This is a genomic window from Mesorhizobium sp. LMG 17147, assembly GCF_024297145.1.
Lineage (GTDB): Bacteria > Pseudomonadota > Alphaproteobacteria > Rhizobiales > Rhizobiaceae > Mesorhizobium.
The window spans coordinates 1-54,880 of sequence record NZ_JANCTC010000024.1; the positions used below are offsets into that span (position 1 = coordinate 1).

General features: G+C 62.6%; 57 protein-coding genes, 2 tRNA genes and 3 pseudogenes (1 of these 62 cut by a window edge). 26 read left to right on the forward strand and 36 right to left on the reverse strand.

What is annotated here, in order from left to right; all coding sequences use genetic code 11:
• Positions 1-133: pseudogene (locus NMG46_RS26265) on the forward strand (IS630 family transposase); the annotation flags it as partial.
• A gap of 330 nt (positions 134-463) precedes the next feature.
• Here NMG46_RS26265 and NMG46_RS26270 read toward each other — a convergent pair.
• The 3 genes from NMG46_RS26270 to NMG46_RS26280 all read right to left on the reverse strand — a co-directional run bounded on the left by NMG46_RS26270 (position 464) and on the right by NMG46_RS26280 (position 2,759).
• Entirely contained in the window at positions 464-1,474 is a 1,011-nt protein-coding gene (locus NMG46_RS26270; RefSeq protein ID WP_254820261.1) for a TIR domain-containing protein, read from the reverse strand.
• 852 nt (positions 1,475-2,326) lie between these two features.
• Positions 2,327-2,403: transfer RNA gene (locus tag NMG46_RS26275), tRNA-Arg, on the reverse strand.
• Between the two features lie 50 nt (positions 2,404-2,453).
• Entirely contained in the window at positions 2,454-2,759 is a 306-nt protein-coding gene (locus tag NMG46_RS26280) for an ETC complex I subunit (protein WP_023677641.1), read from the reverse strand.
• Between the two features lie 160 nt (positions 2,760-2,919).
• Between NMG46_RS26280 and NMG46_RS26285 the strand changes: the two genes are divergently transcribed.
• A tRNA-Pro gene (locus NMG46_RS26285) sits at positions 2,920-2,996 on the forward strand.
• Positions 2,997-3,088: 92 nt separating this feature from the next.
• Here the strand turns inward: NMG46_RS26285 and NMG46_RS26290 are convergent.
• Positions 3,089-3,916 (reverse strand): alpha/beta fold hydrolase, encoded by an 828-nt coding sequence (locus tag NMG46_RS26290; protein WP_254820262.1) that lies wholly within the window; start codon positions 3,914-3,916, stop codon positions 3,089-3,091.
• 129 nt (positions 3,917-4,045) lie between these two features.
• Between NMG46_RS26290 and NMG46_RS26295 the strand changes: the two are divergent.
• Positions 4,046-5,049, forward strand: a pseudogene (locus NMG46_RS26295) (GlxA family transcriptional regulator).
• 198 nt (positions 5,050-5,247) lie between these two features.
• On the opposite strand, the gene hdaA reads toward NMG46_RS26295, so the two are convergent.
• From hdaA to NMG46_RS26310, 3 genes are read right to left on the reverse strand one after another with little or no spacing between them, the layout of a single operon-like run.
• On the reverse strand, positions 5,248-5,949 hold the full coding sequence (gene hdaA, locus NMG46_RS26300) for a DnaA regulatory inactivator HdaA (protein ID WP_254820322.1): 702 nt from the start codon (positions 5,947-5,949) through the stop codon (positions 5,248-5,250).
• A 5-nt stretch (positions 5,950-5,954) separates the two neighbouring features.
• On the reverse strand, positions 5,955-7,166 hold the full coding sequence (locus NMG46_RS26305; protein ID WP_254820263.1) for an AI-2E family transporter: 1,212 nt from the start codon (positions 7,164-7,166) through the stop codon (positions 5,955-5,957).
• Positions 7,138-7,695 (reverse strand): CDP-alcohol phosphatidyltransferase family protein, encoded by a 558-nt coding sequence (locus NMG46_RS26310; RefSeq protein ID WP_023677645.1) that lies wholly within the window; start codon positions 7,693-7,695, stop codon positions 7,138-7,140. Before NMG46_RS26310 ends, NMG46_RS26305 begins: the two co-directional genes overlap by 29 nt.
• A 217-nt stretch (positions 7,696-7,912) precedes the next feature.
• Between NMG46_RS26310 and NMG46_RS26315 the strand changes: the two genes are divergently transcribed.
• The 5 genes from NMG46_RS26315 (at position 7,913) to NMG46_RS26335 (ending at position 11,466) form a co-directional block, all read left to right on the forward strand.
• Entirely contained in the window at positions 7,913-8,569 is a 657-nt protein-coding gene (locus NMG46_RS26315) for a glutathione S-transferase family protein (protein WP_254820264.1), read from the forward strand.
• A 221-nt stretch (positions 8,570-8,790) separates the two neighbouring features.
• Positions 8,791-9,855 carry a phosphoribosylformylglycinamidine cyclo-ligase gene (gene purM, locus NMG46_RS26320; protein ID WP_254820265.1) on the forward strand — a complete coding sequence of 355 codons (1,065 nt, stop codon included), beginning with the start codon at positions 8,791-8,793 and terminating at the stop codon, positions 9,853-9,855.
• Entirely contained in the window at positions 9,852-10,559 is a 708-nt protein-coding gene (purN, locus tag NMG46_RS26325) for a phosphoribosylglycinamide formyltransferase (RefSeq protein WP_254820266.1), read from the forward strand. Before purM ends, purN begins: the two co-directional genes overlap by 4 nt.
• Positions 10,560-10,608: 49 nt before the next feature.
• On the forward strand, positions 10,609-10,941 hold the full coding sequence (locus tag NMG46_RS26330; RefSeq protein ID WP_254820267.1) for a hypothetical protein: 333 nt from the start codon (positions 10,609-10,611) through the stop codon (positions 10,939-10,941).
• A gap of 9 nt (positions 10,942-10,950) precedes the next feature.
• Positions 10,951-11,466 (forward strand): histidine phosphatase family protein, encoded by a 516-nt coding sequence (locus NMG46_RS26335; protein ID WP_254820268.1) that lies wholly within the window; start codon positions 10,951-10,953, stop codon positions 11,464-11,466.
• 108 nt (positions 11,467-11,574) lie between these two features.
• On the opposite strand, the gene NMG46_RS26340 is transcribed toward NMG46_RS26335, so the two are convergent.
• The 7 genes from NMG46_RS26340 to NMG46_RS26370 all read right to left on the reverse strand — a co-directional run bounded on the left by NMG46_RS26340 (position 11,575) and on the right by NMG46_RS26370 (position 20,101).
• Complete coding sequence (locus NMG46_RS26340) at positions 11,575-11,808, reverse strand: DUF680 domain-containing protein (protein ID WP_254820269.1); 234 nt, start codon at positions 11,806-11,808, stop codon at positions 11,575-11,577.
• Positions 11,809-12,087: 279 nt separating this feature from the next.
• The gene (locus NMG46_RS26345) at positions 12,088-14,424 is read right to left on the reverse strand and encodes a cation:proton antiporter (RefSeq protein WP_254820270.1); all 2,337 of its coding nucleotides are present in this window, start codon (positions 14,422-14,424) and stop codon (positions 12,088-12,090) included.
• Positions 14,425-14,481: 57 nt separating this feature from the next.
• On the reverse strand, positions 14,482-15,180 hold the full coding sequence (locus tag NMG46_RS26350) for a DUF2270 domain-containing protein (protein ID WP_254820271.1): 699 nt from the start codon (positions 15,178-15,180) through the stop codon (positions 14,482-14,484).
• A 56-nt stretch (positions 15,181-15,236) separates the two neighbouring features.
• A complete protein-coding gene (locus tag NMG46_RS26355) occupies positions 15,237-17,345 on the reverse strand; it encodes a molybdopterin-dependent oxidoreductase (RefSeq protein WP_254820272.1) in 2,109 nt (702 codons plus the stop codon).
• A 42-nt stretch (positions 17,346-17,387) separates the two neighbouring features.
• A complete protein-coding gene (locus NMG46_RS26360) occupies positions 17,388-17,585 on the reverse strand; it encodes a hypothetical protein (RefSeq protein ID WP_254820273.1) in 198 nt (65 codons plus the stop codon).
• 4 nt (positions 17,586-17,589) lie between these two features.
• Entirely contained in the window at positions 17,590-19,467 is a 1,878-nt protein-coding gene (locus tag NMG46_RS26365; protein WP_254820274.1) for an ABC-F family ATP-binding cassette domain-containing protein, read from the reverse strand.
• A 454-nt stretch (positions 19,468-19,921) separates the two neighbouring features.
• Positions 19,922-20,101 carry a hypothetical protein gene (locus NMG46_RS26370; protein WP_254820275.1) on the reverse strand — a complete coding sequence of 60 codons (180 nt, stop codon included), beginning with the start codon at positions 20,099-20,101 and terminating at the stop codon, positions 19,922-19,924.
• A 132-nt stretch (positions 20,102-20,233) separates the two neighbouring features.
• Between NMG46_RS26370 and NMG46_RS26375 the strand changes: the two genes are divergently transcribed.
• From NMG46_RS26375 to NMG46_RS26385, 3 genes are all read left to right on the forward strand, one after another.
• Positions 20,234-20,407, forward strand: a complete 174-nt coding sequence (locus NMG46_RS26375) for a hypothetical protein (RefSeq protein WP_254820276.1) — start codon at positions 20,234-20,236, stop codon at positions 20,405-20,407.
• Between the two features lie 94 nt (positions 20,408-20,501).
• A complete protein-coding gene (locus NMG46_RS26380; RefSeq protein WP_254820277.1) occupies positions 20,502-22,580 on the forward strand; it encodes an ATP-dependent helicase in 2,079 nt (692 codons plus the stop codon).
• A gap of 164 nt (positions 22,581-22,744) precedes the next feature.
• Positions 22,745-23,047 (forward strand): DUF982 domain-containing protein, encoded by a 303-nt coding sequence (locus NMG46_RS26385; RefSeq protein ID WP_023677662.1) that lies wholly within the window; start codon positions 22,745-22,747, stop codon positions 23,045-23,047.
• Positions 23,048-23,059: 12 nt separating this feature from the next.
• Here the strand turns inward: NMG46_RS26385 and NMG46_RS26390 are convergent, their stop codons facing one another.
• The 3 genes from NMG46_RS26390 to NMG46_RS26400 all read right to left on the reverse strand — a co-directional run bounded on the left by NMG46_RS26390 (position 23,060) and on the right by NMG46_RS26400 (position 24,784).
• Entirely contained in the window at positions 23,060-23,848 is a 789-nt protein-coding gene (locus NMG46_RS26390) for a GGDEF domain-containing protein (protein ID WP_254820278.1), read from the reverse strand.
• A gap of 126 nt (positions 23,849-23,974) precedes the next feature.
• Positions 23,975-24,145: a hypothetical protein gene (locus NMG46_RS26395; RefSeq protein WP_023677663.1), complete on the reverse strand. Its 171-nt coding sequence runs from the start codon at positions 24,143-24,145 to the stop codon at positions 23,975-23,977.
• Positions 24,146-24,271: 126 nt separating this feature from the next.
• Positions 24,272-24,784 carry a DinB family protein gene (locus NMG46_RS26400; protein WP_254820279.1) on the reverse strand — a complete coding sequence of 171 codons (513 nt, stop codon included), beginning with the start codon at positions 24,782-24,784 and terminating at the stop codon, positions 24,272-24,274.
• Positions 24,785-24,861: 77 nt separating this feature from the next.
• On the opposite strand from NMG46_RS26400, the gene NMG46_RS26405 reads away from it, so the two are divergent.
• From NMG46_RS26405 to NMG46_RS26425, 5 genes are all read left to right on the forward strand, one after another.
• A complete protein-coding gene (locus tag NMG46_RS26405) occupies positions 24,862-25,572 on the forward strand; it encodes a glutathione S-transferase family protein (protein WP_254820280.1) in 711 nt (236 codons plus the stop codon).
• A 464-nt stretch (positions 25,573-26,036) separates the two neighbouring features.
• A complete protein-coding gene (gene bluB / locus NMG46_RS26410; protein WP_254820281.1) occupies positions 26,037-26,672 on the forward strand; it encodes a 5,6-dimethylbenzimidazole synthase in 636 nt (211 codons plus the stop codon).
• 154 nt (positions 26,673-26,826) lie between these two features.
• Positions 26,827-27,123, forward strand: coding sequence for a DUF1905 domain-containing protein (locus NMG46_RS26415; RefSeq protein ID WP_254820282.1), 297 nt, complete (start codon positions 26,827-26,829; stop codon positions 27,121-27,123).
• A 242-nt stretch (positions 27,124-27,365) separates the two neighbouring features.
• Complete coding sequence (gene ndk / locus NMG46_RS26420; RefSeq protein WP_254820283.1) at positions 27,366-27,788, forward strand: nucleoside-diphosphate kinase; 423 nt, start codon at positions 27,366-27,368, stop codon at positions 27,786-27,788.
• Between the two features lie 266 nt (positions 27,789-28,054).
• Positions 28,055-28,663, forward strand: a complete 609-nt coding sequence (locus NMG46_RS26425) for a class I SAM-dependent methyltransferase (protein WP_254820284.1) — start codon at positions 28,055-28,057, stop codon at positions 28,661-28,663.
• A gap of 74 nt (positions 28,664-28,737) precedes the next feature.
• Here NMG46_RS26425 and NMG46_RS26430 read toward each other — a convergent pair whose 3' ends face one another.
• Together NMG46_RS26430 and NMG46_RS26435 are read right to left on the reverse strand one after the other, a co-directional pair.
• Positions 28,738-29,007, reverse strand: a complete 270-nt coding sequence (locus NMG46_RS26430; protein WP_254820285.1) for a hypothetical protein — start codon at positions 29,005-29,007, stop codon at positions 28,738-28,740.
• A gap of 194 nt (positions 29,008-29,201) precedes the next feature.
• A complete protein-coding gene (locus NMG46_RS26435; RefSeq protein ID WP_254820286.1) occupies positions 29,202-29,969 on the reverse strand; it encodes a YbaY family lipoprotein in 768 nt (255 codons plus the stop codon).
• 267 nt (positions 29,970-30,236) lie between these two features.
• Here NMG46_RS26435 and NMG46_RS26440 point away from each other — a divergent pair.
• Positions 30,237-30,964, forward strand: a pseudogene (locus NMG46_RS26440) (putative DNA-binding domain-containing protein).
• 5 nt (positions 30,965-30,969) lie between these two features.
• Positions 30,970-31,464: a DoxX family protein gene (locus tag NMG46_RS26445; RefSeq protein ID WP_254820287.1), complete on the forward strand. Its 495-nt coding sequence runs from the start codon at positions 30,970-30,972 to the stop codon at positions 31,462-31,464.
• Positions 31,465-31,482: 18 nt separating this feature from the next.
• Here NMG46_RS26445 and NMG46_RS26450 read toward each other — a convergent pair whose 3' ends face one another.
• From NMG46_RS26450 to NMG46_RS26470, 5 genes are all read right to left on the reverse strand, one after another.
• Entirely contained in the window at positions 31,483-31,953 is a 471-nt protein-coding gene (locus tag NMG46_RS26450; protein WP_254820288.1) for a molybdenum cofactor biosynthesis protein MoaE, read from the reverse strand.
• Positions 31,954-31,956: 3 nt separating this feature from the next.
• A complete protein-coding gene (gene moaD, locus NMG46_RS26455) occupies positions 31,957-32,214 on the reverse strand; it encodes a molybdopterin converting factor subunit 1 (protein WP_254820289.1) in 258 nt (85 codons plus the stop codon).
• Position 32,215: 1 nt separating this feature from the next.
• A complete protein-coding gene (pgsA, locus tag NMG46_RS26460) occupies positions 32,216-32,812 on the reverse strand; it encodes a CDP-diacylglycerol--glycerol-3-phosphate 3-phosphatidyltransferase (protein ID WP_254820290.1) in 597 nt (198 codons plus the stop codon).
• A 100-nt stretch (positions 32,813-32,912) separates the two neighbouring features.
• Entirely contained in the window at positions 32,913-34,991 is a 2,079-nt protein-coding gene (uvrC, locus tag NMG46_RS26465; RefSeq protein ID WP_254820291.1) for an excinuclease ABC subunit UvrC, read from the reverse strand.
• The gene (locus NMG46_RS26470; RefSeq protein ID WP_254820292.1) at positions 34,988-35,764 is read right to left on the reverse strand and encodes an SDR family oxidoreductase; all 777 of its coding nucleotides are present in this window, start codon (positions 35,762-35,764) and stop codon (positions 34,988-34,990) included. The genes uvrC and NMG46_RS26470 overlap by 4 nt, the downstream gene beginning before the upstream one ends.
• Before the next feature lie 419 nt (positions 35,765-36,183).
• Between NMG46_RS26470 and NMG46_RS26475 the strand changes: the two genes are divergently transcribed.
• Positions 36,184-36,834, forward strand: a complete 651-nt coding sequence (locus tag NMG46_RS26475; protein WP_254820293.1) for an outer membrane protein — start codon at positions 36,184-36,186, stop codon at positions 36,832-36,834.
• Positions 36,835-36,911: 77 nt separating this feature from the next.
• On the opposite strand, the gene NMG46_RS26480 is transcribed toward NMG46_RS26475, so the two are convergent.
• On the reverse strand, positions 36,912-37,508 hold the full coding sequence (locus NMG46_RS26480; RefSeq protein ID WP_254820294.1) for a glutathione S-transferase family protein: 597 nt from the start codon (positions 37,506-37,508) through the stop codon (positions 36,912-36,914).
• Between the two features lie 585 nt (positions 37,509-38,093).
• Here NMG46_RS26480 and NMG46_RS26485 point away from each other — a divergent pair.
• Positions 38,094-38,453, forward strand: coding sequence for a hypothetical protein (locus NMG46_RS26485; RefSeq protein WP_254820295.1), 360 nt, complete (start codon positions 38,094-38,096; stop codon positions 38,451-38,453).
• Positions 38,454-38,910: 457 nt separating this feature from the next.
• On the opposite strand, the gene NMG46_RS26490 is transcribed toward NMG46_RS26485, so the two are convergent.
• Positions 38,911-39,441 carry a DinB family protein gene (locus tag NMG46_RS26490; protein ID WP_254820296.1) on the reverse strand — a complete coding sequence of 177 codons (531 nt, stop codon included), beginning with the start codon at positions 39,439-39,441 and terminating at the stop codon, positions 38,911-38,913.
• Positions 39,442-39,503: 62 nt separating this feature from the next.
• Here NMG46_RS26490 and NMG46_RS26495 point away from each other — a divergent pair, with 62 nt between their 5' ends.
• On the forward strand, positions 39,504-40,139 hold the full coding sequence (locus tag NMG46_RS26495; RefSeq protein WP_368389322.1) for a TetR/AcrR family transcriptional regulator: 636 nt from the start codon (positions 39,504-39,506) through the stop codon (positions 40,137-40,139).
• Positions 40,140-40,314: 175 nt separating this feature from the next.
• Here NMG46_RS26495 and NMG46_RS26500 read toward each other — a convergent pair whose 3' ends face one another.
• The 5 genes from NMG46_RS26500 to NMG46_RS26520 all read right to left on the reverse strand — a co-directional run bounded on the left by NMG46_RS26500 (position 40,315) and on the right by NMG46_RS26520 (position 43,761).
• Positions 40,315-40,929, reverse strand: coding sequence for a sulfite exporter TauE/SafE family protein (locus NMG46_RS26500; RefSeq protein WP_254820297.1), 615 nt, complete (start codon positions 40,927-40,929; stop codon positions 40,315-40,317).
• A 125-nt stretch (positions 40,930-41,054) separates the two neighbouring features.
• Positions 41,055-41,507, reverse strand: coding sequence for a hypothetical protein (locus tag NMG46_RS26505; RefSeq protein ID WP_254820298.1), 453 nt, complete (start codon positions 41,505-41,507; stop codon positions 41,055-41,057).
• A 124-nt stretch (positions 41,508-41,631) separates the two neighbouring features.
• Positions 41,632-42,480: a 23S rRNA (adenine(2030)-N(6))-methyltransferase RlmJ gene (locus NMG46_RS26510; RefSeq protein ID WP_254820299.1), complete on the reverse strand. Its 849-nt coding sequence runs from the start codon at positions 42,478-42,480 to the stop codon at positions 41,632-41,634.
• Entirely contained in the window at positions 42,477-43,085 is a 609-nt protein-coding gene (locus tag NMG46_RS26515; RefSeq protein ID WP_254820300.1) for a hypothetical protein, read from the reverse strand. The genes NMG46_RS26510 and NMG46_RS26515 overlap by 4 nt, the downstream gene beginning before the upstream one ends.
• A gap of 4 nt (positions 43,086-43,089) precedes the next feature.
• Positions 43,090-43,761, reverse strand: a complete 672-nt coding sequence (locus NMG46_RS26520; RefSeq protein ID WP_254820301.1) for a TetR/AcrR family transcriptional regulator — start codon at positions 43,759-43,761, stop codon at positions 43,090-43,092.
• Between the two features lie 85 nt (positions 43,762-43,846).
• Here NMG46_RS26520 and NMG46_RS26525 point away from each other — a divergent pair, with 85 nt between their 5' ends.
• Entirely contained in the window at positions 43,847-44,314 is a 468-nt protein-coding gene (locus NMG46_RS26525) for a carboxymuconolactone decarboxylase family protein (RefSeq protein ID WP_254820302.1), read from the forward strand.
• 28 nt (positions 44,315-44,342) lie between these two features.
• On the opposite strand, the gene NMG46_RS26530 is transcribed toward NMG46_RS26525, so the two are convergent.
• From NMG46_RS26530 to NMG46_RS26550, 5 genes are all read right to left on the reverse strand, one after another.
• A complete protein-coding gene (locus NMG46_RS26530; protein WP_254820303.1) occupies positions 44,343-45,242 on the reverse strand; it encodes an aminoglycoside phosphotransferase family protein in 900 nt (299 codons plus the stop codon).
• 119 nt (positions 45,243-45,361) lie between these two features.
• Positions 45,362-45,811, reverse strand: coding sequence for a DNA polymerase III subunit chi (locus tag NMG46_RS26535; RefSeq protein ID WP_023719810.1), 450 nt, complete (start codon positions 45,809-45,811; stop codon positions 45,362-45,364).
• Positions 45,812-45,849: 38 nt separating this feature from the next.
• Positions 45,850-47,346: a leucyl aminopeptidase gene (locus tag NMG46_RS26540; RefSeq protein WP_254820304.1), complete on the reverse strand. Its 1,497-nt coding sequence runs from the start codon at positions 47,344-47,346 to the stop codon at positions 45,850-45,852.
• 81 nt (positions 47,347-47,427) lie between these two features.
• Positions 47,428-47,811 (reverse strand): VOC family protein, encoded by a 384-nt coding sequence (locus NMG46_RS26545; RefSeq protein ID WP_254820305.1) that lies wholly within the window; start codon positions 47,809-47,811, stop codon positions 47,428-47,430.
• A 73-nt stretch (positions 47,812-47,884) separates the two neighbouring features.
• Positions 47,885-49,051 (reverse strand): NAD(P)/FAD-dependent oxidoreductase, encoded by a 1,167-nt coding sequence (locus tag NMG46_RS26550; protein ID WP_254820324.1) that lies wholly within the window; start codon positions 49,049-49,051, stop codon positions 47,885-47,887.
• 354 nt (positions 49,052-49,405) lie between these two features.
• On the opposite strand from NMG46_RS26550, the gene lptF reads away from it, so the two are divergent.
• From lptF to NMG46_RS26570, 4 genes are all read left to right on the forward strand, one after another.
• Positions 49,406-50,608, forward strand: a complete 1,203-nt coding sequence (gene lptF, locus NMG46_RS26555) for an LPS export ABC transporter permease LptF (RefSeq protein ID WP_254820306.1) — start codon at positions 49,406-49,408, stop codon at positions 50,606-50,608.
• Complete coding sequence (gene lptG / locus NMG46_RS26560) at positions 50,605-51,690, forward strand: LPS export ABC transporter permease LptG (protein WP_254820325.1); 1,086 nt, start codon at positions 50,605-50,607, stop codon at positions 51,688-51,690. The genes lptF and lptG overlap by 4 nt, the downstream gene beginning before the upstream one ends.
• Positions 51,690-54,107 (forward strand): LPS-assembly protein LptD, encoded by a 2,418-nt coding sequence (locus NMG46_RS26565; RefSeq protein WP_254820307.1) that lies wholly within the window; start codon positions 51,690-51,692, stop codon positions 54,105-54,107. Before lptG ends, NMG46_RS26565 begins: the two co-directional genes overlap by 1 nt.
• A gap of 113 nt (positions 54,108-54,220) precedes the next feature.
• A protein-coding gene (locus tag NMG46_RS26570) for a peptidylprolyl isomerase (protein ID WP_254820308.1) crosses the window boundary here: on the forward strand, positions 54,221-54,880 show its 5' portion. It continues 267 nt past the right edge of the window; only the first 660 of its 927 coding nucleotides appear in the window; its start codon is at positions 54,221-54,223; its stop codon lies off the right edge, out of view.

Sequence of the window (54,880 nt, forward strand, 5' to 3'; positions counted from 1 at the left end):
GTTGTTGCAGCGCCATCGGGCGACTGGCTCGGTTGCGCCTGGCAAGATGGGCGGACATCGCAAGAGGGTGCTGGAGCCGCACCGTGCCTTCATCGAGGCGCGTCTGCGTGAGACACCGCATCTGACGTTGCACGGTCCTCGTCGCATTCGCGGCGGGCTTTTGCGTTTTTAGGACGGAACGAAGCTACTCTCACACGATACCAAGGCCGTCCTCCGCTTGCTTGTGCAGGCTGGGCGGCTTGGGGCCGATTACGAATTGGCCCAGCGCGTTGGTTGGGAACGGGCGCGTGCCAGCGACCTATGCACGATTGCAGACACCGGACCCGTTGTGCATGTGGGCTACGTCAAGAACCCCAATTTGAGGGAACGTCTCCCGAAGACCGTTCTGCTGTTACCTTACTGCGCGAATGACTGATAACACTCAACAGATCCACGCCAATCCGCGCCAAGTGCGTAGGGCGCGCTAGAGAACGTCGCCCGGGTCGAACGGTACACCAGCCTCTCGAAGCTCCTTTGCGAACTCTCGCTCCCAATTCTTGCCATCACCGAACTGGACGTAACCGATACCGTCAAAGTCAGAGGGCTTTTCAACCCCCTCGGCCATCAGCGCACAGACATTCTTTGCGCCTAACTTTCCGATGAAAAATCCCAGCTCGAACACGACGTTCTGTCGAGCCCGCTTTCCTAGAGTTGCACCAACAAGACCTCCGACATCTTCCGGCATCATGACCACGACGGCGAACGAAGCGCCGTCGGACACCTCTTGGAATTTCGTTAGGATCGATCTGCCTGCATTGGCATTCTTGTGCAGGATGATCGGTTCAAGTTTCAATCGTCGTAGGAACAGCTCAACTTCGTTGAGTGCACCTTTGTCGCGTCCATGAACAACGAACACCTTCCGCGATTTTTGTGGCACCTTGTGTAGCTCCCCAGAGGGCATCACTGAAATTGGACTAACCGTGGCCGAGAGGGCGCGCTCTTGGTTACTTGTCATGTCCCGGCCGAAATCTCGCGCGTAGGCTACACCTTCGTCTTCGGCGGCCTTTGGGGGCGAGTTGACGAACACTTGCCGAAGTCTGCTAATGGCATTCTTTCGGACAAGCTTGCCGCTGAGCATCTTGAAACCGTCGGCTTCTAGGGCGATCCAGAAATCCATCCGCTTTTGAGCGCTAACGTCGCTCATTTCCCCGAGGGGATACTCCCGGTCCAGGTTCCCAGCACTCTGAATAAGGAAGCGGTCCAGCCGGTCTCCCTCTGGGGTCAATTCGGATGGATGATCAACTGCATACGTGGCCAGCGCCATTGCACGACTGTGGCGGCCTCCCTTATCCCGTCCGGCATCTATGCCATCGATCCCGATCTCCAAAAGAAGTTGATCGAAATCGGAATGGCCGAGCGAAGCCAAGATATTGCAGGCGCCGAGCACCAGCTTTCGCGATGCTTTGTATCCTGGCTCATTCATCACGCTCGCCATATTTCAATGCTCCACCCCTAGCGTCACCGTGGCGACAATATACGAGACGGCGAGCATTGCGTAGGCGAATTGGAGAAGGGTCATTTCGCTCATCCTCTGAGTTGTCGAATGACCTCTCATGTATCCCATGAAGGGGATTCAGGTCCGACCCGATGCGGGTCGAAACCGACCTGAAACGGTTCGAATCTGTACTGCGCTTCGATGCCCTCCCATGCCGAAGAACGCGATGAGGTAGCCGACAAAGGCAATGAACGCGCCAACGGCGAGGCAGAGGTAGGCGATCTGTAGGATGGTCATGGGTGCGAATCCTTTCGCGGATTTCAGATGACCGACTCACTTATGCCTTTTCGACTGCGAGTGACGCACAAACAGCCCGGTTTCCCGCTGTTCACAACAAAAATATTTCGGTGGAGAACTTCCCGGGGTTAAGAAAAAAGCCCCGGCTGATCAGGCCGAGGCTTTACTGGTTAGAGTTGATTTATTTCACAAATGCCAACCGGCAATGTTCAGTCTCTACGTCAATGTATGAAATGGCTAAAATGGTGCCACGCCAGTATCATGTATCCCACGCCTATTGCGACGTGAACTAGGGCCTCAGTCAAGTCATATGTGCCTCCCTTCTTTTGCTCAGGATGGAGTGCCAGCAAAAGGCACCCTTCAAGCGCGCGAGACGGTATATAGGTTTGGAAAGCGTCTTAATCAAGGGAACGCCAAAATAACGGCAATCCATACCATTTCAAAGGAGGGGCTACCGTGGGTGAAGGGCAACAGCGCACGTCACGTCCGTTTGGTGAGCCTAGAGCAAGCCTTGAAGAAAAAGCCAGCGTCAATCTACTGATCCATTGAAAATATTGGCGATCCCGACAGGATTCGAACCTGTGACCATCGGCTTAGAAGGCCGGTGCTCTATCCAGCTGAGCTACGGGACCGCTGGCCGGCCGCATGACCGACGGATTGTGCCGGCAGGGCCGGTATGGGATCAATGCGTCCAGGGCGTCCTGCGGTCATAGCGGAAATTCTCCGCATAGGAAATCTGGCGGCGCTTGATTTCCTTCGGCTCCTCGACGCGGAAAGCCAGGCCTTCCTTCTCGGCATAGGCGACCGCCTCTTCTCTTGTGTCGAAGGTCAGCCTGATCTGGCTTCGCATGTCGCCGGACGTGGTGTAGCCCATCAGCGGATCGATCTTCTTGCGCTGCTCCGGATCGAATTCCAGCACCCAATAGCCGGTCTTGGCCTTGCCGGACTGCATCGCGGTTTTGGCTGGGCTGAAAATGCGGGCTGACATGACCACCTCATTGCTGGTTGCAAGCGCACGACCGCGACCCCAGATTACTGTTCTCTGGCCATGCACTAGCCCGTCATTACTGCGCAATGCCGCCGGCAGCAAGGCCGATGGCTTTTTACGCTTGCTTTGGTGGGCTGAAATCACTAGGCAACGGACCGTTCGGAGTGTAGCGCAGCCTGGTAGCGCATCTGGTTTGGGACCAGAGGGTCGGGAGTTCGAATCTCTCCACTCCGACCATTCATCAAGCAAATCTCGTCGGCAGCGCAAGCGGATCGCGCTCGAGCGGACGGACAGCACGAGCCTGCGCTGCCCGTCCGATACCCAAGCCGTCAGCCTTGGATGAAGGCCAGCAGATCCGGATTGATGATCTCCGGATGGGTGGTGCACATGCCGTGCGGCAGCCCCTTGTAGACCTTGAGCGTGCCATGCTTCACCAGCTTGGCCGCAAGCAGCGCGGAATCGGCTATCGGCACGATCTGGTCGTCGTCGCCATGCATGATCAGGACGGGCACGTCGAGCTTCCTTAGATCGTCGGTGAAGTCGGTCTCGGAAAAGGCCTTGATGCAGTCGTAATGGGCCTTGGCTCCGCCCATCATGCCCTGGCGCCACCAATTGTCGACGGCACCTTGCGAGACCTTGGCGCCCTCGCGGTTGAAGCCATAAAACGGGCCGGCCGGCACATCCCTGTAGAACTGGGCGCGGTTAGCGGCCAGGGCGGCGCGAAAGCCGTCGAAGACTTCGATCGGCAAGCCGCCGGGGTTGCTGTCGGTCTTGACCATAATCGGCGGCACGGCGCCGATCAGCACCGCCTTGGCAACACGGCCGCCGCCGCCATAAAGCGCGACGTAACGCGCCACCTCGCCGCCACCGGTCGAGTGGCCGATGTGGATCGCATCCCTGAGATCGAGATGCGCCGCCAGCGCCGCAACATCGGCGGCGTAGGTGTCCATCTCATTGCCGGTCGCGGTCTGCGACGAGCGGCCGTGGCCGCGGCGGTCATGTGCGATGACGCGGTAGCCCTTTTCGAGGAAGAACAGCATCTGGTTGTCCCAGTCGTCTGAGCTCAGCGGCCAGCCGTGATGGAACACGATCGGCTGGCCCTTGCCCCAATCCTTGTAGAAAATCTCGGTGCCGTCATGGGTTGTGAATGTGCTCATCGTCCTACTCCTTGATGGAAAAGTTGGGGGTAACAGGGAAGCTTTTAGCCCCCTCAGCTGGAAAAATTATAACAGTGCGGTCAGGGTGAGCATTGGCAAAACGGACATTCAACGTGGCAAAACTGACAAATGACGGCTGCGCGTGATCTGATCGAAATCGGCCTCGTCTTGTATCCCGGCGTGCAGGAAGCAGCCGTGCTCGGCCTGACCGATCTTTTCATGCTGGCAAACCGGCTGGCTGTCGAGCGGTCGCCGGACGCGGCGAGGCTTCGCGTCAGTCATTGGCAATTGGAGGACGCGGGCCACACCGTAGTCCGCAGCTTCGACAGCGAGCCCGGCGCCGACAATGAACCAGCCATGGTTATCCTCCCGCCGACGTTGGGGGATCCGATCGCTCGGGAAGCAGCCGCGCCCTATGCCGGCTGGCTCAGGGATCGCCACACGGCAGGCGCGACGCTCGGTTCGGTCTGCGCCGGCGCCTTCGTGCTTGCCGAGACCGGCCTGTTGTCCGGTCGCGCCGCGACGACGCACTGGGCTTATCGCGACGCGCTGGCGCTACGCTTCCCAGACATCCTGCTCGACGCCGACAGGCTGGTCATCGACGATGGCGATATCATTACCGCCGGCGGCTACATGGCCTGGACCGATCTCGGCCTGAAGCTGGTGGACAGAGTGCTCGGGTCAGCCGTAATGATGGACACGGCGCGTTTCATGCTGGTCGATCCACCGGGCCGCGAGCAACGTTTTTACAGCCCGTTTGCGCCGCGATTGACCCATGACGACGAAGCGATCCTCAAGGTGCAGCATTGGCTGCAGGCGAACGGCGCGCGCGACGTGACGCTCAGCGTCATGGCCGAGCATGCGGGGCTGGAGGAGCGGACCTTTCTGCGACGCTTCCGCAACGCCACTGGCCTCAGGCCGACCGAATATTGTCAGCACCTGCGGGTCGGCAAGGCGCGCGAGATGCTGGAAACCACGATGCCGATCGATCGACCAGATCGCCTGGGAGGTCGGCTATGACGATCCCGGCTCCTTCCGCAAGGGTATTCGCCAGGATAACCGGCCTGGTGCCCGGCGATTATCGCCGGCGCTTTGGCGTGGAACGAGCCGCGATTGCCGGAGGTGAAAGTTGAGACCTGGCCGCCGCAATGGCGCTACTAGATGCATCTGACGGCAAGCTCGCCGGGCGAGAACCCCAACCACTCCATCCCGGCGAGGCTACTACCTGATTTGATACGCAATCAGGACCGGGATTAGCCGGCAAGCTCTTTGTTGCAAGACAGATGCCAGCCTTTTTTCCCAAAATGGGACGGCGGCTGAACTGGAATCCTCTAAATCTCGAACTCGCCCTGCCCTTCATCCATGGCGCTGACGGTCTCGGCTGCTAGCGCGCGGGTGATCGGCGTCTTGCGCTCGAGCGCGGTGCGGTCGAGCCGTTCGACCACCCGCATTGCGGTGGCCAGCGAGCGTTCGATGCGGCGCACAAGATATTGCACGACATGCGGCTCGACCTCGACCTGTCGATCGGCGAACAGCTTTGTGATGACGCCGGCCAGCAAGAGGTCGTCGGGCTCGTGGATCTCGACGGTAGCCGCCGCCTTCAGCCGCGATGCCAGGTCGGGCAGCCGGACGCCCCAGGCAGAGGGAAAGCGGCGCGCCGTCAACAGTAAGGTCGAGCCGGCGCCGCGCACCGCATTGATCAGGTGGAACAGACCGTGCTCGTCGACCGGGCCGGCATCGACATCGTCGATCAGGGCCGGATGCGCGCCGAGATTTTCGATGCAGTCGCCGATGCGGCCGGCCTCCACTTTCACCGCGTCGGCGCGGGTCCGCCAGATCGAGGCCAGATGGGTTTTTCCGGAGCCGGCCGGCCCGGCCAGCACGACAACCGGCGACGGCCAGTCCGGCCAGCGGTCGACAAGCGCCGCCGCCTGGCTGTTGGTGCTGGAAACGACGAGCTCGTCGCGCGAATAGCCGGTGCCGTGGCCTAGATCGAGCGGCAATTGGCGCGGCGGATCGATCTTGTCCGGCATCTGGCTCAACCGCGCGCGCCCCCGCGGCGGCGCACCTGCAGCGGCGGCACCGGCTCGTCGGCATGGCCCTTGTAGAGCGGCGATTCGAGATAGCGCGCGATGGCGAAGCGCACCAGAACGGCAACGGCGGCGGAAGCCGGAACGGCGATCAGCAGGCCGACGAAGCCGAACAGCGCGCCGAAGGCAAACAGCGCGAACATAAGCCACACCGGATGCAGGCCGACGCTTTTGCCGACCAGCCGCGGCTGCAGGATATTGCCCTCGATGAACTGGCCGACGAAGAACACCCCGGCCACCGCCGCGATCATGGTCCAGTCCGGCCAGAACTGGACGAAGGCGACGCCGACGGCCAGCACCAGGCCGGTCAGCGAGCCGACATAGGGGATGAACGAGATCAGCCCGGCAAACAGGCCGATGAGGATGCCGAAATTCAGGCCCGTCAACGTCAGGCCGGTGGCATACATGGCGCCCAGCACCAGGCACAGCGTGCCCTGTCCGCGCACGAAGCCGGCGGTTGCCGTGTTGATATCCCTGGCGATCGCCCTGACGGTCTTGACATAGTCGCGTGGCACCCAGCTGTCGACGATTGCCACCATGCGGTCCCAGTCGAGCAGCATGTAGAAGGCGACGACCGGCGTCACCACGAACAGGCTGACCACCGAGACCAGCGCCACGCCGGAGCTCCAGATCGAGGTGAAGACGGTGGTCAGGAGGCCGAAGCCGGAGGTCAGCAGCGAGTTCAAGCCTTCACGCAGGCCATTGGCGTCGACGCCGAATTTCTCTTCCAGCCATTTCGGGTCGAAGCTGGTGATCAGGCTCTGCAGCCGGGTCAGATAGTCCGGCAGCTTGCTGGCGAAATCAGCCATCTGCGAGGCGAGCACCGGAACCAGGATGACGACGGCCAGCACCAGGACGACGATAAAGGCGACGAGGATAACCACTGTTGCCATCAGCCTGGACAGGCCGAGACGCTCCAGCCGGTCGGCGACAGGGTCGAGGAAATAGGCGAGCACCATCCCGGCAACGAAGGGCAGAAGGATGCCGCTGAAGACGTAAAGGAAGACGGCGAGGATGATGGCGCTGACCAGCCAGAAGCGGATCTGCCGGCGAAACGACGCCGATGCCGCAGCCTCCGCCGCCGCGGCTTCGGCCTCGGCGTCGATGGACCGTTCGTCAGGTGCCCGATGTTCAGGTGCCGGGTGTGGAGCCTTCGCCATAGCCGCTCATATGCCTCAGCCAAGCCACGAGATAGGCCGCGGCCGAAGCCACGGTCAAGACCCCGGACAGCAATATGAGGGCCGGCCTCAGCGGATCGAGACGGATGTCGAAGGCCAGTTCGCCCAGCACCACTGCCGCCAGTACGATCTGAATCGCGGTGTTGGCCTTCGACACCAGGAGCGGCTTCATCTCAACCGGATGCGCCATGACGGTGGATAAAAGCACGGCGCAGACGATCAGTGCGTCGCGCGATACCATGGTGACGACCAGCCACAGCGGCAGTTCGCCACTGAAGCCCAGGACCACGAAAACCGAGACCAGCAGCAGCTTGTCGGCCATCGGATCGAGATAGGCGCCGAGCCTGGAAAACTGATTGAAGTGGCGGGCGATGAAGCCGTCGACGCCGTCGGAAATGCCGGCAATGAGGAAGCCGGCAAACGCCCAGTCCCAGCGTTCCTGCAGCATGGCCAGCACCACGGCCGGCACCAGCACGAAGCGCATGATCGTGATCATGTTGGGGATGGTCAAACGCATATCCCGTCGCTCTTGTTTGTCGATACATGATGGAGAAGGAGGGTTACGGCAAGTGAGAAGCGACACAGAAGCTGCCAATCACCCCTCGAGGGCGCCAGCAATGAAATAGGTCAAGACCGATGTCGATTTCGGGGAGGCTCATTCGTCTCACGATGGGAAGCCGAAGAATTCGCCCAGACCTTCCTGGACCGCGAGCAAGGAAACGGACGCGATGACAATCACTATCACAGCTTTTGAACGATCGCCCGATGGCGGCAAGGGACTGGCGCGCGATACGCGCGTTCGCTGGGCGCTCGAAGAAGTGGGGCAGCCGTATGAGGTTCGTCTTGTTTCCTTTGCAGAAATGAAGGCGCCTGGCCATCTGGCCATCCATCCCTTCGGCCAGATCCCCACCTATGAGGAAGGTTCTCTCTCGCTGTTCGAAACCGGCTCGATCGTCTTTCACCTTGCTGAGCAGCATACGGGATTACTGCCGAAGGATCGCAATGCCCGCGCGCGTGCGATCACGTGGATGTTTGCCGCACTTAACACCGTCGAGCCGCCGATCCTCGAATTAACGACGGCAAGAATATTCGAACGTGACAAGCCTTGGAGCGAGGAGCGCTTGCCGTTGGTAAAGGACCGTGTTCGGGCTCGGCTGGATAAACTCTCGGCCCACTTAGGCGTCGCCGACTGGCTCGATGATACGTTCAGCGCGGGCGATTTATTGATGGTGTCAGTGCTGCTGCGACTAAGAATGTCCGGCATTTTGGACGAATATCAAAACTTGGCTGCCTATGTAGCGCGCGGGGAAGCACGGCCGGCTTATATCCGGGCTTTCACCGCGCAATTTGCGATCAACGCCCCATCAACCAGCATTACCTCATAAAGCTGAGCCGACAGCAGGGCTTTCTCAAGCTCATTGATCTGGAACCAGGTTGGGGTTTGACCTGGATGCGTAATGGTGCCGATCGGCAGGTCGGCGGGCCAGCGCCCCCTCTGGCCTGTTGGCCATCTCCCCCTCAAGTGGGGAGATCGGCAGTTTCAGCGCCGTTATCCTTGCGGACCGAAACCGTTCATGCGAAGAGCCCGAGAAAGCAGGGAAAGAGTATGAGCAAGCGCAAGAACGGGCTCACCTATGCCGAAGCGGGCGTCGACATCGACGCCGGCAATCTCATGGTCGAGAAGATCAAGCCGCTGGTGCGCGCCACCCGCCGGCCGGGCGCCGATGGCGAGATCGGTGGCTTCGGCGGCCTGTTCGATCTCAAGGCAGCCGGCTTTACCGATCCGGTGCTGGTCGCCGCCAATGACGGCGTCGGCACCAAGCTGAAGATTGCCATCGATGCCGGCAAGCATGACACGATCGGTATCGACCTCGTCGCCATGTGCGTCAACGACATCGTCGTGCAGGGCGCCGAACCGCTGTTCTTCCTCGACTATCTTGCCACCGGCAAGCTCGATCCCGACCAGGGCGCTTCGATCGTCGGCGGCATTGCCGCCGGCTGCCGGCAGGCCGGTTGCGCGCTGATCGGTGGCGAGACGGCGGAAATGCCCGGCATGTATCACGACAAGGACTACGACCTTGCCGGCTTTGCCGTCGGTGCCGCCGAACGCGGCCAGCTGCTGCCGACCGACGACATCGTCGAGGGGGACGTGCTGCTCGGCCTTGCCTCGTCGGGCCTGCATTCGAACGGCTTTTCGCTGGTCCGCCGTATCGTCGCGGTAAGCGGCCTTGGCTGGGGCGATCCGGCGCCGTTCAATGACGAGGCGACGCTGGCCGAGGCGCTGCTCGAGCCGACGCGCATCTACGTCAAGTCGATCCTCAAGGCGATCCGCAACACGCATGGCATCAAGGCGCTGGCCCATATCACCGGCGGCGGCTTTCCCGAAAACATCCCGCGCGTTCTGCCCAAGGATTTTTCGGCCGAGCTCGATCTCGGCGCCATCGAGGTGCCGCCGGTGTTTTCGTGGCTGGCCAAGACTGGTGGCGTCGCGCCGGAAGAGATGATGCGCACCTTCAATTGCGGCATCGGCATGATCCTGGTCGTGGCCTCGGGCCAGGCGGCGCAGGTCGCCGCCGTTCTGCAGGAGGCTGGCGAGACGGTGACGCCGATCGGCCAGATCGTGCCGCGCCGCGATGCCGGCGTCATCTATCGGGGCTCGATCGGCCTATGACCAGAAAACGCACCGTAGTGCTTATTTCGGGGCGCGGCTCCAACATGACGGCGCTGATCGCGGCGGCGAGCAACCCGGCCTATCCGGCCGAAATCGTCGGCGTCATCTCCGATCGCGCCAATGCCGCCGGCCTCGGCATCGCCGCGGCGCGCGGAATCGCCACCAGGGTGATTTCGCGCTCGGACCATGCCAGCAAGGAAGCGCATGACGGGGCGATCGACGCGGCCCTTGTCTCTTTTGGCGCCGAGATCGTCGCGCTGGCCGGCTATATGCGCATTCTCGGCGCGCGTTTCGTCGAGAAGTGGCAGGGCCGCATGGTCAACATCCACCCTGCCCTGCTGCCTGCCTTCAAGGGGCTGGATACGCATGCGCGGGCGCTCCGCGCAGGCATGCGCATCCATGGCTGCACAGTGCATTTCGTCACGCTCGACATGGATGATGGGCCGATCATCGCCCAGGCCGCGGTGCCGGTGATGGTCGGCGACAATGAGGATACGCTGGCCGCGCGCGTGCTCAAGGCTGAGCACCAACTCTATCCGCTGGCGCTGGGGCTGGTCGCCGAAGGCAAGGCGCGGATGGAAGGCGGCCGCACGGTGTTTTCGCGCTTCGCCGACGATGCCGACAACGCCACGTCGGTGGTGATCGCGCCCGACCCGCTGCGCGAAGAGACCGATCTCGAGCACCTGGCGCGGATCACCCCGTAAGAGTCCGTCGAAAAAGCCAATAAATCGTCGGGTCGGCAGAAATAGACCAATGGACGTTTTCGACAGCGCGATCCGGACAAAGCGTGATCTGGCCGGCGTCTTCGAGTACGACGAGGCGGACCATCCGAAAAGTGCCACGGCATATTTTTATCTCTGTCGGATCGAGGACGGGCGAGTAGGTCCTGTCGTCGGTGCAATTCACGTTCGATCGGGTGATTGGGCCATTACTGAAGCAGACATTTCGGTCAGATGGGATAAAGATGAACGGTGCGTAGGCCTGTTTATCCTTGGTGCGCTTTGGGCGAGTTTTGATACCGTCACGGGTGCAAGACATGGCGGCGGATATGGGAAAGACGGTCAGCCGGACATCCCTTGGACTTGAATTGAATCCATGAAGCAACTGCTGCTGCTGCGTCACGCCAAGTCGAGTTGGGACGATCCCGACCTCATCGACTTCGACCGGCCGCTGTCCGCGCGCGGGCTGAAGGCAGCGCCGCTGGTCGGACGCGAACTGGCCCGGCGCGGCTGGCTGCCGGAGCTGGCGCTGGTATCGCCGGCGCTGCGCACCCGCGACACGTGGCGGCTGCTCTCGGGGGAATTGCCGGCGAAGGTGCAGGCCAAATTTGCCCAGGCGCTCTACGAGGCAGCAGCGGCGGACATCCTCGCCAAGGTGCGACAAGTAAAGGCGGGAACCGGAACGCTGCTGGTGCTTGGCCACAATCCCGGGTTGGAGGAGTTCGCGCGCGGTCTTGCCGGGGCTGGATCGGATGAAGCGGCGCTGAAAAAACTGGCGGATAAATTCCCGACCGCGGCCCTGGCTCGGTTTGACGTCGATGGCGATTGGGCCGGTCTCACCTTCGGCGGCGCCCGGCTGACGCACTGCATCTGGCCGAAGGATCTTCGCTAGGGATTGCCTGGCAGGCCGGGGATCGCCGACCTTCGGCCAAACCCGCTTCGCACCAAACAAGAGCGGCGGGCCAAGCCCGCCGCTCCTTGTGCTCCGGGGCCGTGATAATCAGCGGCCCCAGATGCCTTGGCCGGATTCAGGCGCCACCGACTCGGAAGTCGTCTTGGCACCGGTATGCTCGGAAGTAACCGGCTTGCGGATCGAGCCGGTAAACGTGTTGTCGACGTTGGCAGCAGGAGCGGCCGGCTGGTTGACGTTGTCCGAGCCATAGTGGTCGCTGCCGGCAAAAGCAGTGCCGGTGGCAACAAGGATGGCGGCGGCGGTAAGAGCGATCTTGGTCATTTCGGGTACTCCGGTAGTCTTTGTTCTGTCCGTCAAGTGGAGGAATTCGCGTCGCTCGGACCACCCCGAGATGGGTCGGCAAGTCTGTCGTTTCCAATCACGAAAATTTTGTACGGGTGCGCCAAATTGGCCGCTTGAAATTCGACATGCGGCTCCTTCCGCCACACTGTTCTTCTTTATTTTCAAGTGGTTACGGTTCGAGTTCTTCTACGTTTGACTGATCAGCGCTTCAGAGCCTCAGTCGACATGTCTGCCGACGGTCAGTGCGCGCCATGAAATTCACGCTGCCAGCTCAGTGCCAGCGGCGTCATGCTTGGGCCGCGCGCTGGCCAAAAGCACGACGGGGCAATTGCAGGCGGCCAAAACAGCGCCGGCGGTTTCGCCGAAAAACAGGTCCCCACCCGGGCGTTGGGTGACGCCCATCACGACGATCGCCGCGCCTTTGGCCGCCTCCCGGGTGATCGCCTTGTCGGGTGTGACGCGGGTATGGAACGCTGTGTCGATATGCAGGCCGTAGCGGCCCGCCAAATCGGCGATGTCTTTCAGCACGGCCTCTTCGCGGCTATGCGACACCGATGTCGACGTGCGGCCCTTGGCCGCCTTTTGCGAAACATAGAGAACCTTGATCCGTGCCCGGTTTGGACGGGCCAGCGCCAACGCCAAGTCGGCGGCGCGACGCGCCACCTGGGTACCGTTGACGGGGACGAGAATGCTGGTTCCGGCCTTCAGCGTCGGCATCTTTTCGCCAGCATTGCCGCCGTTCAGGACCAGGCAAAGCGGGCCGTCAAATCCTGCGGCAATGTCGTTGAGGGCCGGCGCGAAGGCGCCATCGGCGGTCAGCACATTGTCAAGGCCGACCAGCAACAGGCCGTATCCCTTGCGGGCCTCTTCGGCGATCGTCTCACCCGTGGCCTCCAATTCGGTGCGGGCCGTCAGGTGGACTTTGTCGACAAGCGTATCTTCGATCCGTTTCACCGCCTGAGCGCTTTTTTTTGCGCCCTTCTTGATTTCCTGCAGGGCGCGCTCCTGTCCCTTGCTGTCGGTCGGCCTGTAAACGCGGCCGTCTTTCGGCTGAAGCAAGGTGGTGGGCAGGCGAAGCAAGGTGGTGGGCATGCCGCTGCCTCCACCGACCAGTCCGGCGAGATAGGCAGTGAACTTGCCGATCCTGCTGTCATCGACCAACACCAGCAGCCGCTCCAGCCTGGAAATGAAGCCGTATTCGTCCAACGCCTCGCGCTCGACACGCTGCTGCTCGTCATGCCCAACCGGCAGCCGGCCGAGCGCCCAGCGCAGCATCGGCGGCATGGCCAAGGTGGTGATCACGGCCATGGTGACGATCATGGTGAAGAGATTGTGCGACAGGATGTTCATCGACAGGCCGATGCTGGCGACGATCACCTCGGTCGAGCCGCGCGCGTTCATTGCACTGCCGACGGCGATTGCTTCCTTGAACGACATGGCGGCGAGCTTGGCGCCGATGAATGCGCCGCCGAACTTGCCGATGCTGGCGATGACCACAAGTGCGCCCGTCAGCATGGCAAGCGTCGGATCGGCGAGCACTGTGAGATCGGCGGAAAGCCCCGCCATGCCGAAGAAGATCGGCATGAACAGCGCGGTGATGACGCCGCGCAGCTGGCCTTCGATATGGCTGGAGAGGATAGGCGATTCCCCGACAAGGATGCCGGCGACGAACGCCCCCAGCACCGTATGGACGCCTATCATGTTGGTGATCAGCGCCATGACGCCCATGATGATAAGGATCATGGTGATCACCGCAAACTCGCTGCGGAATTGATCGTTGGTCCAGCGGATCAAGGTGAAGACAAGACGGCGGCCAATGGTGAAGGAGAACACCATGAACAGTGCGACGGCGGCGATGGTGGTCACCAGCGGTACGAGCTGCACCCTGCCATTGGTGGCGATGCCGAAGGTTACTGCGATGACCAGCCAGCCGATCGTGTCCTCGATGATCGCCGAGGAGATAATCACCTGTCCGAGATTGCGCCGCATGAAGTTCATCTCGCGCACCACCATGGCGACGATCTTGACTGACGAGATCGACAGCGCGGTGCCCAGGAACAGCCCGGCAACGGTGCGTTGCGTCGGGTTGGGCAGCAATGCGTCCGGCAGGAACTGCGCCAGCGCGAAACCGCAGATGAAGGGCACCACGACGCCGGTAGCCGAAATGGAAAAACAGGCCGCGCCAACCCGGCGTACCAGCCGCAGGTCCGTCTCCATGCCGGTCAGCAAAAGCAGCATCAGGATGCCGAGCTGCGAGACGGCGTCGATCATGCCCTTTTGCGCGGGATCGGTGGGAAAGATCAGGTGCTGGGCCGACGGCCATAGCCAACCGAACAGCGAAGGACCGAGCAGGATGCCGCCGATGAGTTGGCCCATGATTGCCGGCTGGCCATAGCGCTGCAACACTTCGCCCAGGCCGCGCCCGACAAGCAGCAGAAGCACGATCTCGGCGACGAAAGCGCCTTCGCCCGAACCACCCATGCCGGAGGCCTTGGTCCCGGCAACAAGCGTCTCCGCTGCCCCGGCCGCGCCTGCGGGGACGAAAGCGCAAACCAACAGCGCCAGGCTGGAACGTGTCGGAGCCTGCCAAGCCATGAAACCCCCATCGCCCAAGTGCACGTGCCCAACAACGCGCGACAGGGCGTTGCGTTGCTAGACGTGAACGTCACCGAAGGAGAGTTCGCCGTCGTCGCTCTCTGTCAGAAAGGCTGTCACCAGCAGGCCCGCATAGAGGACGGCGACCAGCACGACGATGGCGCCACCAGGAACTGGACCCAGCGCAGCACTGGCGACGGCCTCACGCATCGACCCGACGAAGCCGATGCGGACGCCTTCGGTCAGAAGACTGGGGGTCGACAGTTTGAGGATCCAGGCCAGCAGCAGAATCAGCAGCATGTAGATGTAATTGCGACGCAGGCGGCGCGCCAAAGCCACGCGTTGCGAAATCAGGAATTTCGGCGCGCGCAGGCTCTCGCCCACGATCAACAGCCAATCGGACGCGAAGTCCGGCTGCGGCGAGAATATCTGCGCGAAATAGTGCCGTTCGAACTGGCGCACGCGAGCCCGATAGAAGTCGAAAAAGCGATATCGGCGGGCCTCTATCCACAGCAGCAGCAGGACAAGCAGCATGGCAAACAGCAGCACGCCATGGTGAGCGCTGGCTGTCGAAAGCGAAACGGAGAGCATCGCCGCGACAACGGTTATCGCCCAGTTGCTCGTCCGGTCCAGGCGGTCGCGCCACCCAGCCATGCGCGCAATCTCGGCGCGATGAAAGTGGGACATCGTGGTTACGAGTTCGCCGGACGACAGTGTCCTTCCGATGGGATCCGGCGCCGGCAACACTTCTGCCATGACAATGCCTCCACCCGCCACGCGAAAACGGCCGGGTGGAGATATCGTTCCGACGCTCAATCCGCGGGGCGCAGCCAGACCTTGTTGTCGTGGAAGGCGGCGCCGCCATAGGGCGCCGGCGCATCGGCGCCGGTCAGCACGTTGATGCCCTCGCCGCGCTCATGGGCGCTGTTCGGCCAGATGCCTTCGGCGACGACCACGCCACGCTTGATCCCGTCGAACAGTTTTGCGTGCAGCACCACTTCGCCACGCTGGTTGCCGACCTCGACACGGCCGCCGTCGGCGACACCAAGTGCCGCCGCATCATCGGGATGCAGGAGCAGCTCCGGCCGGCGCTCTTTTGCCTGCGATACCGGCGTTTCGGCAAAGGTCGAATTGAGGAAATTGCGCGCCGGCGAGGTCGTCAGCCGGAACGGATGCGCCGCGTCGGCGACCTCGATCAGGTCGACATGATCGGGAAATTCCGGCAACTGCTCCACAGGCCCGAACAGGCCCATGCTTTTCGGCGGCCGGTTGGGCGCCGCCTGCCCCGTCCAGTTGGCGCGAAAATGGAATTTCTTGTCGGCATGGCCGAAGCCGTCCAGGAAATGCGCGGCCGCGAAATCCGGCTGCAGGTCGAGCCATTTCTGCTCTTTCAGGCTCGAAAAGCTGCCCAGCTCGCGCTTGCCCAGAATGATATCGATATGCTGTTGCTCGGTCATGCCGAAGCCCGGACGATCGGCGACACCGAGCCTTTTGCCGAGCTCCTCGATGACGAAATGGTTGGTGCGCGGGCCTTCCGGCGGGTCGATCAGCTTCGGCCCGAGCGTGATGTGCTGGTTGCCGCCACCCTTGTAGACGTCGTCATGCTCGAGAAACATCGTCGCCGGCAGCACCACATCGGCGAGCTTTGCCGTGTCGGTCATGAACTGCTCGTGCACGCAGGAAAACAGATCGTCGCGCAAAAAACCCTGCTTCACCAGCCGCTGCTCGGGCGCGACATTCACCGGATTGGTGTTCTGGATCAGCAGCGCCGTCACCGGCGGACCGCCATAGAGCGCATCCCTGGCGCCGGTCAGCACCGGGCCGATGCGCGAATGGTCGAGATGGCGGATCGAGGGATCGCGCATCTTGGTGCCTTCCAGCAGCTCCTGGTTGAGCTTGAAGATACCGGAATTGGAATGGAAGGCGCCGCCGCCCTCATACTGCCAGCAGCCGGTGACCGCCGCGATCGAGGCCGCGGCATGCATGTTGACCGAACCGTTGCGCTGCCGCGAAAAGCCGTAGCCGAGGCGGAAATAGGTCTTCTTCGTCGTGCCGACGAGACGGGCGAAGGCTTCGATCTCGGCGACCGAAAGCCCGGTGATGTCAGCGGCCCATTGCGGCGTCCTTGTCTGAAGATGCGCTTCCAGACCGTGCGGATCGTCGGTGTATTTTTCCAGATAGGCGCGGTCGGCCATGCCGTCACGAAACAGCACGTGCATCACCGCGCAGGCCAGCGCGCCGTCGGTGCCGGGCTTCAGCACCAGGCCGAGATCGGCCTGTTTCATCGTCGCGTTTTCGTAGACGTCGATGACGACGATCTTGGCGCCGCGTTCCTTGCGCGCCTTGATGGCGTGGGTCATGACGTTGACCTGCGTGACCACGGCGTTGGTGCCCCAGATCACCACGCAGTCGGATTTGCCCATCTCGCGCGGGTCGGGACCGCGCAGCGCGCCGGCGCCCATCATCCAGCCGGTCCAGGCCAGATTGGTGCAGATCGAACCGAAGAAGCCGGAATATTTTTTCGCATGGCGCAGCCGTTCGATGCCGTCGCGCTGCACCAGCCCCATCGTGCCGGCATAGTAGTACGGCCAGACCGTCTCCGAGCCGTACTTCGCCTCGGCGGCAATGAACTTCTCGGCGACAAGGTCGAGCGCTGCCTCCCAGCTCGCGCCCTTCCAGGCGCCGTCGCCCTTGGCGCCGGCCCGCACCAGCGGCTTCAGCAAGCGGTCGGGATGATGGACGCGATCGGCGTAACGGGCGACCTTGGCGCAGATGACGCCGGCCGTATAGCTGTTGGCCTTGGCGCCATGGACGCGGCCGATGCGCCTGGCGTCGAGCAGCTCGACCTCGAGCGCGCAGGTCGACGGGCAATCATGCGGACAGGCCGAGTGGCCGATTTTGAGCTTGGCGTGCTGATTCATGGGCGCAAACTAGCCGGTTGTGATAGTGGCGTGTAGGGCCAGTTACACGCCATCAATGCGCTTGAGCAAGGCGTTGTAGGCGCCGCATTTCGGACAATGTATGTGGCGCTCGACATGCGATGATCCGGCTCCGGCGTCGATGACCAGCAGATTGCCGTCTCCACACTCAGGGCATTTTACGACAGCTTCGGAATTGACGGCCAAAACCTTGGCAGCTTCGATCCATAGTTTTGCCGACATTCTCCTACTCCGCAGTGCCTTCCTCGTACTCCGCCGACATCGACAGCCATTTTTCCTCATGGCCGGCCAGCTGTTGCGCGAGTTGTGAGCGCTCCTTGGCCAGCCTTGTCGCGGTCGAGGGATCCTTTTCGTAGACGGCCGGGTTGGCGAGTTCATCCTCGATCAGGTCGATGCGCTTGCGGAGGCGGTCCATCAGCGCTTCGGTGGCGCGGATTTCCTTGGCCAGCGGCTCGAAGGCGGCGCGGCGCGCGGCTGCATCGCGGCGGCGGTCGGCCTTCGACGCTTTGTCCGCCTCGCGCTTGCCGCGGCGGTCGCCGGAGACGCCGGTGACCAGCGTCTTGTAATCCTCGAGATCGCCGTCATATGGATTGACCGCGCCGTCCTTGACCAGCCACAGCCGGTCGGCGGTCGCTTCGAGCAGATGGCGGTCATGCGAGATCAGTATGACGGCGCCGGGAAAATCGTTCAGCGCATGGATCAGTGATTCACGGCTGTCGATGTCGAGATGGTTGGTGGGCTCGTCGAGGATGAAAAGGTTCGGCCCCTCGAAGGCCGACAGGCCCATCAGGAGCCGCGCCTTTTCGCCGCCGGACAGATCCTTGGCGGCGGTGTTCATCTTTTCGGTGGTCAGGCCGAACTGGGCGACACGGCCGCGCACCGTGGATTCCGGCGCATCCGGCATCAACCGGCGGACATGCTCATAGGCGTTTTCGTCGGGCCTGAGATCGTCGAGCTGGTGCTGGGCGAAGATTGCCACCTTAAGCCCGGGCGCCACCGTCATGCTGCCGGTCTCCGGCTTCAGCCGGCCGGCCAAAAGCTTGGCGAATGTCGACTTGCCGTTGCCGTTCGCGCCGAGCAGCGCGATGCGATCGTCGGCATCGATGCGCAGCGTCATCTTCTTCAGGATCGGCTCGCCCTCGGTGTAACCGACGTTGACGTTGTGGAGCGCAATGATCGGCGAAGCCACCGTCTTCACCGGCTCCGGAAAGGAGAACGGCCGCACCGTGTCGTTCACGATCGCGGCGATTGGCTTCATCTTCTCCAGCGCCTTGATGCGCGACTGCGCCTGCCTCGCCTTCGACGCCTTGGCGCGGAAGCGCTCGACGAAGGATTCCATGTGCTTGCGCGCGGCTTCCTGCTTGACGCGGCCCTTCTCCTGCAATTCGCGCTGCTCGGTGTATTGGCGCTCGAACTGGTCGTAGCCGCCGCGCCAGAAGGTCAGCTTCTTCTGGTCGAGATGGACGATCGAATTGACGGCGCGGTTGAGCAGGTCGCGATCGTGCGAAATCAGCAGCACAGTATGCGGGTATTTCGACACATAGTTTTCCAGCCAGAGCGTGCCTTCGAGGTCGAGATAATTGGTCGGCTCGTCGAGCAGCAGCAGATCGGGCTCGGCAAACAGCACCGCGGCCAGCGCGACGCGCATGCGCCAGCCGCCGGAGAAGGACGAGGCCGGGCGCCGCTGCGCGGCATCGTCGAAGCCGAGGCCGGCGAGAATGGTGGCCGCGCGTGACTCGGCCGAGTGCGCATCGATATCGGCCAGCCGCATGTGGATGTCGGCGATGCGGTGCGGGTCGGTCGCCGTCTTTTCCTCTTCGAGCAGGGCACTCCGTTCGAGGTCGGCCTTGAGCACGATCTCGATCAGCGGCTCCTCGGTGCCCGGCGCTTCCTGCGCGACCTGGCCGATGCGCGTGTTTTTGGGCAGGCTGACCGAGCCGGTCTCGGAGGCGACGTCGCCGGTGATCGCCTTGAACAGGGTCGTCTTGCCGGTGCCGTTGCGGCCGACAAGGCCAGCCTTGCTGCCGGCCGGCAAGGTCAGTGAGGCATGGTCGAGAAGCAGGCGTCCGGCCATGCGGAGCGAAAGGTCGTTGATGATCAGCATGGCCGGGCTTTTGCACGGGACAACCATGCTTCGCAAGGCCTTGAGCCCCGGTTCGCCGCATAAGGCGCGAAAACCGGCAAGCAGGTGACGTCGACCCCGCGCGCCGCAACGTCCCGCAAAACGCAAAAAAGAACCCGCTATCCTGAGGGGGGACAAGGAGAGCGGGCCCTTTCGTGAACGGCGGCCTTGGGAGCGTCCGATCGGCACCCAAACACGCAGCAGCCCGCTTTGTTCCATGGGAAGAACGAACTATGTGATGAACAAACGCTGCTGTGGCCGGCAGGTTTGTCCACAGGGGCGTGCCGTCTGTACGCTATCGCCCATGACGCTGCGGAAAGACTCAGCTATCCTTGGATGTGCGGCGGGCCTGATCTCCGCCTGGCCGGCGCCATCAGCTTCCTCCCAAGCGGCGCCGGCCACCTTCCTTGACCGGAGCCGACTCCATTTGAGGCGGTCACTGTTTCGGCGGCGTGCCGGGCTGATCGCCGCCGGTCGTCGATTTCGGCACCGGATTCTTGTCGACCTGCGGGTTCTGCTCGACCGTATCGCCAGGGGCCTTGGTCGGCTGGATGTTGTTGTCGCAACCCGCAACAGTCAGAGCTGCCATAAGCAGCAGGATTGAGCGCTTTTTCATCGCAGTCTCCTCTCGCCCGACAACGAGGCGTCAGCGATTTGGTTGCGCGGCCGGTGTCGTTCCCGCATTCGCCGAGGAGCCGGGGAACAAAATGCCGCGTCTCCGGTTGCTGCACAATCAATGGAGGAAGGCATGATCCGTCTGCTCATCGCCGGGGCAATCGTCTATGTTGCCTATCGCGTCGCCAGGAAAGTGATCGACGAGGTGCCCGACGATTTCGATCCGCTGCTGTTGCCGCCGCCACAGGACGATCGCGAGGCGCTGCGGCGGCAATCGGCAAGCATGGGCGTCGAGCCTGAGCGTTAGTCGACAGGCCTGTCCGCAAGGCTTCTTCGTTCACGGGCCCTATTCCGGCTCCGCAAACCGTTGCGAACAAAGCAGAAACGATGCTTGATGGGCGATGAACCTTGCCGCCCGTGATTCGTCCTTCCAGCCGGCCTATCTGGCGAAGCTCAACGCCGAGCAGCGGCTTGCCGTCGAACATGGCGACGGCAAGATCGCCGGGCCGTTGCTGGTGATTGCCGGCGCCGGCTCCGGCAAGACCAACACGCTGGCGCGGGTCGCGCATCTGATCGTCAGGGGTGCTGACCCGCGGCGGATCCTTTTGATGACATTTTCGCGCCGTGCCGCAGCGGAAATGGCCAAGCGGGTCGAGCGCATTGCCGGCGAGGTGCTGGGGCGCGATGCCTCGGTGATCACCGATGCGCTGAGCTGGGCCGGCACGTTCCACGGCATCGGCGCCAGGCTGCTGCGCGATTATGCGCTGGAGATCGGTCTCGATCCGGCCTTCACCATCCACGACCGCGAGGATTCCGCCGACCTGATGAACCTCGCCCGCCACGAGTTGGGTTTTTCGAAGACCGAAGCCCGCTTCCCGACCAAGGGCACCTGCCTTGCGATCTATTCGCGCGCCGTCAACGCACAGGCGCCGCTTGGTGAGGTGTTGGGTTCGGTGTTCCCGTGGTGCGCCGGTTGGGCCGAACAGCTGAAGCAATTATTCGCCAGATATGTCGAGGCCAAGCAAGCGCAGAATGTGCTCGATTACGACGACCTGCTGCTCTACTGGGCGCAGATGGCCGGCGAGCCGGAAATCGCCGCGCATCTGGGTGCGCGTTTCGATCATGTGCTGGTCGATGAATACCAGGACACCAACCGGCTGCAGGCATCGATCCTGACGGCGCTCAAGCCCGACGGATCGGGGCTGACGGTGGTCGGCGACGACGCGCAGTCGATCTATTCGTTCCGCGCCGCGGAAGTGCGCAATATCCTGGATTTTCCCAATCAGTTCGCGCAGCCGGCGGAAGTCGTCATGCTGGAGCGCAACTACCGCTCGACCGAGACGATCCTGGCGGCCGCCAATGCGGTAATCGGCGAAGCGTCGGAACGTTTCACCAAAAATCTCTGGACCGAGCGCAAATCGGCGGAAAAGCCGAAGCTGGTGAGCGTGCGCGACGAGACCGAGCAGGCGAGCTATGTCTGTCAGGCGATACTCACCGAGCGCGAGGCCGGCACCGTTCTCAAAGCCCAGGCGGTGCTGTTTCGAGCCTCGCACCATAGCGGCCCGCTGGAGATCGAGCTGACGCGCCGCAACATCCCCTTCGTCAAGTTCGGCGGGCTGAAATTTCTCGATGCAGCTCACGTCAAGGACTTGCTGGCCGTACTGCGCTTTGCCGAAAACCCGCGCGACCGCGTCGCCGGCTTTCGCGTGCTGCAACTTCTGCCGGGCATCGGCCCTTCGGCCGCCAATGCGATCGTCGAGACCATGGCGACGTCGCTCGACGAGACTATGGGGCTTGCCCGCTATCGGCCGCCGCAGCGTGCCGCCGACGACTGGCCGGGCTTTGTCGCGCTCTATTGCGGCCTGCGCGCCGGCGCGCAAAAATGGCCGGCCGACCTCGAGCAGGTCAGGCTCTGGTACGAGCCGCATCTGGAACGCATCCACGAGGATGCAACGACGCGCCGGGCCGATCTCCTGCAGCTCGAGCAGATCGCTTCCGGCTATGCGTCGCGCGAGCGCTTCCTCACCGAGCTGACACTCGATCCGCCTGACGCGACCAGCGACGAGGCTGGCCCGCCGCACCGCGACGAGGATTATCTGATCCTGTCGACGATCCATTCGGCCAAGGGCCAGGAGTGGAAGAACGTCTTCGTGCTCAACACCGTCGACGGCTGCATCCCGATCGATCTCGGCGTCGGCAGCAAGGAGGACGTCGACGAGGAGCGGCGGCTGCTCTACGTGGCGATGACGCGGGCCAAGGACAGCCTGCACCTGGTCATGCCGCATCGCTTTTTCGTCCACGGCCAGGCGGCGCGCGGCGACCGCCATGTCTATGCCTCGCGCACGCGCTTCATCCCGCGCTCGATCCTCGGCGCCTTCGAACAGGTGGCTTGGGCCAGCGTCCGGGCCCCGGACGATCCGCGCCGCCAGCCGCAGGTGCGCGTCGACCTCGGCGCCCGCATGCGTGGCATGTGGAAATAGGCATCCGCCTCACCGCTGGCGCTGCTCTCCCGGCGACCGCTCCCGGAGCCAGCGAAAAAACAATCGCGGCAACATGGAACCTCGCGCCGTGACCCGCGTTTCTGCCCGACCCCCAGACCGGAGAACGGCGTCCGCCGTGACCTCCGCCCATTCGAGAGGCCAGAATGCACGACAGGACGTTTTCCACTCCGGTTGCCCTAACCGTTGGCGCCGGCTACAAGCGTACGATCGCTTCGTTCTCCGAGATGCACGAATTCCTGACCGAGTTCCCACCTTCGCGCCGGCGGCTGAGCTATGGCGCCGCGGTAAAGGCCTGCGAGGCGGCACGTGCCGGCGATATCTCGGCCGAAGCGGCACGCGACGCCCTGATCACCTTCGCCGTGACGGCAGGCATCCTCTGGCCGGCCGCCCAGCCGGCGGTCTCGGTCAAGCCGGTCGCCCGGGGCCTCGGCGGCTACGCCGCCTGACCGAAACGACCATCAATGGACCGTCATGGGGCCGCCGCCCGGCGGGTCGCCTGCTGCCGCTGGTTCGAAACTGACCTGATCGCGGCCGTTCGATTTGGCCTTGTAAAGGTGCTTGTCCGCCACCACGAACATCTCGGCGTAAGTGGTCGGCCCGCTGAAGGCGACGCCGCCGATGCTGACCGAGAGAGGACAGGGCCGGCCGCCAGGCGAGAACTCCGCCTCACGGACGCGTCGGCGAATTGTCTCCGCCACCAGCCAGGACTGCGAAGGATCTGCGCCGGGAAGGAAAACCGCAAATTCCTCGCCGCCGATCCGGCCGACGATATCGGCGCCGCGTAGCTGGCCCTGGATTGTCTTGGCGATCAGCTTGAGCGCCTGGTCTCCGCAGTCGTGGCCGAGGCGGTCGTTGACGGATTTGAAATGGTCGGCATCGACGATCAGCAAGGCGCCGGCATTAACGACAGAATGGCTGCGGGCCTGTTCGAGATAGGCCTCGACGAGCATGGAAAACGCACCCCGGTTGAACACCGCCGTCAGGCTGTCGGTCGCCGCGACGACGGCCAGTGCCTTCTGCGCGATCGCCAGTTGGCGCATTTTCCACATCAGGAAAAAGAAGAACGAGCTGGCCAGGATAAGCGGCAGCAGCAGGTCGGTCAGCTGCGCCCGCCACAGCGCTTCCGGCGACAAATATGGGAAATTGAAGGAATCGACGAGGAATGCGGCTGCAATGCAGACCGCCGTACCCGCGACGGTAACCGCCACGACCCTGCCCCAGCTCGTCGGGGACAAATCGATCTGCATGCTTTTGCTCCTGCTTCAGCCGGCTACCTTGAAGCAACAGCACAAACGAAGTCCTAAGACTTTGCTTTCAATTCGATCGCAGTGGCGAACCAGCCGTCGAGATGGCGGCCAGATAGAAGATCGGTCCTAAATCAGCTGCCTTCTGATGCTCATCCGCGTCACCGCGGTCACAAGAATGGCGCCGATCATGAAATAGATGGTCGCGACGATGTCGCCCTGGTGGAAATAATAACCGGAGTTGAGAAGCGCCAAGACCACGGCGAAGAACGCCACAAGGCGCAAGGGTTCATTGGGCATGCGTGCCAGTTCTCGCTGTTGCTGCTGAATGCTGCTGGAGCGGCCGCCCTCACGACCGTCCGCTCCATAAAATGTTTTGGCGCGTTTTGCAATCTCGGCGGATCGTCCTCTACCAGCCGCCCAGGTTCAGGCAAAAGCCCTGCCCTCCTCGCTGCGCTGGAACATCGTCAGGTCCAGTCCGAGGCTTGGCTTGCCCAGAATGGTCAGGATCGCATGCGCCTGGCCGCGGTGGTGGGTCTGGTGGTTGAAGAAGTGGTCGAGCGCCGGCGCCAGCCGCTGCGAGACGGTGCGCATATCCGAGACGGTCATGTAGGAGAAGCGGCCCGACAGCGCCTTGTCGCTCAGGCCGTCGACCCAGTCGATGATCCGTTTGTCCTCGGCCTCGCGCGCCAGCCGCAAGCCTGGCAAAGCGCGGTGCAAGATCGTGTCGAGCCTTGCCGGCGCGTCGCCCTCGCCGGTGAAGCGTTTCATCCATATACGGTCGGCTGCCAGGAGGTGGTTGAGCGTTCCCATCATCGAACCGAAGAAGACGCCGACATTGCGGTCGAACTCTTCCTCGTCGAGATCGGCGGCGGCATCGTAGATGCGGCCGTTGGCCCATTGATTGTAGGCCGCAAACATCCTGAAATGCTGTTTCATTCTTCTCTCGACCTGCGGGACCCTGTTTCGCGCGGGTCTGTTTCGGCCATAGTTAGACTGCAAGGACGCTGCCGCCAATGACCATTCTGCTCTACGACCTTGTTGGACGCGACGCCGCTCGCCCATTCAGCCCACATTGCTGGAAGGCGGCGATGGCGCTGGCCCACAAGCGACTCGACATCGCCAGCGTGCCGACCCGTTTCCTCGAAGTGCCGAAGGTGGAAGGCGGCGTCTCGAAGCTCGTTCCGGTGATCCGCGACGGCGAGACGGTGGTCGCCGATTCCTTCGCCATCGCACTCTATCTCGAGGAGACCTATCCCGAGCGGCCGACATTGTTTTCCGGCGACGGCGGTAAGGCGACGGCGCGCTTCATCGAACGCTGGTCGCAGCTGACCATCCATCCCTACGTCACCACCGCGGCGCTACTGGACCTGCATGCCATGCAGGACGAAGCGAACGCCGCCTATTTCCGGCAGAACCGCGAGCAGCGCTTCGGCAGGTGCCTGGAGGCGGTTTACGCCACCCGCGACGCCGGGCTCGCCGGCTTCCGCGCCTCGCTGGAGCCACTCCGCTCGATGCTCGGCTATCAGCCCTTCATTGGCGGCCCGTCGCCGCTATTTGCCGATTACATCGTTTTCGGCGCGCTGCAATGGGCGCGCATCGCCACGCCCTACCGGCTGCTCGACGACAGCGATGTCGTGGCTCAATGGTTCGAACGATGCCTCGATCTGCATGGCGGCCTCGGCCGCACGGTCGCGCCGGCAGCGATCGCCCCGCTCGCAAGTTGAGCTCGGCAGCTTCATCGGCAACGCCACATTCTGTTCTTGCTTTGTGCCGGCAGCTATGCTACTAATTTCGGTATGGTGCTGATTCGTACCGACGACCCGCCCGGCTTGCCGAGGCGGGTTTCGTTTGCCGATCAAGGTTCAACGGCGTAGATGACGGCAACGTCGCCCGGCCTCGGCTAAAGCGCGTCGCGTTCGACCGGCCTCATGTGACGCGCTTTAGGTTCTTGTTTTGATGCATGTCGTTACCGCAAAACCGCTGCACACCTTTGCGCGGCATGCACTTGTTTGTCGTTGCCGCAAAACCGCTGCACACTTTTGCGCGACATGCATTAGAATTCCCGCCCGGCGAAATGCGACAACGCGGGTAGACGAAGTGTCGCTTGAGGCGCCGCATCACTGCCCGGATCGAAGCAAACAAGACGAAAAACCGGCGAACCGGGCAACCACAACAGAGGCAGCGCGCCATGACCGCAAACCCAGAGTTCCCGGCCGATTTTCGCGCCGGGCTTGCCAAGCTCTTCCTGTGGCGGCGCGACGTCAGGCGGTTCAAGCCGACGCCGCTCCCGGAAGGGGCGCTGGAGCGGCTGCTCGAGCTTGCCAGCGCCGCGCCGTCCGTCGGGCTGAGCCAACCTTGGCGCTTCGTCATCGTCGAGAGCGAAACATGCCGCGCCGCCGTCAGGGCATGCTTCGAGCGCTGCAACGCGGAGGCACTCGCAAATTTTTGCGGTGAACGCGCCTCGCTGTATGGGCGCCTGAAACTTGCCGGCCTGAACGAGGCGCCCTGCCAGCTTGCGGTTTTCGCCGACCGCGCAACCAAGCAAGGGCATGGGCTTGGCCGCCAGACCATGCCAGCCACCATAGACTATTCCGCTGTCATGGCGGTCCACACGATGTGGCTGGCGGCGCGCGCCGAGGGAATAGGCATGGGCTGGGTCTCGATCCTCGACCCGGCCGAGATGGCGACGATCCTGGACGTGCCGCCGGAGTGGACACTGATCGGTTACTTCTGCATCGGCTACCCCAGCGAGAACCACAGCGTGCCGGAACTGGAACGGGAAGGCTGGGAAACGCGGCGGCGGTCTATCGTGACAAGGCGGTAGTGGAATGGCAGCGCTGCCATCCTCCTTGCGGGGAAGAATGACTCCTCCCCAGCAGGGCTGTGGATATCATGGATGGTTCGCCGATCGTCAGCATGCCAGCAAGACACCATGGCAAAGCCGGTCGTGAAGGCCTTGACCTGAGGAAGTGCATAGAATGTTTCGCTACGACATGCAGGCCGAGATCTGGGTCTATCCGGGCAAGGGCGGCTGGCATTTCGTGACCCTGCCGCCGGAGCTTGGAGCCCGGATCAAGGCGGCGATGGTTGGGATGGCAAGGCCCTGGGGCTCGCTTGGCGTGGAGGCCGTCATCGGCCAGACCAGATGGCGGACATCGCTGTTTCCCGACAAGAAATCCGGCAGCCTGCTCTTGCCGATCAAGACCGCGGTGCGGGTCCGCGAAGGCCTCGGGGCTGGCGACACGGCCAACCTGACGATCGAGATGCAGTTATGACGACGTCGGGTCAGGCTGACGACGACGCGCTATAGGGCGGCCAGTCGATCGGACCCAAGTGGGTACCGGTTGTCGGAAGATCCGATCTCAACAAAAAGATGAGCGGCGGCATGGTTCGACTTGAAAGTCCGCCGCCCCAGCGCAGAAATGCGCGCTGCGCCGGCCTCCCCTTGGCAAGGCGGCGGGCGGCTTGTATAGAGCCCGCCACCCTCAATTCCACTCTCCATCACAAGGACGACCCCATGGCGCTCGAACGCACCTTTTCCATGATCAAGCCGGACGCGACCCGTCGCAATCTCACCGGCGCTATCACCAAGATACTGGAAGATGCCGGCCTGCGCGTCGTGGCTTCGCGCCGGGTGTGGATGAGCCGCCGCGAGGCGGAAGGTTTCTATGCCGTGCACAAGGAACGTCCGTTCTTCGGCGAGCTGGTCAAATCCATGTCGTCGGGCCCGACAGTCGTGCAGGTACTGGAAGGCGAGAACGCCATTGCCAAGAACCGCGAAGTGATGGGCGCCACCAATCCGGCAAACGCCGCCGAAGGCACCATCCGCAAGCTGCACGCACTGTCGATCGGCGAGAACTCCGTGCACGGTTCCGATGCGCCGGAAACCGCCGCGCAAGAGATCAAATACTGGTTCTCGGATACCGAGATCGTCGGCTAAGCCGGCATCCGAACCCCATCAAAAAGGCCGGCGCAACGCCGGCCTTTTTCGCGAAAGCCCGTCGCGTTCGACCGGTCTCATGCGATGCGCTTCAGGTTCTTGTTTTGATGCATGCCGGTATCGCAAAACCGCTGCACGCTGCTGCGCAATATGCAGTAGCGGACATTTTCAGCTTCAGGCTCCTCGACGGGTCACCGGTGCGTTAAGCTCGGAGGGCGGATCAAACGCCGTCCCGACAATGAGGATTTTGGGGAGCCGACAAGGCCATGACCAGCGCCATTCCCGGCTTCTTCCAGGGCACCGAAATGCCAACCAGCGGCTGGTGGGAAGCGCTGTGGCCCGAGCCTGCCAGCGTCCTGGCGGCAGTAGGCATGAAGCCCGGCACGGACGTGGTCGATCTCTGCTGCGGCGACGGCTGGTTCACGCTGCCAATCGCCAGGGTCGCCCGTCATGTGATCGCCATCGACATCGATGCCGATCTGCTCGAAGTCGCAAGGCGGCGGTTGGCCGAAGGCGGCGCGGGCAATTGCGAGTTTGTGGCGGGCGACGCCTATGAGCTTGCCGGGCTGGTGCCTCAAACCGTCGACTTCGTTTTCATGGCCAACGCTTTCCATGGCGTTCCGGACCGGCCGCGCCTTGCCCGCGCCGTGCGCGCGACGCTTGGCGCTGCCGGTCGTTTTGCCATCGTCAACTGGCACCAGTATCCGCGCGAGCAAACCACGGTCTTGGGCGAGCCGCGCGGGCCAAAGACCGAGCTGAGGTTGTCACCCGAACAGACCACCGCGGCGGTGGAAGCGAGCGGGTTCAAGCTTGCCGAATTGGTTGATGTGCCGCCCTATCACTATGGCGCGGTATTCAAACAAGCGACAAATTGAGAATGCCGGGCGTATGCGGCTTTGTCGCTAGGATGCGTGTCGCCCGCCGCCTCCTAGCGGCGGGTTCTGCCAGTCTATTTCGCCTGGCGTTCCTTCACGTTCGCATGTTCATTCGCCGCCTCCGTGTCGGTGGACGGGGTCTTGGTCTCTTCACCTGAAAACGGGCTGCCCTGCCCCGGTGCGAGATCGCCGCTATGGCCGGCCTTGTTGGTCTGGAACGGTTGGCTGTCCGCTTTGAGACCGTGGTCAAGAGCATTGACAAGATGGTCGTCCGCCTTGGCAAGGCCGGTAAAGGCAAGGAGCGATGCACCGGTGGCGGCAAGGATAAGCGTGTGCGTTTTCATGTCTGGACTCCTTTGAGTTAAGGCCAGAACGAGCCGCAGCCATTCTGGCGGCCTCAACGAAGGGACAAACGTCCCTTTTGCCTTACCCGCCATTTTATGTGGAACTAACGCGCCCTCTGCCCGGCCTATTCCCGCTGAAACACATCGTGATCGACATGCGGCTGCCGCGCGGGCCAATCGGCGCGGACTAAGCGCTAGCTCGCGGCATTGAAGCGCAGGATGTCGCGGCCGTTTCTGTCGGCGATGACAAGCTTACCGGCGTCGACGTGGTAGGATGCTGCTTTGGCCAGCGCCTCGAACAGCGCCTTTTCCTCGGCCATGACCTGAGGCGCGCAGGCCTTAAAGGTCGAGCCGATGTCGCTGATAGCGATCGTCGAGCCGTTTATCCTGGCGGTGGCGAAATAGACGTTGCAAGGGCCGCTGCCGCCGGCCTTGCCGGCTTCGCTGATGCGGAATGTCGCCCGCGGCTCGGCAATCACGCCGATGCCGTCGATATATTCGACCAGCCAGCTTTGGCCGAACACGGAAGGTGCCGCCGGCTCGTCGCCCGGCGCCGCCATTTTCAGCATGATGGTCTGTGGCGCGTCGCTGAGCGGGTCGACCTGATGGCGCGTATCGGCGACGAATAGCAGCCGGTCATCGACAGTGATGAGCGCCTGCAGCGCGTAGGTCATATCAGGCCGGATCACCCGCGGGTCGAAGCTGATCTCGAACTTGATCGGCACCTGGCCGGCCGGCACCACCTTGCGCTCGCCGATGATTGCGGCCGGCGCGTCGGCCAGCGACACGTCGGCAAGCTGCACGGAAAGCACGGCATTGGGCGGCAGCGCGATGCGCTCGCGATACATCACCTCGCCCTTGAGGGTCTTTTCGGCAGCCACGGAACGATCCGGAACGGCAAGTATGCCAACGGCCAGCGGCACCAGTCCGAAGATGAAGAACTCGGCGATCCTGTCCAGCATGATCCTGCTCCCCTTCCGGCAAAGGGTTTCGCAGGATTGCGGTCAATGAATGGCCGGCGGCGTATTGGCATGGCTGCCCCAGGAATTTATTTGGACGGCGGGCGCTTTCAGCGGCCCGCCGCCTTGTCGTCGGCCTTCTTGGCCGCTCCGCAAGCTCTGTTCAGTCCACGCTCGGCGACTATTTCGGAAAAGCCCATGCCGCAGGATGAGCTCCAGTCGGGCGATCTCGGCCGCCGGTTTGACTAGGCCGCGGCATTCACCGCCGGTTTGCTCGATCCTGACCGTGCCCCGCCTGACTCGGTCTCGGGGCCGAACGGGAACGCTGCGATCAAGCGATATGCCGTCTACCGCAACAACGTCACGGTCAGCCTGATCGATGCGCTGGCCGCCAGCTTTCCAGCGCCGCTGCGCATCACCGGCCCGGATTTCTTTCGCGCGATGGCGCGCTTTCACATCCGCGAAACGCCACCCACCTCGCCGCTTCTATTCGAATATGGCCGCGACTTTCCCGATTTCATCGAGCCTACGAACACGCGCAGTCGATGCCGTGGCTGGCCGACGTGGCGCGCATCGAGCGGGCCTGGCTCGATGCCTATCATGCCGCCGACGCGAAGGCGCTGTCGGCTGAGGCACTGGCGTCGATCCCTCGCGAGAGGCTTGCCGACACCGTGCTGCGGCCGCATCCGGCGACGCGGATCGCGCGCTCCCGGTTCCCGGCAGTCACAGTCTTCGCGGCAAACCGGAACGACGGTCCTGTTGGGCCGATCCGGGCAACGGGCGCTGAAGATGCGCTGGTCACGCGGCCCGGCCTAGAGGTCTTCGTCCGCCACCTACCACCCGGCGGCGCAATATTTATCTCGCATCTGGTCGCGGGCGAGTCGCTCGGCGCCGCGGCCGCGGCGGCGTTTGCGGAGAGTGCCGAATTCGAGCTTTCCGCCAACATTGCCGGCGTGCTGGAAGCGGGAGCCTTCACGACTGCACATCAGGAAAGGTGACCACGATGAGCGATAGGCAGAACGCGAGCACCGAACCGCGAGGGTTCGCCGCTCTCGTCGAAAGGCTAAATGCCGCCCTGCGCACGATCGCGACGCCATCGCTGACGCAGCTTGTCCTGCGCTGCGCCCTCGCTGTCCCGTTCTGGCGGTCCGGCGTCAACAAATGGGACGGTTTTCTACAGTTGAACGATGTCGCAGTGCTGCTTTTCAGCTCGGAACTCAAATTGCATCTGCCGGGCGGTCCTTATGATTTTCCGGCACCCGCGCTGGTGGCGTTCGCTTCAGGGTCAGCGGAGATCGTGTTGCCAGTTTTCCTTGTTATCGGCCTGGCGACGCGACTGGCGGCATTCGGGTTGCTGCTGATGACGCTGGTCATCGAGTTCACCGTGCCGGACGGCTGGCCGCTGCACATTACCTGGGCGGCGATGGCGCTTGGCATCATGGCCTGGGGACCCGGCCGGATTTCGCTCGATCATCTGATCGGCACTGACAAAGGTTGAGGGCTCGCGGAAGCCTGGTCAGTCTCGCTTCCAGCGGCTCGCCGCCTTGTCGTCGGCCTCCTTTGCGTCGACCCACCCGCCTTCGGAACCGTCGCTATGGTGTTCCTTTTTCCAGAACGGCGCCCGTGATTTCAAATAATCCATCAGGAAATTCGCGGCGTCGAACGCCGCCTGCCGGTGGGCCGAAGCGGACACCACCAGCACGATGTTTTCGCCCGGCGCGATCTTGCCGTGGCGATGGATGACGGTGAGCCCCTGCAGCGGCCAGCGCTCGATTGCCTCGCCGGCGATGCGGGATATCTCGGCTTCGGCCATGCCGGGATAATGTTCGAGCTCGAGCGCGGAGAGCCTGCCTTGCTCGTCGCGGCAGAGGCCGGAGAAGGTCACCACAGCGCCGATGTCGTTGCGACCCCTGGTCAGCCTGGCGATCTCGGCGGCGACGTCGAAATCCTCCGCCTGGATGCGCACGACAGGCACCACCGCGGACATGGTTCAGCCACCGGTCATCGGCGGGAACAGCGCGATCTCGCGCGCGCCGGCGATCTTTTCGCGGTGCTCGACATGTTCCTGGTTGATGGCGACGCGGATCACGTCAGGATATTGCAGCGCGTGCTCGTATTCCTCGCCGCGCGATTTCAGCCAGCGCAACAGGTCGGCGACCGTTTCGATGGCGGCCGGCAACTCGACGTCTTCTTCCGGTCTGCCGATCCGCTCGCGCACCCAGGCGAAATAAATGAGCTTCGTCGACATGCTACTCGTCCATGATGTGCTTGAGGCCGGCGCGGAAATAGTCGTAGCCAGTGTAGAGCGTCACCAGGGCGGCGATCCACAGCAGCACCAGCCCGGTCTGGGTGGTCAGCGGAAAGAGCTTGTCGCCGGCCGGGCCCGCAAGCAGGAAGGCGATGGCGATCATCTGGATGGTGGTCTTCCATTTGGCGAGCTGCGTTACCGGCACCGAGACCTTCAAAGCCGCCAGATATTCGCGCAGGCCCGAGACCAGGATCTCGCGGCACAGGATGATGATCGCCGCCCACAGCGACCAGCCGGCGATGCCGGCATGGCGGTCGGTGTCGGCGGCAAGCAGCAGCAGGCAAGTGGCGACCAGCAGCTTGTCGGCGATCGGGTCGAGCATCTTGCCGATGTTGGAGGTCTGCTGCCAGGCGCGCGCCAGATAGCCGTCGAAGTAATCGGTGATCGAGGCGAGCAGGAAAATGATGAGCGCCGACCAGCGCGCGAAGTCGCTCGATTTCAGATGCCCCTCCAGGAAGAAGCACAGCACCACCAGCGGCACCGCCAGGATGCGGGCGTAAGTGAGCATGTTGGGCAGGTTGAACGCGCGCTGGGACATGTTTTGGGAACTCTTTCTGCCTGCTTAGTCAAATCAGAAGCGAATGTGGGGGGTCAACAGGCCAGAATCGATTAGCCAGCCGAAATATCGGCAATAAGTCTTAGCTCTCGTGAAAATGATTGTAGACCAATTTCGCCACCTGTTCGGAAATGCCATCGACCTTGACCAAGTCCTCGACGGCGGCACGGCTGACCGCCTTGGCCGTACCGAAATGCATCAGCAGCGCGCGCTTGCGGCCCGGGCCAATGCCGCTGATCTCGTCGAGCGGGCTCTTGACCATCTCCTTCTTGCGGCGGGCGCGGTGCGAACCGATGGCGAACCGATGGACCTCGTCGCGCAGTCGCTGGACGAAATAGAGCACCGGATCGCGAACGGGCAGCGAGAATGGGGCCCTGCCCTTGACGAAGAAGCGTTCGCGGCCGGCATCGCGGTCCTGACCCTTGGCGATACCGATGGCGACAACGCGATCCTCGATGCCGAGATCGGCCAGGATCTTGCGCACCGCCGTCATCTGGCCCTGGCCGCCGTCGATGAGGATGACGTCGGGCCAGGCGGGGAAGCCGCCCGCGTCCTCGATATCGTCGCCCGGTTCGGTAGGGCTTGCCTCGCCCGCGCCCTCGGTTTGCGGGGCATCGCCATGTTCCTTCAACAGCCGCGAGAAGCGCCGCTGCATCACCTCGCGCATCATGCCGAAATCGTCGCCCGGCGTGATCTCGGTCGAGCGGATGTTAAACTTTCGATACTGGTTCTTCACAAAACCTTCCGGCCCGGCGACGACCATGGCGCCGACGGCGTTGGTTCCCATGATGTGCGAGTTGTCATAGACCTCGATGCGCACCGGCGGCTTTTCCAGGCCGAAGGTCTCGGCAAAGCCAGTGAGCAGCCGCGCCTGAGTTGAGGTTTCGGCCAGCCGCCGGCCGAGCGCTTCGCGCGAATTCTGCAGCGCATTGTCGGTCAGGTCCTTTTTCTCGCCGCGCTGGGGCACCGAGATCGACACCTTGCGGCCGGCGCGGGTGGAGAGCGCCTCCGCCAGCAATTCCTGGTCCTCGACGCCATGCGACAACAGGATGGTGCGCGGCGTCGGCTTGTCGTCGTAGAACTGCGCCAGGAACGATCCCAGCACCTCGCCGGCTTCGAGCGCCGGATCGGCCTTGGGAAAATAGGCGCGGTTGCCCCAGTTCTGGCCGGTGCGGAAGAAGAACACCTGGATGCAGACCTGGCCGCCCTCCTGATGGATGGCGAAGACATCGGCCTCGTCGACGGTCTGCGGATTGATGCCTTGATGGCTCTGCACATGCGACAGCGCCGCCAGCCGGTCGCGATAGATGGCGGCGCGTTCGAAATCGAGGTTCTCCGAAGCCTGCTGCATGGCGGCGGAGATCTCCGTCTTCACCTTCTGGCTGCGGCCGGAAAGGAAATCCTTCGCCTCGGCGACAAGCCTTGCATAATCGCCATGCGAGATTTCGCCGGTGCATGGGCCGGCGCAGCGCTTGATCTGGAACAAAAGGCAAGGCCGGGTGCGGTTCTCATAGAAGGAGTCGGTGCAGCTCCTGAGCAGGAAGGCGCGCTGCAGCGAGTTGATGGTACGGCCGACGGCGCCGGCCGAGGCGAAGGGGCCGAAATAGTCTCCCTTGCGTGAGCGCGCGCCGCGATGCTTGTAGATACCGGGCGAGACATGATCGCCGGTCAACAGGATATAGGGGAACGACTTGTCGTCGCGCATCAGCACGTTGAAGCGTGGCCGCAAGCGCTTGATGAGGTTGGCTTCAAGCAGCAGCGCTTCGATCTCGGTGCGGGTGACGACGAACTCCATCGTCGACGTCTCGCGCACCATGCGGCCGATGCGGCTGGTGTGGAACCGGCCTTGCGCGTAGCTGGTGACCCGCTTCTTCAGGCTGCGTGCCTTGCCGACATAGAGCACGTCGCCGTTGGCACTCATCATGCGGTAGACGCCGGGCGCATTGGGCAGCCGCTTGACCAGCGTCTGGATCACCTCGGCGCCGACCATGCCGTCGGCGTCGCCGGCATGCGGGGTCCAGTCGATGGCGGTGAAGGTGACGTCCGGACCGCCGGCCGCAGGCTCGACGACGTCTTCGGCCGCCTCGTCCTCGAGGTCGATTTCGGGCGGCAGGTCGTCGGCGCCACCGCGCGTTTTTTGTTTCTGGTCCATGGAGCTCATTCCGCCATGCCTGTCACATCGGGCGTCTGCCATGCAAGGTGCTGGCCGCCGTCAAGCGCGATCATCTGGCCGGTAACCGAGCGTGCCGCCCACAGATAACGGATGGTGGCACCGAATTCCGGCAATTCCGGGCCGCGTTTCAGGATCAGCCCGGCAATCTGGGCATCGAAATCGCTGTCGTGCTGGCGCGTGTTCTTCAAGGTCGGGCCAGGACCAATGGCGTTGACGCGGATGCGGGGACCCAGCGCCTGCGCCATCATCTCGGTCGCCGCCCACAATGTCGACTTCGACAGCGCATAGGAAAAATAACGCGGCGTCGGGCGCCAGACGCGCTGGTCGATCATGTTGACGATCAGCCCCTCACTGTTCTGCGGCAAGGCCCGGGCGAAAGTCTGCGCCAACAGCGCCGGCGCCTTGACATGCATGGCGAAATGGCGATCCCAGGCCGGCCAGTCGAAATCCTCAACACTGTCGTGCTCGAACAGCGAGGCGTTGTTGACAAGCAGCGACACCGGCCCGAGCGCCGCCGCCGCGCGGCCGACTAGGTCTCCGACCGCGTTCATGTCGGTCAGGTCGGCAGCAACCACTGCGGCCTGGCCATGTCGACCAAAATGACCACTGTTGATTTCGGCCGCCAGTGCCTCCGCCTCGGCCAGCGAGCGATTGCAGTGAATGGCGACGGCAAAACCATGCGCGGCAAGGTCCTCGACGATCGCCCTGCCGATCCGCTTCGCCCCGCCCGTCACCAGTGCAGTCGCGGCGACCTTGCTCATCTGTCAATCCTTAATCCGATGCCGATTCCGACCTGCCGGGATCGCGCCGGCAAATTATGGCCCGCCAAGCGTTAAATCCCATTTCCACCTGGGGCAGGATTGTGGCAAAGTGGCCGGTGGGCGTTCTGGCTCGACCGGAATTCGGACCAGCCCGCCCGCAATATAGGGCGCTGGAGCCCTTACACCAAGCCGTGTGCAGTGCAGCACGGCGAACCTGCTGACATTGGCTGTTGCGAAGATGCAACGTCAAGGTTCTGCCTCATTCGTGCCAGGGAATGACCCAAGTTCAGGTTCGCTTCAGCCGCATTTCGACACGACATTTGCAACCGTTGAACGCCGGATCCGTTTCATCCCCCGGACGGGTTGAGGGCGCTCATGAAAAACAAGCCTGTGTCCTGTGGCTTAAGGAGTAAAGAACAATGCAAGCCAATCTTAAATTTGCGCGACCGCTGGCGGTGGCGTTTGGGCTGTTCGCCCTCGGCGGAACTGCCTATGCCGCGGACGTGGTTCAGGAAGAGCCGCCGGCACCTGCCCCGATTGCAGAACTTCCGGTCGCATCCTGGGCCGGTCCCTATGCCGGTGTGAGCGTCGGCTACGGCTTCGCCGGCCATGCCAAAGCCAAAGACATTGGCGTCGACGTCGACACCAAGGGTTTTGTCGGCGGCGTCTTCGGCGGCTATAACTGGCAGCAGGAGAACTTCGTCTACGGTGCCGAAGCCGATATCGGCTACAACGGCGTCAAGGGCGACGATGCCGGCATCGAGGCCAAGGGTGGCTTCGAGGGCTCGCTGCGTGCCCGCCTCGGCTATGCCGTCAGCCCGGACATCCTGCTCTACGGCACCGCCGGTGGCGCGCTGAAGAACCAGAAGATTGAAGCTGCCGGCGTAAGCGACACCAACACGCAGTTCGGCTGGACAGCCGGCGTCGGTACCGACATCAAGATCACCGACAATGTGTTCGGCCGTGTCGAGTATCGTTACACGGACTTCGGCAGGAAGGACTTCGACGGTATCGGCAAGGTCAAGTCGACCGACAATCGCGTCACTTTCGGCGTCGGTATGAAGTTCTAAGTCGTCCAAGCCACGACACGAAAAAGCCGGGCCTCGCGCCCGGCTTTTTTTGTGGCACCGGTTGAGGCCGCCCGCCTTCAAGCCGGGATGGCGGGCTTCAGTTCCGGGAACTTCTCGTCGAAGCGTGCCGCCCAGCGCGTCAGCCGGCCGCGGCCCTTTTCCCATTTTCCGGCGAAGCGCAGCGAGAGATAGCCAAGGCAGGCGCGCAATGCGATTTGGCCTAAGGTGATTTTCTTCGGCAGCTTCGGCGGATTGGCGTTGAGCAGATCGAGCGCGGCCGAAATCTTCGTCCACTGGCGCTCGAGCCAAGGCTGGTAGACCATCTCTTCCGGCCGCGTGCGCCGCTCATAGACCATCGACAGCGCGCAGTCGCAGATACCGTCGGCCAATGCCTCCAGCACCTCCGCCTCAAGGCGCCTGTCGGGATTGCGCGGAAACAATGCGTTCTTCGACATCCGATTGAGATGCTGGGTGATGGCGCGGCTGTCGTGGACCGAGCGGCCGTCATCGAGCACCAGCACCGGGATCTTGCAGAGCGGATTGGCGCCGATCAGTTCGGCCGGCCTTTCCTCCGTCTTTATCGGCACGAGATCGACCGCGATGCCAGCATAAAGTGCTGCCATGCGCACCTTGGAGCTGTAGGGGGAAGTAGACGCGTAGAGCAGTCTGGGCATTGTCGATTCCTGTTTGCCGGCTACAGCTCCATATGCCCCGTTGGACGCGCAAAAGGACGCCGTAGCATTGTGACTTCGCGCATAACCCTCACCGAAAACCGATTCCGACAGGGGCTCGTGCGTGGGCACTGTTGACCGATCATGCAGGGTTCATCAACGGCCAGAGGCGGAAAACCGCGCCGCCAGCGTACAGCCATTGTCTCGACGTCAATCGCGATGCGATAAGCCGCAGTGCGGCGGCAGACGCGAGCGCGTCGGACAATCCAAATCCGAATTGGCTACCAACTCGGCCTTGCACCGAAGGTTGGCCTTTGGCAGCCACGAAAATCCCACCGGACTTCGCCGCATGGCGAAGTCCTGGGAGCTGCGAAAAGACGTCTTCCTCCCGCCTCTTTCTCGTCTGCCCGACCGTCAACCAAGAAGCGAGGCGCCTGTCCGGCATCCCGCCCTGACTGTCTTGAGTATTGTCCCCGACGGTAGCAGGGCGGCGACTACTTCTTGGCCTTCGCCTTTGCGGGCGCTGCTTTCGGCTTGGCCGCGGGCGCTGCTTTCTTCACTGCCGCAGAAGATTTCGCAGCGGCGGCCTTGGCCGGTGCTGCCTTCTTCGCAGCTGGCTTCGCCGCGGCCTTTGCAGCCGGCTTCTTGGCCGGTGCCGCCTTCTTTGCGGGTGCAGCCTTGGCCGGTGCTGCCTTTGCCTTGGCAGGTGCTGCTTTCTTCACGGCCGGTTTTGCCGCGGCCTTGGCGGCCGGCTTTTTGGCCGGCGCTGCTTTTGCCTTAGGCGGGGCCTTCGCTTTGGCAGCGGGTGCCGCTTTCTTCACAGCAGTTGCGGCCTTTGCCGCGGCTGCTTTTGCTGGTGCTTTCTTTGCCGGTGCCTTGGATGCCGGCGCCTTGGATGACTGCTTAGCCATATCATGCCCCTTCCGTTGTGCCGACGGCCGTTATTGACCCGGCGCGCATTGCATATCTGACTCGCGGCTTGCTAGCCAGCGAAGCATTAGAATGATTTTTGCAGCTTAAGTTTCGGTTACGGCGAGCGCACGACCATTTTACCCGCGCAAAAACCGGCTGCGAATCTTTGTCTCCCGCAGTGAAGTTCTGCGACAGAAATTCTGGCCGCTCTATCTCGACCGGTCTTCTCGTCAAGCTCAGGACCTTTTCGACCAGCTTTGCGCTTCAACGTCCGACGCTCAGCGCGAACATTGTCCAGAACGAAGGCGGTCGCCCGCCTCGTCTTGTTCGAAAAGATAAACTACAGGTAAGTAGGAAGCAACGCGACGAGCACGCCGCTGCACTATCTTGCACGACGCGATGAAAGTAAGCAGACAGCTCACATTTCTGAAGGACAGGATATCGTTCGATAGATCCGGTCGAGCCGACCGCGTGATCGAAAGCGCTTGGCCGTTCAGGTGCCGAGCGGCTCACGGCTCATCTGCAGCCGGCGCGAAGGCTCGGCCCTGTGGAGATGGACGGCGAAGGTATCCCGTGGCGGCATGACGGAAATCTGTGCCAGGATGCGCCCCGCTTCACCGCGATGATAGCCGCCGTGCAGTACGACGTGGGTCAGCATTTCCTGTCGCGACATCAATGCCTTATCCCCGTCGGTGAACACGAAGGCGACGGGCTCGGACAGCTGCCGCGACGAAACGGTTTCGAGATAATCGAGATACCAGCGATCGGTCGCTGCGACCGCGGCGCGAAGTTCGTCGAACGCCGGCATGTCCTCAGTGGTGTCGGCGCAGTAGCCATGGCATGCGCCAACCAGGTGCGCCGAGAATATCCGCGACACCACATGGCTGTGATCGACGAGCCGAATCACGGCCTGCCGGTCCTTGCCGTGAACATGCGGGTCGAGACTCGCGAGCTTTTCCAGCAGTTCGTCATTGGCCCAGGCCTGATAGGCAAACAGGCTGCGAAGCAGAGCGAGCACACTCATGGTCGGTGTCCTTTTCCGGAAATGCGAGTATGTTGTTTATATTTTCAGGAGAATGAGCGGGCGTGTCTACTCGCATTGCAAAGCCGCATCCGCGCATGCGCAAGCAGCCGCGCCAGGCGCGTTCCAGGGCAACCGTCGAGGCGATTATCGAGGCAGCGGCTCATGTTCTGAGCGGGCTGGGCTGGGCCGGCTTCACCACCAACAAGGTGGCCGAGACAGCAGGTGTAAGCATCGGCACGCTCTACCAGTATTTTCCCGACAAGCTCTCCCTGCTCGCAGCCGTCCGGCGCCGTCACTTCGATCATGTGCTGTCGGTCATTCGCGATTCGGCGGAAGACCAAAAGCCGCTCAGGACATTCGCGCAGGAGCTGGTGCGCGGCATGATCGCGGCACACAGCATTCACCCGACACTACACCAGGTGCTGCTCGACGAGGCGCCTGGCGATCGTGGCTCCAGGGCCGCCCATGCTTCGTTCCAGGCACAATACCTCAATCACTATGCGACTGCTGTCGCCAGTTATCGCAAGCCACGGAAAGGCGCCGACACGGAGGCCGTGGCGCGCGTGCTGTCGTCAGCGATCGAAGGTGTGATCCACAATGCGGCACGCCGGAACATGCTCGCCGCGCCGGAGCTGCAAAAGCAACTCGTCGAACTGATCTGCGCCTACCTATCGGGAGCGGGCCGCATCGGTCGATAGCGCATGGCACCGCGGAAGTCGGGATTTCTGTGTTTCGTTCAAACCCGGCTTACGAGGTGCGGCAAGGACGATGCCAACAATGCTGCACCTGATGCGGCCAAGAGTGTGAGGACGATCTTTCGAAAAGTCGCCTCGCTAACGCCGATGTAGAGTCTCGCGCCAAGGAGTGTCGGTATCAACATCGCCGGCGCGACGACGGCAAACATCGGCAGCATTCGAGCTTGACCTTTCCGGCCGCAAGATAGGCGGCCATCGTCATGGAGAGGGTCACAAGGTTGAAATTCTGGATGACAATACGCTGCCTGTCCTTTTCCCATTGGCGCAGCACGCACCACAGCGTTGGAACCGGGCCGGTGAAGCCGCCAAGTCCACCCATGATGCCGCCGACCAGACCTATTGCACCGTCTGCAACAGGACCCCCGACCGTGATGGGAGGGAGGCGACGCGCAAAGAGCATCAAGGGACACCAAACGACCAGCAGCGCGCCGAAGACCAGCTTGAACAACTGCACATCCAGCAAGGGCAGGATGGCGACACCGACCGGAATGCCTATGGTCCCGCCGATCAGGAAGGGCAGCAGAAGCCTGAGGTCGAAACCCCGGCGGACGGTGACGGCAGCGATGATCTGACCGGTGAGCGCCCCAAAGACCGCCATGGCAGCAGCCAGTTGGGGTTCCACGGTCCAAACCCAAATCGACATGGCAACCAGGCTGAAAGCGAACCCGGAAAGCCCCTGGACGAAGCCAGCAACGACCGCGCCGAGAGCAACAGTATAAACAAGCAAATCCATGTGGTGCTGTTTCCCCGCAAACTCGTGACAGCAGATCGCGCTTCCCGCGAATGCTGCGCCGCATGGAAACGGTGACGGTCGATCAGGTGGCCGGTGCTAAAAAGTCGGAATCAGCGAGTGCGCGATCAGCGAAGGACGCGGCAGCGGCCGTTGTAGACCATCCAGCGGTCGAAGCCCGACACGCAGAATTCGACATTGTCGCCGATCGAGGCAAAACCCTGGCCTTCCTCGATCAAGTACCAGATGGTGCGGGCGCGACCGTCGGAGAGGCTGACTGTGGCGCCACAATAACGGCGACCGATCGGCCAGATGTCGTCGGCCGGCAGATAGCGATGCTGGTGGATGCGCTGGAAGTCGACGATCTGCACATCCGGCAGATGCGGCACGTGGTGCACCTGATAGGAGAAGCGGTCGGTGATTTTGTTCAGCACCCAGGCCTCGCCACACACGCCGCTGTCCTCGTCGGTATAGATTGCAAGGTCGGCGGCCTGCACCGCCTGGGTAACGCCAAGAGGCGCAGCCAGCGGCGTGCAAACGGCGAGCAGTGCGGCAAGGGCGGATTGGGCGAAGCGAGTCATGGCAGCCTCTCAAGGTCGACTGCGCGCACTGTGCGGATTCGCTGACGCGCGGTCAAGCGGTTGTAGCGACTATGGTTGTGGTGACGCGGTTGCACTGAGGGAACGGCAACGACCGCATCTCAAACTACTCTCCCGCCAGCCAGTCCAGCGTCCAATGCGATGGCTGCTCGACAGCAAGCAGCCGGTGCAGCGCCGGCAGCAGCGTCCGCAACTCGCCCTCCAGGGTGAAGGGCGGATTGACCACCACCATGCCGCAGCCATCGAGGCTCGGCTCGACGGAGGCAGGCCTGATCTCAAAACCGATGTCGAGCAGCCTGGGAACGCCCGTCTGCTTCAGCGCCTTGCGGAAGGCGGCGACCGCCTTGGGGTCCTTGAGCGGATACCAGAGCGCGTAAATCCCTCCTGGCCAGCGCCGATGGGCTCTTTGCAGCCCGTCGACCAAGCGACCGAACTCGCCCTCTTCCTCGAAAGGCGGATCGATGAGGACGAGACCGCGCTTCTCCTTTGGCGGCAGATGCGCGCCGAGCGCCAGCCAGCCGTCGAGCTCGATCACCCGGGTCTGGAAGTCGCCGTCGAACAGCGACTTCAGCCTGGCGGCATCCTTGGGATGCAACTCGACCGCCGACAGCCGGTCCTGCTTGCGCATCAGGTGCCGGGCGATCAGCGGCGAACCCGGGTATTTTGTCACGCCGCCGTCCGGATTGAGCGAGCGGACGGCTTCAAGATACGGCGCCAGCAGTGCTGCCGCCGGCGCATCGAGGGCCGCATCGACCAGCCGGCCGATGCCGCCTTGCCATTCGCCGGTCTTTTGCGCTTCGGTCGAGGACAGATCGTAACGGCCGATCCCGGCATGGGTGTCGATGACCCGAAACGCCTTGTCCTTCTGCTTCAGATATTCGATCAGCCGGCTGAGCACGACATGCTTGACGACATCGGCGAAGTTTCCGGCATGGTAGGCGTGGCGATAGTTCAATTGGAGCCCCTGCCCCAGTGAGGCGGTGGCGGCTGCGAGTTCGGATTTTCCGGCCGGCGGCCGAAACGGAATGCCAGCACCAGCCCGGCCAGGCCGGCCGCCATCAGGGAAAAACCGACCGGTCGCGCCCGGCGGTCGACCTCGCCGGCAGCCGAGCGCAGGACGAGATCGACGGCCCGCATCGGAATGCCCTCGGCGTCGCCTGGACCAACGGTGAAAACGTAGGGGCCGGTGGTAACCGTCGGGATCAGGCCGGCCTCGTCGCGAAAGATCCTGTCCGGCAGTTGCGGACTGACCTGCCGAGGATTGTCGGAATGGTTGAACTGCAGCGTCGAGGCGAGCACCGTCCTGCCGGCGGTGGCGGCAGTAAGGGTCAACACGGTGCGCTGCTGCGAGACGATACGCTCGGCTCTTGCCGTTAGGTCGACCAGCACGCGTAGCGGCCCGTCGCGTGCGCTCAGGGCCACCGTCACTGGCTTGAACCGGCCCTGGTCGTAAACCCTCCAGGTGCCGATCTCACGGCCGGAGAAATTGGTCATCGCCCAGGGATAGACGACGCCGATGCCGGTGCCGATGAGCAGTATCAGGGCGAACAGAGAGCGCATGAGGTCAAGACCCGGTATTCGGCGCGCTGGTGCCGTCGCGGGCGCGCTCCATTTCGTCCAGAAGCATGTCAAGGCCGAGATCAAACGTCCGGTCAAATTCGGCGGTGCCGAAATAACGCCCGGCCGCAGCTACTTTTGGAAAATCCTGCGCCAGTTGCTCATCGCTGACCGTGGTCACGGCCGAAGGCCCCTTCGCATAGCCGGCAGTCTCGTCGAGGATGGCACCCATCAGATAATAGCCGGTGGTACGGAACAGCCGCGCACCAAGTTCCGGTCCGAAGCCGCCGGCCTCGAACAGGCCGAGGATGCCGTTCAGCCACGCAAGGCAGGTCGGCGAGTTCATCCGGTAGGTAACGAAGAAGCTGGCGAAAGCCGGGTGCTCACGCGCGACGCGGCGGAAATCCTGCACGGCGATGCGCAACCTTTGTCGCCAAGGTAGGTCCGTGTCGGGCATTTCGAGGGAGCCGATCAGCCGGTCCACCAAGGCTTCGAAGAGATGCGCCACCGAAGGAAAGTGGTGATAGATGCTCATCGCCTCGCAGCCGAGTGCAGTCGCCAGCTTGCGCATCGAAAAACCGGCGAGGCCCTCGCTCTCGATCACCTTCAAAGCGGCAGCCTCGATCATCTCGCGAGACAGTCTGCCGCGCGGTCGCTTTTTTTTGATCGATGTGTCCATGGTGCCGCTTGACAACTTACACTGTAAGGTTCATTTTCGACATTACCTTACACCGTAAGGTCTACAAACGCCAGAGGAGAACGTCATGTCTGTCTATCGTACTCTTTCATCAACGCATTCTTCCATCCGCCGTGCCTGCCTGCTCGCCGCCGCCTGTGTGCTGACGCTGGCTGCAACTCCTTCTTATGCCGATGAGTATGACGCAACCGTCAAGGACATCCAGTCGACCATGGGCGGGGTGCCCGGTTTCGTAAAGCAGTTCCCGAAAGCCGGTCTGCCCGGTGCATGGGCCGAGGTCAAGGCTATCCAGCTCAGCGACAAGACGGCGCTGCCGCCGAAGGTCAAGTCACTGATCTCGCTGGCGGTGGCGGCGCAAATCCCGTGCAACTACTGCATCTGGTCGGACACGCAGGACGCCAAGCGGGCCGGCGCTACCGACGAGGAGATCCAGGAGGCGGTCGCCGTTTCAGCGCTGACCCGCCACTGGAGCACCATCTTCAACGGCATGCAGGTCGATTTCGATACATTCAAGAAGGAGATGGGCGGGCAGTAATGCCTTTCGTTGTTAGAGTGGGATGCATTCAGACTGAATTAGCCATCCCGCTCCGACTGTTTGTGTGATCCGCCAGCACCTCATTGATGACCCGCCACGATTTTTCCGCCTCGCGCTGGTTGCCGTCATGTCCCGAAGCGACGATCAGCGCCTTCCACAACGCCCAGCCCCGAGCGCGCGCCCAGCTGTGCTCGTCAAGCGCAATGGCGTCGCGGAACGCCTGGCGGCTCTCGCCGTAAAATTCCGTCCACGCGATCACCAGATCACAGGCAGGATCGCCGATAGCCGAACTACCGAAATCGACCACCGCGCACAGCTTGCCATCTTCGACGAGCAGATTGCCCGAGGCGACGTCGCCATGGACCCAGACCGGCGGCCCTTTCCATCCCGAGGCAAGGGCCGTCGCCCACACGGCCTCGGCTGCGGCCTTGTCGATGCGGCCACCGAGCGCCGAGAGCGCGGCTCGGGTCTCGGCGTCGTAGACCGAAAGCCGGCCGCCGCGGTGGAAATTATGCTGCCCTGCCGGTGGCCCATCGGCAGCGTCGATCCGGTGGAGCGCCACCAGAAAACCGGCCAGCGAACGGGCGAACTCAGTAAGATCGGCAATCAGTCCACCAGCCGCAGGTCTGCCGCCAAGCCAGCGATAGACGGACCAAGGCCATGGATAGCCTTCCCCGGGCGCGCCTTTGGCCAGCGGCGCGGGTATCGGCACAGGCAGGTGAGGCGCCAGGCGGGGCAGCCAGCGATGCTCCTTCTCGACCTGGGCGACATAGGCGGCGGCGCTCGGTAGCCGCGCCGACATGCGATCGCCCAGCCGGAACGTGCGGTTGTCCCAGCCGCCAGGCTCGACCGGCTCCACCGGCAGGTCCGCCCATTTGGGGAACTGCGCGGCAATTAGCCGGCGAACAAGTGCGGCATCTATCGGCATGCCTGGTGTTCGTTCATCGGGCGGCATCGGGCTTGCTCAGGTCTTTTGAATAGCCGGCAGTCCATCTTTTTGGCGTCGCATTCTTGCGGCGCCAGTGATTCCACTAGGCGGCAAATTCCCTAAGCCTTGCGTTCCCAGCGCCGGTCGGGCGTTTGCTGCCAGTAGGTCACGGTGTGGCCCGCCTCCTTCATTGTCTTCCAGTGCGTGCGTGCCGCCTCTAGCTGGGCTGCATCGTGACCGTCGAACAGGAACACGGCGCGCTGATAGCCGCCAAGCTCCGGCGGCACCGCCCCATCGACCAGGAAACGTATCTGCGCCTGGTTCGGATTGTCAGGGCCGACGGTCAGAAGAACCGGCTGCTCGGCGGGATGGGCTTCGCGGTCCGTTGCGTGGGCCAGGAACGAATCGTCCCGGAAAGTCCACAGATGCTGGTCCAGCGCGTCGCGCCGTTCCTCGGTGCCGGTCTGTACCACGGCGCGCCAGCCGCGATCGATACTGCGCTCCAGGAGGCCGGGCAGCGCATCCTCCAGCGTCGATTCGGTCAGGTGATAAAATAGAATCTCGGCCATGCGTTCAGTCTACATTTTCGGAATCCCGCCCCAGCCGCTCATTGCTCGTAATGATCGCGCAGCAGCCGGTCGAGCAGCCTGACGCCGAAGCCGGAAGCCCATGACTGGTTGATCTCGTTGGAGGGCGCGCCCATAGCGGTGCCGGCAATGTCGAGATGCGCCCAGGGCGTGTCCTTGACGAAACGCTGCAGGAACTGCGCGGCGATGATGGCGCCGCCGTGGCGGCCGCCGATGTTCTTCATGTCGGCATTCTTGGAATCGATCAGCTTGTCGTATTCGGCACCGAGCGGCATGCGCCACACCCGCTCCTGCGTCGCCTGTCCGGCCGCCGTCAGCCGGTCCGCCAACTCGTCATTGTTGGAAAACAGGCCGGCATAATGCTGGCCGAGCGCGACCATGATGGCGCCGGTCAGCGTCGCCAGATTGATCATGAATTTCGGCTGGAAGCGGTCGTTGCAATACCACAGCGCATCGGCCAGCACCAGGCGGCCCTCGGCGTCGGTATTGAGCACTTCGATGGTCTGGCCCGACATCGAGGTGACGATGTCGCCCGGTCGCTGAGCGTGGCCGTCGACGGCGTTTTCGACCAGCCCGACAATGCCGACGACATTGACCTTCGCCTTGCGCGCGGCTAGCGCGTGCATCAGCCCGGTGACGGCAGCAGCGCCGCCCATATCCCCCTTCATGTCCTCCATGCCCGAGGCCGGCTTGATCGAATTGCCGCCGGTGTCGAAGGTGACGCCCTTGCCGACGAAGGCGACCGGGCTTTCCTTGGCCTTGCCGCCGTCCCACCGCATGACCGCGATGCGGGCGCCACGCGGCGAGCCCTGTGCTACGCCTAGCAGCGAACCCATGCCGAGCTTCTTCATCTCCTTCTCGGCCAGGATCTCGACCGTGACGCCGAGCGCCTCCAGTTCGGCGATGCGGGTGGCGAATTCCACCGGTCCCAGAACATTGGCCGGTTCATTGACCAAATCGCGCGCCAGCAAGACACCGTCGATCACCGCCGCTTCATCGGCGAAGGCCTTCTTTGCAGCTGCCGGATCGGCGGTGTGAATAGTCACCTTGACCGGCTTTTTTGGCTCGCGCTTGTCGTCACCATTGTTCTTTTTGGTCTTGTACTTGTCGAAGGAATAGCTGCGCAGCAGGATGCCTGCTGCAAGCTGAACGGCTTGCCTGCCGCTGTTGGCGGCACCGGGAAGATCGAGCACGACGGCCACTTCGGTTGCCTTGCGAAAGGACGCGGCAATCGTGCCACCGAGCTTCAGCCAACCAAAATCATCGAGATTGGAGCCCTTGCCGGCACCGACCGCTACCAGCCGATCGAGCGATGTCCCTTCCGGTGCCAGCACTTCGACCAGGCTGGCGAATTTGCCAGTGAAGTCGGCGACCGGAAAAGCCCGCTCGAGGGTCTTTGCCGGATCACAAGCCCTGGCGGCATCGCTGAGGTCGCCCTCGTCGGCCGCCAGAACGAAAACGCTGCCCTTTTTAGGCGCGGCGAATTTGGCGAAGGCGATCGAGGGTCTCGAATTCATGATGTCCTGCTTTCGGGAAGTGCGTTGGATTATCGCGAGAGGCGTTCGATTGGTCGGACCGAAAGGTGCCGTGTTGTTGCGTCAGTGAGCGGCGGGTTGAAACAGTTCGATGACATTGCCCGATGGGTCTTCGAGCAGGGTCTGGGAACCGCCGACGCCCGTTATGATATCGTTGCGAAAGACAAGTCCAGCACTCTTGAGGCGCGCAACCTCTTCCTTCAGGTCCGGCACCACCAACTGGATGCGGTTCCAGCCTCCCGGCACCGGCTGCCGGCCATCCGGCATAGATCGTGCGCCCGAACTGCCGGGCCCGCTTAGAAGGAGCCGTAACGCGCCGCGCGTGACGGAGGCAAAAGCCGGTCGCGCGTCCTGTTCGACGGCAAAGCCCAGTTGTCCACAGTAGAAATCGATCGAGGTGGCGACATCATCGACCATGTAGCGAATGCTGACTGGCGTCATGATCATTGACCTTTCGGTTCGAGCACGCTCCAACAAGGCGTGTCTATTGCGGGCGGAACAATCGGCATAGTCCTGCTCACTATCGCTGCTTGACAATCCGCGCCGCTATCGCCCTGGCCTGAATGCGGGCATTGGCGAAACAACCGCGAATGCTCGGCCGCATGCCGGTAAACCACAGGCCGGGCAATTTCGGATCGGCATCGCCGCCGTTGAAAAGCGGAACGCCCTTGCCGTCGAGAACGCCGAGCTTGCCAACCATCTGCTCCAGACCGGTGCGATAGCCGGTCGCTGCAATGACGATATCGGGCGTGATCAACCTGCCGTCATTCAACACGACGCCGTCTTGGCTAAATTCCCGCAATGGTGGCACCACCACGATCGTGCCTGCCTTGATGGCGCGAACCGCGCCGTCGTCGGCTGCGATCGCGGTGTAGTCGGCGCTCAGACGGCTCGCACCGCCTGTGGGAGCCGGCGGAAGCCCAAATTTCGTCAGGTCGCCGAAAACCAGGCGCTGGGTTGTCGTCATCACCGCATCGGCCAGTCGCACCGGCAAGCTCGCCATTAACGGTGAAAGCCTGTGGACGGCGACCTTGCCGATGCGTTTCGGCAGCAGAGAGGGGCCGTTGCGGGCCGACAGCCAGATGCTTTGGGCGTCTGCATTCGCAAGATGATTGAGTGCGTCGAACCCCGAATTGCCGGCACCGACCACCAGCACCCTTTTGCCGGCGTAGTCCTTCGCGTCGCCAAAATCGGCCGAATGGATAATCCGGCCTGCAAAATCCTTCATGCCTTTCCACGCGGGAATAAACGGCTGCCGGTCGCGCCCGGTGGCGACGACGACATGGCGCGCCAGACGACGTCCGGCGTTCGTCCGCACGGTCCAGTGATCGCCGTCGAACGTGACCTCTTCAACGGCAACGCCGAATGCGACCGGCAGACCATGCGTCTGGCTGAAATCGTTCAGGTGGCGAATGACGGCCGATTTATGCGGAAAAGCCGGGGTGCCTGCGGGATAGCCGACACCGGGGAGCGTCGAGAGATCGCGATGGGTATTGAGGTGCAGCCGCTGGTGGCGCCGATGCCAGGGTTCGGCAAGCCGGCTCTCCTTTTCCAGGACGAGCGTCGGTACGCCGGTCTTCATCAAGGCGTGGGCGGCGGCAAGGCCGGCCGCGCCGGCGCCGACCACGATCGCGCCGTCAAAGACGGTTTCCCGACCGGTTTGACTGCGCAATTTTTCCGCTTCCATGCTGGGGCTCAACAGATCCTGACCCGTCTTATCACGCCGCGGCGGTCTCGACCGGCGCGACATTTGGTCGTTTTGCCGCATTTGACAAGACTTTGGCCGAAATCGCTCCCATATGCGATATCGAACCACCCACGATTCGTCGCGGCACGGCCCCGCTTCCCGCCGCAACCTGTTGTTAACCAACAATGTTCGCCCTTTCTTATCCATTGCCGCCGACACTCCGGCCCAGCGGAATGTACGATACGGCACAGAACCCGGATCGAACCGCCAAACTGAGCCAGTTGTACAGCCGGCGCCGGACGACTACCTTGTTCCAAGGCATGATGCCGTTCGAAATCGCCGAGAAAAGCCTTCATGAAGGTCGTTGAACGTTACATCATGCGCCGTGCCTTCGCGGTATTCGCGCTGGCGCTCGTCTGGACGCTGGCGATCGTCTGGACAACTCAGGTCCTCGCCCGCATCGACCTCGTCACCGATAGCGGTCAATCGGCCCTCACCTTTTTCGAAGTCGCAGCGCTGATCATCCCGACGATCGTTCCGATCGTCGTGCCCTTCGCCCTGGTGGTCGCGGTCGCCCAGATCCTCAGCGTGATGAATTCGGATTCGGAGCTCGCCGTCATCAATGCCGCCGGCGCTTCACGCTGGACAATAGTCAGGCCGATCATGCTTCTGGCACTCGCAGCCAGCGTTTTTTCGTTCGCGGTCGACAATGGCGTCGACCCCTACGCGCGCCAGAAGAACCGCGAGCTGATAGCATCTTCGCGTGCGGATCTGTTGTCGTTGATCATCCAGGAAGGCACCTTCCGCAAGATCGATGACGGCCTGTTCCTGCAGGTTGGCGAACGGCTTCCCGACAATCGCCTCGGCGGCATCTTCGTCGCCGATTCGCGCGAAGAAGGCGTCAATCTCGTCTATTATGCCAAGTCCGGCAGCATCATCGAACGCGGCGACGAGAAGGTGCTGATGATGAATGACGGGGTGATCCATCGCAAAACCATGACCGGCGACCTCTCGGTGATCCGGTTCACCTCCTATGCCTTCGATTTGTCCGCTTTCATGTCGGCATCATCCGACATCCTGCTTTTGCCGAAGGACCGGACGACCCAGTATCTGCTCAATCCCAGTCCGAACGACAAGATGTACCAGCAAAAGCCGAACAGGTACCTGGCCGAGCTCGACCAGCGTTTTTCAGAGTGGTCCTATTCGCTCGTCTTCGCGCTGATCGCGCTCGCCGTCGCCGGAGATGCACGCTCGCATCGTGAGGCGCGTGTGCACCCGCTGATCACGGCAATCGCGATCGCGCTGTTCGTGCGCTGGCTCGGGTTCTTTGCCGCCGGCAAGGCCGACAAGGTGCCGCAATATGCCTATATGGTCTACGGCGTCCCGATCGTGGCATCGGCGATCGCCATCTGGTTCATTGTTTCCAACCGGACCATGGAACTGCCTGTTGCCTGGGCCGACTGGGTGACCAATCTTGCCGGCCGCTTCAGTGAGGGCTGGAGCGCCATCAAGCTCCGTTTTGCTGGGCGCGGCGCTTCCGGACAGGGAGCCGGCTGATGGGCTGGACTCTGGGTCGATACTTCTTCTTTCGCTATGTGACGATCACCATTTGGTTCTTCATCGGCCTTCTGGCGCTGGTGTTCCTGATCGATTTCACCGAGCTTTCCGGCCGCACGACCGGTGTCCCGGGCTTCACTTACGGGACTGCCTTCGCCATTTCCGGACTCAGAATGCCGATGATCATGCTGCAGACGGTGCCGTTCGTCGGCCTGTTCTCGGCGATGGCAACCCTGGTGTCCCTGAACCGCAAATATGAATTGGTCATCGCCCGTTCCGCCGGGGTTTCGGCATGGCAGTTCCTGCTGCCATGCTGCATCGGGGCGCTGCTGTTTGGTGCCTTGTCGGTTGGCGTCATCAATCCGGTAGCCGCGCACGCCTATTCCTGGTCCGAGCAGATCGAGACCCAGCTCCGTTCGGGCAAGTCGAACAGCATCTCGGCCGATGCTGCGCCCTGGATCAGGCAGAAAACCAACGCCGGCGACACCATCATCGGCGCGCGCGCCATTCTCAATCAAGGCCTGGAGATGGCCGACGCGGTCTTCTTCAGTTTCAGCCCGCAAGGCGACATCATCGAGCGCAAGGATGCGGCGCGCGCCTTTTTGCGGGACGGCTACTGGGAATTGCAGGACGTCAAGGTGTTCCGGGACGGCACCATCCAGTCGTTGCCCAGCGATCGGCTGTCGACCAATCTCAAGCCGGAATTCGTGCAAGAGCGGTTGGCGCGCCCCGAGACCATTCCCTTCTACGATCTGCCCGGCAAGATCGAAGTGGCCCGCTCCTTCGGCCTCAAGGCAAATGCCTTCGCCATGCAGTTCAATTCCCTGATTGCGCTGCCTTTCCTGCTTGTCGCGATGACGCTGATTGCGGCAACGGTATCAATGCGATTTGCGAGGATGGGGCAGTCGGCAACGATGATTCTGGGTGGCATCGTGGCCGGCTTTCTGCTTTATGTCGTTTCGGTGCTGGTCAAGGCATTCGGCGTAGCGGGATTCGTACCCACTGCCGTAGCGGCTTGGGTCCCGGTTGTCGTGGCTATGTTCTTCGGGGTGACATTCCTGCTATACAAGGAAGACGGCTAGTGAGGGAGGCGGTTTTGCGCAGCCATAGGCACGCCGGTTTGGCACGCCTCTCTGCGGCGAGGGCCTTGGCATGCCTGCTTGCCAGCGTCGCCCCGATTGCTTCGGCTTTTGCCCAAGACGTCAGTGAGCTGGCAACGAAGGTTCCGAGCGGCACGCAGATGCTGCTGGCGGCCGATACGCTGGTCTACGACAACGACAAGCAGACGGTGACGGCCGTCGGCGGCGTCCAGATCGACTATGGCGGCAACCGTCTCGTCGCCCAGCGGGTCGAATACAACCGCAACACCAAACGCCTCGTCGCCAGCGGCAATGTCGAACTCGTCAATAGCGACGGCACCAAAATCTATTCGCAGCATGCCGACATCACCGACGATTTCGCCGACGGGTTCGTCAACGCGCTGCGGGTCGAGACCATAGACAAGGCCTACTTCGCCGCCGAAAGCGCGGAACGCATGGGCGGCGTGCTGACGACGTTCCACAATGGCGTCTATACCGCGTGCGAGCCGTGCGAGGACAAGCCCGACAAAGCGCCGACCTGGCGTATTAAGGCCAGGAAGATCATCTGGAACGGCGAAAAGAAGACGGTTCGCTTCGAAAACTCGAACTTCGAGTTCTTCGGCTTTCCGCTGGCCTATCTGCCGGCTTTCGAGATCGCCGACCCCACGGTCAAGCGCAAGAGCGGCTTCCTGATCCCCGGCGTCGCCTACAAGAGCGACCTCGGCGTGGGTGTTAAAGTCCCCTATTATTTCGCGCTCTCGCCGACCTACGATCTCACTGTCACCGGCAGCGGCTATACCAAGCAAGGTTTCCTCGGTGAGGCCGAGTGGAGGCAGCGCTTCAACAATGGTCAGTACAGCCTGAAAATTGCAGGCATCCGGCAGGAGAATCCCGACGCCTTCATCGACGACAATGGCCACAACGTGAATTCGGGTACCGAAGGCGACCCGAACAGATTCCGCGGCATGATGGGCACCCAGGGCCAGTTCGCTATCAACCCGCGCTGGGACTTCGGTTGGGACATCCTGCTGCAGAGCGACAAGAATTTCGCGCGCACTTACGACATCGATGGCTTCAACGACAGCGTGCACCGCTCCGAGGTGTATCTGACGGGACTCAACGATCGCAATTACTTCGATGTGCGCGCCATGCACTTCGACGTTCAGGAAGACACGCTCGCCAGCGATCCGACCGCACGCGCCGCCAAGCAGCCCTGGGTGCTGCCCTCGCTCGACTACGCCTACATCCCCGACATGCCGGTGGCCGGCGGACAGCTGTCGTTCGACGTCAACGCGCGGGTCATAGACCGCGACAGGCTCGATACGGCTCTTGCAAATTCGGGCATCCCTTCGTCCGTCAACAACGTTCGCGGCATCGACGGTCAATCCGGCCGCCTTACCGCGGAAGCCGAATGGAAGCGCACCTTCACCACCGATGGCGGGCTGCTGCTCACACCGCTCCTGGCGCTGCGCGGCGACGCCGGCTACGTCAACGCCTCCTCGGCCTCGCTCGACGCCATCAACCAGATGGCGACCAATCTCGGCGTTGAGGACGATATGCGTTCATCGCTTGCCCGCTTCATGGCGACCGCCGGCCTTGAGATGCGCTGGCCGGTGCTGTTCTCGATGACTAGTTCCAGCCATGTCTTCGAGCCGATGGCGCAAGTATTCATGCGTCCGAACGAGCAATATGTCGGCGGGCTGGCGGTTCCCAACGAGGACGCCCAGAGCTTCGTCTTCGACGCCACGACGCTGTTTGAGCGCGACAAATTCTCGGGCTATGACCGCATGGAAGGCGGCACACGCGCCAATGTCGGGCTCCGCTATTCCGGTGCATATGACAATGGCTGGGGCACCAATGCGGTGTTCGGCCAATCCTACCAGCTCGGCGGCCAGAACTCGTTCGGCACGCCGGATCTGGTCAACGTCGGTGCCTATTCGGGTCTTGAAACTGCAACCTCCGACTATGTCGGCCTTGTCGGCTTCAACAGCCCCAGCGGATTTTCCGGCTCGGTCAGCGGCCGTTTCGACGAGCAAAGCTTCGAGATCCGCCGCGCTGAGGTAAAGGCCGTCTTTTCAGGCCTGCCGGTATCGCTGAGCGCCAAATACGCCTTCATCCAGGCGCAGCCGCTCTATGGCTTCTCCACGGATCGCCATGAGGTCACGCTCGGCGCCTCGACGCATCTTGCCGAGAACTGGCGCGTCTTTGGCACCGGCACATATGATCTTGAGCAGAGCGTGCTGGTCAAGGACGGCGTCGGCTTTGCCTATAGTGATTCGTGCTTTACCTATTTGATGACGTTTTCGGAAAGACGTGACCTTAACACCAGGGAAGTGTCGCAGAACGTCGGCTTCAACCTGTCGTTCCGCACGCTCGGCGATTTCGGTTCGTCGCAACGCTCCATCGACACCATCCAATAACGGCAGTCGGCAACGGGGCGGCTGGCGGACGACATTGTTTCGCCGCATAGAGCAGGCACGGATTTCGGCGACCTGAACTGGGATGGGTTGGGTCGAATCGGGATGGAATTGGGATGCTTTCGATGAGGAAATACCTCTTTTCGGCAGGGTTCGCGCTGCTGGTGGCGTTCTCGACCACCGCAGTGACGCCGCCGGCTTTTGCCACCGAGATCAAATACGTCGTCAACAATATACCGATCACCACCGGCGACATCCAGCATCGGGCCGCTTTCCTGCGCCTGCAGCACAGAAAGGGCGATGCCGGCCAGGAAATGATCGACCAGACGCTGCGTCTGGCCGAAGCCCGGCGGCTCGGCATCCGCATCAGCGACGCTCAGGTCGATGCCGCTTATCAGCGTTTCGCCACCAGCAACAAGATGCCGCTCAAGCAGCTTGACGGCGCGATGGCGCAATCAGGCGTCACCAAAGAGCATTTCAAGGAGTTTATCCGGGCGCAGATGGCCTGGAACCAGGCGCTCACCGCGCGTTCCCGTTCCGGAGACGGTGGCGGCGCAATGAGCGAGCAGGACCTCGTCAAGCGCATGCTCGAAAAAGGCGGCAGCAAACCGAGCGCCACAGAGTACATGCTGCAGCAGGTCATCTTCGTGGTGCCGGCGGCCGAGCGCAGCGCGACGCTGGCCAAGCGCAAACGCGAAGCCGATGCCATGCGCGCCCGCTTCAACGGCTGCAACACCACCCGCGAATTCGCCAAGGGCCTGATCGATGTCACCGTT

Bases quoted from the DNA above. Each gene is read 5' to 3' on its own strand.
- hdaA (WP_254820322.1), bottom strand. From the start codon at position 5,949: ATGCCGGACAAGATCGATCCGCCGCGCCAATTGCCGCTCGATCTAGGC.
- NMG46_RS26500 (WP_254820297.1), bottom strand. From the start codon at position 40,929: ATGGATTTGCTTGTTTATACTGTTGCTCTCGGCGCGGTCGTTGCTGGC.
- NMG46_RS26345 (WP_254820270.1), bottom strand. From the start codon at position 14,424: ATGGCTTGGCAGGCTCCGACACGTTCCAGCCTGGCGCTGTTGGTTTGC.
- moaD (WP_254820289.1), bottom strand. From the start codon at position 32,214: ATGTCGACGAAGCTCATTTATTTCGCCTGGGTGCGCGAGCGGATCGGC.
- NMG46_RS26370 (WP_254820275.1), bottom strand. From the start codon at position 20,101: ATGAAAAAGCGCTCAATCCTGCTGCTTATGGCAGCTCTGACTGTTGCG.
- NMG46_RS26390 (WP_254820278.1), bottom strand. From the start codon at position 23,848: ATGCAGATCGATTTGTCCCCGACGAGCTGGGGCAGGGTCGTGGCGGTT.
- NMG46_RS26530 (WP_254820303.1), bottom strand. From the start codon at position 45,242: ATGCCGATAGATGCCGCACTTGTTCGCCGGCTAATTGCCGCGCAGTTC.
- NMG46_RS26445 (WP_254820287.1), top strand. From the start codon at position 30,970: ATGAGCGATAGGCAGAACGCGAGCACCGAACCGCGAGGGTTCGCCGCT.
- NMG46_RS26435 (WP_254820286.1), bottom strand. From the start codon at position 29,969: ATGCTGGACAGGATCGCCGAGTTCTTCATCTTCGGACTGGTGCCGCTG.
- NMG46_RS26385 (WP_023677662.1), top strand. From the start codon at position 22,745: ATGCACGACAGGACGTTTTCCACTCCGGTTGCCCTAACCGTTGGCGCC.
- NMG46_RS26270 (WP_254820261.1), bottom strand. From the start codon at position 1,474: ATGGCGAGCGTGATGAATGAGCCAGGATACAAAGCATCGCGAAAGCTG.
- purN (WP_254820266.1), top strand. From the start codon at position 9,852: ATGACCAGAAAACGCACCGTAGTGCTTATTTCGGGGCGCGGCTCCAAC.
- NMG46_RS26470 (WP_254820292.1), bottom strand. From the start codon at position 35,764: ATGAGCAAGGTCGCCGCGACTGCACTGGTGACGGGCGGGGCGAAGCGG.
- ndk (WP_254820283.1), top strand. From the start codon at position 27,366: ATGGCGCTCGAACGCACCTTTTCCATGATCAAGCCGGACGCGACCCGT.
- NMG46_RS26360 (WP_254820273.1), bottom strand. From the start codon at position 17,585: ATGTCGGCAAAACTATGGATCGAAGCTGCCAAGGTTTTGGCCGTCAAT.
- NMG46_RS26340 (WP_254820269.1), bottom strand. From the start codon at position 11,808: ATGACCAAGATCGCTCTTACCGCCGCCGCCATCCTTGTTGCCACCGGC.
- NMG46_RS26540 (WP_254820304.1), bottom strand. From the start codon at position 47,346: ATGAATTCGAGACCCTCGATCGCCTTCGCCAAATTCGCCGCGCCTAAA.
- NMG46_RS26330 (WP_254820267.1), top strand. From the start codon at position 10,609: ATGGACGTTTTCGACAGCGCGATCCGGACAAAGCGTGATCTGGCCGGC.
- NMG46_RS26315 (WP_254820264.1), top strand. From the start codon at position 7,913: ATGACAATCACTATCACAGCTTTTGAACGATCGCCCGATGGCGGCAAG.
- NMG46_RS26425 (WP_254820284.1), top strand. From the start codon at position 28,055: ATGACCAGCGCCATTCCCGGCTTCTTCCAGGGCACCGAAATGCCAACC.
- NMG46_RS26355 (WP_254820272.1), bottom strand. From the start codon at position 17,345: ATGAATCAGCACGCCAAGCTCAAAATCGGCCACTCGGCCTGTCCGCAT.
- NMG46_RS26380 (WP_254820277.1), top strand. From the start codon at position 20,502: ATGAACCTTGCCGCCCGTGATTCGTCCTTCCAGCCGGCCTATCTGGCG.
- NMG46_RS26365 (WP_254820274.1), bottom strand. From the start codon at position 19,467: ATGCTGATCATCAACGACCTTTCGCTCCGCATGGCCGGACGCCTGCTT.
- NMG46_RS26350 (WP_254820271.1), bottom strand. From the start codon at position 15,180: ATGGCAGAAGTGTTGCCGGCGCCGGATCCCATCGGAAGGACACTGTCG.
- NMG46_RS26505 (WP_254820298.1), bottom strand. From the start codon at position 41,507: ATGACTCGCTTCGCCCAATCCGCCCTTGCCGCACTGCTCGCCGTTTGC.
- NMG46_RS26535 (WP_023719810.1), bottom strand. From the start codon at position 45,811: ATGGCCGAGATTCTATTTTATCACCTGACCGAATCGACGCTGGAGGAT.
- NMG46_RS26305 (WP_254820263.1), bottom strand. From the start codon at position 7,166: ATGGCGAAGGCTCCACACCCGGCACCTGAACATCGGGCACCTGACGAA.
- NMG46_RS26415 (WP_254820282.1), top strand. From the start codon at position 26,827: ATGTTTCGCTACGACATGCAGGCCGAGATCTGGGTCTATCCGGGCAAG.
- NMG46_RS26550 (WP_254820324.1), bottom strand. From the start codon at position 49,051: ATGGAAGCGGAAAAATTGCGCAGTCAAACCGGTCGGGAAACCGTCTTT.
- NMG46_RS26405 (WP_254820280.1), top strand. From the start codon at position 24,862: ATGACCATTCTGCTCTACGACCTTGTTGGACGCGACGCCGCTCGCCCA.
- NMG46_RS26545 (WP_254820305.1), bottom strand. From the start codon at position 47,811: ATGATCATGACGCCAGTCAGCATTCGCTACATGGTCGATGATGTCGCC.
- NMG46_RS26375 (WP_254820276.1), top strand. From the start codon at position 20,234: ATGATCCGTCTGCTCATCGCCGGGGCAATCGTCTATGTTGCCTATCGC.
- purM (WP_254820265.1), top strand. From the start codon at position 8,791: ATGAGCAAGCGCAAGAACGGGCTCACCTATGCCGAAGCGGGCGTCGAC.
- NMG46_RS26480 (WP_254820294.1), bottom strand. From the start codon at position 37,508: ATGCCCAGACTGCTCTACGCGTCTACTTCCCCCTACAGCTCCAAGGTG.
- NMG46_RS26450 (WP_254820288.1), bottom strand. From the start codon at position 31,953: ATGTCCGCGGTGGTGCCTGTCGTGCGCATCCAGGCGGAGGATTTCGAC.
- NMG46_RS26430 (WP_254820285.1), bottom strand. From the start codon at position 29,007: ATGAAAACGCACACGCTTATCCTTGCCGCCACCGGTGCATCGCTCCTT.
- NMG46_RS26280 (WP_023677641.1), bottom strand. From the start codon at position 2,759: ATGTCAGCCCGCATTTTCAGCCCAGCCAAAACCGCGATGCAGTCCGGC.
- NMG46_RS26525 (WP_254820302.1), top strand. From the start codon at position 43,847: ATGTCTGTCTATCGTACTCTTTCATCAACGCATTCTTCCATCCGCCGT.
- pgsA (WP_254820290.1), bottom strand. From the start codon at position 32,812: ATGTCCCAGCGCGCGTTCAACCTGCCCAACATGCTCACTTACGCCCGC.
- lptF (WP_254820306.1), top strand. From the start codon at position 49,406: ATGAAGGTCGTTGAACGTTACATCATGCGCCGTGCCTTCGCGGTATTC.
- uvrC (WP_254820291.1), bottom strand. From the start codon at position 34,991: ATGAGCTCCATGGACCAGAAACAAAAAACGCGCGGTGGCGCCGACGAC.
- NMG46_RS26395 (WP_023677663.1), bottom strand. From the start codon at position 24,145: ATGCCCAATGAACCCTTGCGCCTTGTGGCGTTCTTCGCCGTGGTCTTG.
- bluB (WP_254820281.1), top strand. From the start codon at position 26,037: ATGACCGCAAACCCAGAGTTCCCGGCCGATTTTCGCGCCGGGCTTGCC.
- NMG46_RS26490 (WP_254820296.1), bottom strand. From the start codon at position 39,441: ATGAGTGTGCTCGCTCTGCTTCGCAGCCTGTTTGCCTATCAGGCCTGG.
- NMG46_RS26290 (WP_254820262.1), bottom strand. From the start codon at position 3,916: ATGAGCACATTCACAACCCATGACGGCACCGAGATTTTCTACAAGGAT.
- NMG46_RS26335 (WP_254820268.1), top strand. From the start codon at position 10,951: ATGAAGCAACTGCTGCTGCTGCGTCACGCCAAGTCGAGTTGGGACGAT.
- NMG46_RS26520 (WP_254820301.1), bottom strand. From the start codon at position 43,761: ATGGACACATCGATCAAAAAAAAGCGACCGCGCGGCAGACTGTCTCGC.
- NMG46_RS26400 (WP_254820279.1), bottom strand. From the start codon at position 24,784: ATGAAACAGCATTTCAGGATGTTTGCGGCCTACAATCAATGGGCCAAC.
- NMG46_RS26475 (WP_254820293.1), top strand. From the start codon at position 36,184: ATGCAAGCCAATCTTAAATTTGCGCGACCGCTGGCGGTGGCGTTTGGG.
- NMG46_RS26515 (WP_254820300.1), bottom strand. From the start codon at position 43,085: ATGCGCTCTCTGTTCGCCCTGATACTGCTCATCGGCACCGGCATCGGC.